Below are 56,417 nucleotides of genomic sequence, written 5' to 3'. Positions count from 1 at the left end.
ACCCTGGCGCCCATGTGGGTACGCAAGATGCCGCGGCGCAAGGCCGAGGAAATCGCCATGCACTATCTGGAGCGGGTACGCATCCCGGAGCAGGCGCACAAGTACCCGGGGCAGTTGTCCGGTGGCCAGCAGCAGCGCGTGGCGATTGCCCGGGCGCTGTGCATGAAGCCGAAGATCATGCTGTTCGACGAGCCGACGTCGGCGCTCGACCCGGAAATGGTCAAGGAAGTGCTCGATACCATGGTTGGCCTAGCCGAGGACGGCATGACCATGCTCTGCGTGACCCACGAAATGGGCTTTGCCCGAACCGTGGCGAACCGGGTGATCTTCATGGATAAGGGGGAGATCGTGGAGCAGGCTGCGCCGGATGATTTCTTCGACCGGCCGCGCAGTGACCGGACCAAGTTGTTCCTCAGCCAGATCCTGCACTGATGCGGGGCACAGGGCCGCTCCTGCAGGGGTACGCGTTTTGCCTGTAGGAGCGGCCTTGTGTCGCGAAAGGGCTGCAAAGCAGCCCCGGATCTTGAAGCCTTACTTCTCTTCCTGAGTCGCAGCCGGCGCAGGCGGCGGCCGTAGCCCCACTTCGGCGATCAGTTTCAACTGCTGCCCGTTGCGCATCACCTCGATGGTGATCTTCTCGTTGGGCTTGATCCGCGCCACCTGGTTCATCGACTTGCGCCCGTCACCGGCCGGCTCGCCATTGATGCTCAGGATCACGTCACCCAGTTGCAACCCGGCCTTCTGCGCCGGGCCATCGCGGAAAATGCCCGCCACAACGATGCCGGGGCGCCCTTGCATGCCGAACGATTCGGCCAGTTCCTGGCTCAGCGGCTGAACTTCGATACCCAGCCAGCCACGAATCACCTGGCCATGCTCGACGATCGACTTCATCACTTCCAGCGCCAGTTTGACCGGTATGGCGAAGCCGATGCCCTGCGAACCGCCCGATTTGGAGAAGATCGCCGTATTGATGCCGACCAGGTTGCCGCTGGCATCGACCAGCGCGCCGCCGGAGTTGCCCGGGTTGATTGCGGCGTCGGTCTGGATGAAGTCTTCGTAGTTGTTCAGGCCCAGCTGGTTGCGGCCAGTGGCGCTGATGATGCCCATGGTAACGGTCTGGCCGACGCCGAAGGGGTTGCCGATGGCCAAGGTGACGTCACCGATGTGGATGGTGTCGGAGCGGCCGATGGTGATGGCCGGCAGGTTCTTGAGGTCGATCTTCAATACCGCCAGATCGGTTTCTGGGTCGCTGCCGATCACACGTGCCAAGGTTTCGCGGCCGTCTTTGAGCGCCACGACGATCTGGTCGGCGCCGCTGGTGACGTGGTTGTTGGTCAGCAGATAGCCCTCGGGGCTCATGATCACCGCCGAGCCCAAGCTCGACTCCCAGCGCCGTTGCTTGGGCAGGTTGTCGCCGAAGAAGCGGCGGAACTGCGGGTCTTCGAACAGCGGGTGGGCGCTCTTGTTAACCACCTTGGTGGTGTACAGGTTGACTACGGCAGGGGCGGCGAGCGTGACGGCATCGGCATAGGACACCGGGCCTTGCATGATCTGCGTGGTCTGTGGCGCTTGTTGCAGGTTTACATCCTGGCTGGGCAGGCCGACCCACTGCGGGAAGCGCTGGATGATCAGCATGGCGATCAGTATGCCGGTAAGCAGGGGCCAGCCAAAATAACGCAAAGCCTTGAACATGAACGAATCCTGGGAGTGGGCGAGGGCCATGGTGGCGCGGCGGGGCGCGAACGCGCGCGATCATACACCGGTTTCCCCAACGCCGCCGACGGCCCATAATGGCGGCCATTATACGGGCGTTGTTCCCGTTGAACGTGCAGATTTCGAGGAGATTTTCCATGGCCGTCGCCCTTGACACCCTGGTTGAAGAAGCCGAGCGTTACCTGGGTAGCGCGAAAATCCAGGATTACTGCCCCAACGGCCTGCAGGTCGAAGGCCGCCCGCAGGTCAGCCGCATCGTCAGCGGCGTCACCGCCAGCCAGGCATTGCTGGATGCGGCGGTCGAGGCACAGGCCGACCTGGTGCTGGTGCACCACGGTTATTTCTGGAAGGGCGAGAACCCGTGCATTACCGGGATCAAGCAGCGGCGCTTGAAAACCCTGCTCAAGCACGACATCAGCCTGCTGGCCTTCCACTTGCCGCTGGATGTGCACCCTGAGGTCGGCAACAACGTGCAACTGGCCCGCCAGCTGGATATCACTGTCGAAGGGCCGCTGGACCCAAGCGACCCGAAGGTGGTGGGGCTGGTCGGCTCGCTGGCCGAGCCTGTGACGGCGCGCGATTTCGCCCGCCGTGTGCAGGAGGTCATGGGGCGTGAGCCGCTGCTGGTCGAAGGTGACCAGGTGATCCGTCGCGTCGGCTGGTGTACGGGCGGTGGTCAGGGCTACATCGATACGGCGATTGCTGCCGGGGTGGACTTGTTCATCAGTGGTGAGGCGTCCGAGCAGACCTACCACAGTGCCCGCGAGAATGGTGTGAGCTTCATTGCCGCCGGGCATCATGCCACCGAGCGTTATGGTGTGCAGGCGCTGGGCGACTATCTGGCGCGGCGCTTTGCCCTGGAGCACCTGTTCATCGATTGCCCGAACCCTATCTGAGGCCATCTTCGTCCTCATTGCTGGCAGGCCTGCCCCCACAGGTCTGTAGGAGCCGGCTTGCCGGCAATTGGGCCGCAGAGCGGCTCTTTGATAGCCAAACCCCCAGTCATATCGTTAGACCTTTTCGATCTAGTCCGGCGCCTAAATAGAATCAGCCGCTGTGATAAAGTGGCTCGCTCGAACACGGCCCGAAGGCCGTCCATAAGATCGTTTTACGTGAGTAGCCATGGTCGACAAACTGACGCACTTGAAACAGCTGGAGGCGGAAAGCATCCACATCATCCGCGAGGTGGCCGCCGAGTTCGACAACCCGGTGATGCTGTACTCGATCGGCAAGGATTCCGCCGTGATGCTGCACCTGGCGCGCAAAGCCTTCTTCCCAGGCAAACTGCCGTTCCCGGTGATGCACGTCGACACCCAGTGGAAATTCCAGGAGATGTACCGCTTCCGCGACAAGATGGTCGAGGAAATGGGCCTGGAGCTGATCACCCACGTCAACCCCGAAGGTGTGGCGCAGGGCATCAACCCGTTCACCCATGGCAGCTCCAAGCACACCGACATCATGAAAACCCAGGGCCTCAAGCAGGCACTGGACAAGCATGGTTTCGACGCCGCTTTCGGTGGTGCCCGCCGCGATGAAGAGAAATCGCGTGCCAAAGAGCGCGTCTACTCGTTCCGTGACAGCAAGCACCGCTGGGACCCGAAGAACCAGCGCCCGGAACTGTGGAACGTCTACAACGGCAAGGTCAACAAGGGCGAGTCGATCCGCGTGTTCCCGCTGTCGAACTGGACCGAGCTGGACATCTGGCAGTACATCTACCTTGAAGGCATCCCGATCGTGCCGCTGTATTTCGCCGCCGAGCGTGAAGTCATCGAGAAGAACGGCACCCTGATCATGATCGATGACGAGCGCATCCTCGAGCACCTCTCCGAGGAAGAGAAAGCGCGCATCGTCAAGAAGAAGGTGCGTTTCCGTACCCTGGGCTGCTACCCGCTCACGGGTGCTGTCGAGTCGGAAGCCGAGACCCTGACGGACATCATTCAGGAAATGCTCCTGACCCGAACGTCCGAACGGCAGGGCCGTGTCATCGACCACGATGGCGCCGGTTCCATGGAAGACAAGAAACGCCAAGGCTACTTCTAATTTCAGGGTTACTCCATGTCGCACCAATCTGATCTGATCAGCGAGGACATCCTCGCCTACCTGGCCCAGCACGAGCGCAAGGAACTGCTGCGTTTCCTGACCTGCGGCAACGTCGACGACGGCAAGAGCACCCTGATCGGGCGCCTGCTGCACGACTCCAAGATGATCTACGAGGACCACCTCGAGGCCATCACCCGTGATTCGAAGAAGTCCGGCACCACCGGTGAAGAAGTCGACCTGGCGCTGCTGGTGGATGGCCTGCAGGCCGAGCGTGAGCAGGGCATCACCATCGATGTCGCCTACCGCTACTTCTCCACTGCCAAGCGCAAGTTCATCATCGCCGACACCCCGGGCCACGAGCAGTACACCCGCAACATGGCCACCGGCGCGTCCACCTGTGACCTGGCGATCATTCTGGTCGATGCCCGCTACGGCGTGCAGACCCAGACCCGTCGCCACAGCTACATCGCTTCGTTGCTGGGCATCAAGCACATCGTAGTCGCGGTCAACAAGATGGACCTCAAGGGCTTCGACGAAGGCGTCTTCGAGGAAATCAAGGCCGACTACCTGAAGTTCGCCGACGCCATCAACCTGACCCCGAGCAGCCTGCACTTCGTGCCGATGTCGGCGCTCAAGGGTGACAACGTGGTCAACCGCAGCGAGCGTTCGCCTTGGTACACCGGCCCTGCGCTGATGGAAATCCTCGAAACCGTGGAAGTGGCGGCCGACCGCAACTTCACCGACCTGCGGTTCCCGGTGCAATACGTCAACCGCCCGAACCTGAACTTCCGCGGCTTCGCCGGCACCCTCGCCAGCGGCGTGGTGCACAAGGGTGACGAAATCGTCGTACTGCCCTCGGGCAAGAGCAGCCGGGTCAAGTCCATCGTCACCTACGAGGGTGAGCTGGAGAACGCCGGCCCGGGCCAGGCCGTGACCCTCACCATGGAAGATGAGATCGACATCTCCCGTGGCGACCTGCTGGTGCATGCCGACAACGTCCCGCCGGTGACCGACCAGTTCGACGCCATGCTGGTGTGGATGGCCGAAGAGCCGATGCTCCCGGGCAAGAAGTACGACATCAAGCGCGCCACCAGCTACGTGCCGGGCTCGATTGCCAGCATCACCCACAAGGTCGATGTGAACACCCTCGAGAAGGACGCTGCCAGCGCGCTACAACTGAACGAGATCGGTCGCGTCAAGGTGTCGTTGGACAGCGCCATCGCCCTGGACGGCTATGACAGCAACCGCACCACAGGTGCGTTCATCGTCATCGACCGCCTGACCAACGGCACCGTCGGCGCCGGCATGATCATCGCTCCGCCTGTTCTGCCGCACGGCAGCACCGGCCAGCATGGCAAGCAGGCCCACGTGTCCACCGAAGAGCGCGCCCTGCGCTTCGGCCAGCAGCCGGCCACCGTGCTGTTCAGCGGCCTGTCTGGCGCAGGCAAGAGCACCTTGGCTTATGCCGTTGAGCGCAAGCTGTTCGACATGGGCCGTGCAGTTTACGTGCTCGACGGCCAGAACCTGCGCCACGACCTGAACAAGGGCCTGCCGCAGGACCGCGCCGGCCGCACCGAGAACTGGCGCCGCGCCGCCCATGTGGCGCGCCAGTTCAACGAAGCCGGCCTGCTGACCCTGGCCGCGTTCGTGGCCCCGGATGCCGAAGGTCGTGAGCAGGCCAAAGCCCTGATCGGCAAAGAGCGCCTGGTGACAGTTTACGTTCAGGCCTCGCCACTGGCTTGCCGCGAGCGTGACCCGCAGGGCCTGTACGCTGCCGGTGGCGACAACATCCCGGGCGAAAGCTTCCCGTTCGATGTGCCGCTGGATGCTGACCTTGTGATCGATACCCAGGCCACTAGCGTGGACGAAGGTGTGAAACAGGTGCTGGACGTGCTGCGTCAGCGCGGCGCGATCTAAGCCCTGGTTGCTGCATCAAAAAACCCGCTTCGGCGGGTTTTTTGTTTATTGGAGGGCGCATGGCTAATCCGCTACATCCGGTGGAAAAGATGATGGCCAAGGCGCCGAAAGTGCCAAGAAGGCTTGGGTCTGGAGAGTGGGGTGCTGACAAGGTAGCGCCGATCAGCACTACCGAGTGTTGATGGCCAAGCTGCTGCCAGAGCGGTGACGATGAACTGAAGAGCAGCCGCAACGGCCACCGTCCCCATGCCAGCTACTGCTGCTTTGATAGCCTCCAGCATTACAGTGGACGCACTTTCCGCTAGTGCGAACGTTGCCGCGCCGATCGGAGTGATGGTGGGTACTGAGGATGCGGTTCGGGCATCGCTGATGTAGCTGATGCGTTGGCGTGCCGCTTCTTGCCGCTGACGTTCAGCGTGTGCTGCCAGTCGTTCGGCTTCTGCCTGTTTTCGTGCAGCCTCTTCGGCAGCCAAACGTTGCGTTTCGGCCTTCAGTCGTGCAGCTTCCTGGGCCGCAGTCTGTTCTGCCGCGTGCCTGGCTTGAAGTTGCTCCGCCTCAATGGCGCGCTGAGCCAGGTTGCCCATCGCAGCGCTGAACCCTTGCAGGTAGCGAATGGATTCTGTCAGCGCGAGTGCGCGATGGTAGTCCGCCCACAGTTGTCCGGCTCGACGTGTGGCCTGCTCATCGACCAAATGTTGCAAGGCTTCGGTTTGCGGCTTGGACAGTGGCCCGATGATGTTCGGGTTGGATTCGCTGAATGCCGGTCCTTGCGCCTTTTTGGCCTCAATCAGACCGTTGGCGGCATTCAAGTATGCCGACAGCCGCTGGGCAGGGTATCGGTATCCTGAATGGACGTGGCCTGAACCACCTGATGCTGTACGAAGTTAGGCAGACAGTCGAAACAGATCTGCTGCTCCAATTTTATCTGCCGGATCCTGCGCTCGATTGCCTTTGGCAGGTCTGCATGAGGCTGCTGCAGTTCTGTGTTGTCGCGAAGCAAGCACATGGATTTCGAATTTCGAGTAATTACTCCGTATGGTTGTTTTGTTTTGTGTTATCTATCCATCGGAAGTGTTCTTGGTAATCCTTCTGTCGTTCGCAACCCTGCTTGTAGGGATCCATTTCGCATTTGAAGTGGATTTCTTGTTTGTCAGGGAGAAGCATAGGCATTTCGCCGGTGCATCCACTTAGGAATAATAGGGTGGTGATCGCTAGCTTTTTCATGGGTAGAGTTCGTTAATGTAATTATTTGCTCGAGGGGGTACGCGTTGCTGTGCAGGGACTGGGTGAGCGGTTTGTTCTTGAATTATGCCTTGTTTTCGAGAATTAATATGGCGCAATAGGTGTAGGCAATTCCGCCTTGATGCGTAGGAATTTGTTCCGGATTTGGTGGGGAGTAATTCTATGTGTTGTGTTATGCGCTATGTACCCATGATGGCCATGGAGCGCTGCTTGAGCGCTCCATGTGTATCAATAGGAATGAGGTGTGCAATGGGACGAAGTAAGTATCGGAAAATACGCTATCAACCTTTCCTTGGTTCTGGTGGGATATTGCTACCTCCTAATCAAGCCATGCAGGCTGGACATTTTATAAAATCAGAGAATGGCCGGTTTATTCTGCGTCTCCGAAATGATGGAAATCTTGTGTTGGAAGATGGGGGGACCGTCGTATGGGTGGCAGACGAGAGTCAACCTCATAGCTCTACATTTCGGTTACGAACTCGCGAGTCACTCCAGTTCGTTGTCAGTAACTCCGGATTTTTATATGATCCTGTCCGACTACGGATCTGGTCCGCTCAGTCCACTGAAACACTGGATAGGTCCTACTGGGAAAACAACTATCTTGCGTTGACTGATACGGGAAATATCCTGATCTTTGATGGTCGTAATGGGGAGGTGTGATGGGCGCGCTATGGCTATGTGCCTGGACGGCTGCCGCGTAGAACGAAAATTTATCCGGAAGTCTATCCACCAATCCCTCGGCCGCTCATTAAGATTCCACATGACTATCCGTGATGCATAATCGCGTTTCGCTGAATGTAGACCACCAAACTTAATAGGCTTGGTGGTTTTATGTGGATTTAGATTTTAGCGCGCCCTTAGGTGACTTTTTGACTGATTGTGTTATTGAGCAGCTGCTCATTGGAGGAAATGGGGAAAGCTAGACCTACTTCCGGCTTGAAAGATCTCATTCAGATATGCGTTTCCGACACGGGGATCACGCGTTTTTCCTTAACTGCCTTGTAGGAAAAACTCGAATAGATCTCCTTCACCCCGGGCAAGCGCTGCAGCACTTCGCGGGTAAATTCACCGAACGACTCCAGATCCCGTGCGAGGATTTCCAGCAAGAAGTCATAGCGCCCGGAGATGTTGTGGCAGGCGACGATCTCGGGGATTTCCATCAGCCGCTGTTCGAACGCCAGGGCCATGCCCTTGGTGTGTGAATCCATCATGATGCTGACGAAGGCAGTCACCCCGAACCCCAGCGACTTGGGCGACAGAATGGCCTGGTAGCCTGTGATGTAGCCGTTGTCCTCCAGCAGCTTGACCCGTCGCCAGCAGGGCGAGGTGGTCAGTGCTACCTGGTCGGCGAGTTCGGCGACGGTGAGGCGGGCGTTGTCCTGTAAGGCGGCGAGTAGGGCGCGGTCGGTGCGGTCGAGGCTTGAAGGCATATTTTGCCCTCCTGGTCCGTTAATTGTTGTCTTTGTTCCAGCAAGCACGCACATGGGTGGGCTATTTTGGAAAAAATCAGGCAGCTCGGTGGCATAAGCTTATAACAAACCACAAGAGGCTGTTGCCATGCGCGACTCCCATAACAACACCGGTTTTTCCACACGTTCCATTCACCATGGCTACGATCCGCTTTCCCACGGTGGCGCGCTGGTGCCGCCGGTGTACCAGACCGCTACCTATGCCTTCCCGACCGTCGAATACGGTGCTGCCTGCTTCGCCGGGGAGGAGGCGGGGCACTTCTACAGTCGCATCTCCAACCCCACCCTGGCCTTGCTTGAGCAGCGCATGGCCTCGCTGGAGGGCGGTGAGGCGGGATTGGCGCTGGCGTCGGGGATGGGCGCCATCACTTCGACCATCTGGACCCTGCTGCGGCCTGGCGATGAACTGATCGTCGGGCGCACCTTGTATGGCTGCACCTTCGCGTTCCTGCACCATGGCATCGGCGAGTTCGGGGTCAAGATTCACCATGTCGACCTTAACGATGCCAAGGCCCTGAAAGCGGCGATCAACGGCAAAACGCGGATGATCTACTTCGAAACGCCGGCCAACCCCAACATGCAACTGGTGGATATAGCGGCGGTCGTCGAGGCAGTGCGAGGCAGTGATGTGCTTGTGGTGGTCGACAACACCTACTGCACGCCTTATCTGCAGCGGCCGCTGGAGCTCGGGGCGGACTTGGTGGTGCATTCGGCGACCAAGTACCTCAGTGGCCATGGCGACATTACCGCCGGCCTGGTGGTGGGGCGCAAGGCGCTGGTCGACCGCATTCGCCTGGAAGGGCTGAAAGACATGACCGGGGCTGTACTTTCGCCGCATGACGCTTCGCTATTGATGCGCGGTATCAAGACCCTTGCACTGCGCATGGACCGGCACTGCGCCAATGCACTGCAGGTGGCGCAGTTCCTGGCTCGGCAGCCGCAGGTGGAGCTGATTCACTACCCGGGGTTGCCGTCGTTTGCCCAGTACGAACTGGCACAGCGGCAGATGTGTTTGCCGGGCGGGATGATTGCCTTTGAGCTTAAGGGCGGGATCGAGGCTGGGCGGCGCTTCATGAATGCGCTGCAACTGTTTGCCCGTGCGGTAAGCCTGGGGGATGCCGAGTCGCTGGCGCAGCACCCGGCGAGCATGACGCACTCCAGTTACACGCCGCAGGAGCGGGCCCATCATGGGATATCGGAAGGGTTGGTGCGGTTGTCGGTGGGGCTGGAGGATGTGCAAGACCTGCTGGCGGACATCGAGCAGGCGCTGGGGCATCTGTAGGAGCGGCCTTGTGCCGCGAAAGGGGCGCGCAGCGACCCCCGGATTTCAGCCATCGTGCAAGATTGCCGGGGCTGCTTTGCAGCCCGTTCGCGGCGCGAGGCCGCTCCTACACGGGGTCGTGCACGGGCAGGAAAACGGCATCCACAAAAAAGGCCTCTTACGAGGCCTTTTACGTGTTCAGCAGATCAACGCTTGAGCCCGTAGCTCTCGTCAAGCATGCCCGGCGAGTTCGGCGCTTTTGGCGCATAGTCGCGCGGTACTTCTGCGGTGTCTTTGGGCGGCGTCAGGCGGTCACGTGGTGCCTGGGCCGACTCGGAGTGCAGTGCAGCCAGCAGGCGCTGACGAGTGACTTCATCAAGGGCCAGGCTATTGGCGCCTTCGGCCAGGTGATCCTGGACATCCTGGTAGCTCTGGGTCAGTTTCTTGACCAGCATTGCGGTGCTGTTGAAGTGGGTGACCACTTCGTTCTGGTAGCTGTCGAAGCGCTTCTGGATGTCGTCCAGTTGGCGCTGGGTGTTGGTCGGCGCAGCATTGGGCAGCAGGCGGGCCACGATGAAACCGACCGCCACACCGATGACTAGGGCCAGGGTTGGCAACAACCAAACAAGGAGCGAGAGTTCCACGAGTCCTTCCTCTATAAACGGCTTTGCTTTACGTTAACGGCTCAGACCTGCGCTGTATACCGCGAGCGATCGCAAATCAGAACAGAATTCCTACCCTAGACGAATCGACCCCCTTCGAGGTCACGGAGTGAGTGCCTTGCTTGTCCGCGAAACCCCCTTGTTCATCGATGGCCCCGTCGGCCAGCTGGAAGCCTTGTACCTGGACGTGGCCGACGCCCGTGGCGCGGTGCTGATCTGCCACCCCAATCCGGTTCAGGGTGGCACCATGCTCAACAAGGTGGTCTCGACCCTGCAACGCACGGCACGCGACGCTGGCTACGTGACATTGCGTTTCAATTACCGCGGTGTTGGCCAGAGCGCGGGCAGCCATGACATGGGCGCCGGTGAAGTGGCCGATGCACAAGCTGCCGCAGCCTGGTTGCGCGAAAAACACCCGCACCTGCCGCTGGTGCTGATGGGCTTCTCGTTCGGCGGCTTTGTCGCCACCAGCCTGGCCGGGCGCCTTGAGAGCGCCGACGTTACGCTGCAGCACCTGTTCATGATTGCCCCGGCCGTGATGCGTCTGACTGCAGAGTTCCCCTTGCCGCAGCGCTGCCCGATCACCGTGGTGCAGCCAGATGCCGACGAAGTGGTTGCACCGCAGCTCGTTTACGAATGGTCTGACGCGCTGTCGCGCCCCCATGAGCTGCTGAAAGTGGCAGAATGCGGACACTTCTTCCATGGCAAGCTGACCGATCTGAAGGATCTGCTGCTGCCGCGCCTTTCGAATTGAGCCAAGCCTGAATAAGCGAACACCCATGACCACGCGCATTCTCACTGGTATCACCACCACCGGTACCCCACACCTGGGCAACTACGCCGGTGCCATTCGCCCGGCGATCGTCGCCAGCCAGCAGCCGGGGGCAGACTCGTTCTACTTTTTGGCCGACTACCACGCCCTGATCAAGTGCGATGACCCGCTGCGCATTCAGCGCTCGCGTCTGGAAATCGCTGCTACCTGGCTGGCCGGCGGCCTCGACCCGGACAAAGTGACCTTCTACCGTCAGTCCGATATTCCCGAGATTCCCGAGCTGACCTGGCTGCTCACCTGCGTTGCGGCCAAGGGCCTGCTCAACCGTGCGCACGCCTACAAGGCTTCGGTGGACAAGAACCTCGAGAATGGCGAAGACCCGGACGCCGGCGTGACCATGGGCCTTTACAGCTACCCGGTGCTGATGGCGGCGGACATCCTGATGTTCAACGCGCACAAGGTGCCGGTCGGTCGTGACCAGATCCAGCACGTGGAAATGGCCCGTGACATCGGCCAGCGCTTCAACCACCTGTTCGGCCAAGGCAAGGACTTCTTCGCCTTGCCAGAGGCGGTTATCGAAGAAAGTGTGGCGACATTGCCTGGCCTGGACGGGCGCAAGATGTCCAAGAGCTATGACAACACCATCCCGCTTTTCTCCAGCGCCAAGGACATGAAAGACGCCATTTCGCGCATCGTCACCGACTCGCGCGCACCTGGCGAAGCGAAAGACCCAGACAACGCGCACCTGTTCACCCTGTTCCAGGCCTTCTCGACGCCGGTGCAATGCGCCGAGTTCCGCGAAGAATTGCTGCAGGGCCTGGGCTGGGGCGAGGCCAAGCAGCGCCTGTTCCAGCTGCTTGACGGGCAACTGGCCGAGAAGCGTGAGCACTATCACCAACTTATTTCCCGCCCGTCGGACCTGGAAGACATCCTGCTGGCCGGCGCCGCCAAGGCCCGCAAGACCGCCACGCCGTTCCTCGAGCAACTGCGCGAGGCCGTTGGCCTGCGCTCGTTTCGTAGCAGCGTGCAGGCCACTACAGAGGTGAAGAAGAAGGCCGTCAAGAGCGCACGCTTCGTCAGCTTCCGTGACGAGGACGGCAGCTTCCGCTTCCGCCTGTTGGCCGCTGATGGCGAGCAACTGCTGTTGTCTCGCAGCTTCGCCGACGGCAAGAGCGCGGGCGCGGTGAGCAAGCAGTTGCAGCAGGGTGGCGACGCCGACGTACGTGTCGAAGGCCTGGGCTTCAGCTTGTGGCTGAACGGCGAGCAGGTTGCCGACGGGCCGCAGTTTGCCAGTGCCCAGGCCCGTGACGTGGCCGTTCAAAGCCTGCGTGAGGCCCTGGCGCCGCAGCAGGACTGAGACAGTTTGACGCAAGTCTGATTGCCATTAGGCGGGCCGGTCGCTACAGTGACGGCCCGTTTTTTGTTGCCTCGCTAACGAAATCATGACGCCCCTAGAACGATATCAAGCAGATCTGAAACGTCCCGACTTCTTCCATGATGCGGCGCAGGAAACTGCGGTGCGTCACTTGCAGCGCCTGTACGACGACCTGGTGCACGCGCAGAACAACAAGCCGGGCATGTTCGGCAAGCTGTTCGGCAAGAAGGAGCAGACGCCGGTCAAAGGCCTGTATTTCTGGGGCGGGGTAGGGCGGGGCAAGACCTACTTGGTCGATACCTTCTATGAAGCGCTGCCGTTCAAGCAGAAGATGCGTACGCACTTCCACCGCTTCATGAAGCGCGTTCACGAGGAAATGAAAACCCTCAAGGGCGAGAAGAACCCGCTGACCATCATCGCCAAGCGCTTCAGCGATGAAGCCAAGGTGATCTGTTTCGACGAATTCTTCGTCTCCGACATCACCGATGCCATGATCCTCGGTACTCTGATGGAAGAGCTGTTCAAGAACGGCGTATCGCTGGTGGCGACCTCCAACATCGTCCCCGATGGCCTGTACAAGGATGGCCTGCAGCGTGCGCGCTTCCTGCCTGCCATCGCCATGATCAAGCAGTACACCGACGTGGTGAACGTCGACAGCGGGGTCGACTACCGGCTGCGTCACCTGGAGCAGGCCGAACTGTTCCACTTCCCGCTCGACGAGGCTGCCGAGCAGAGCATGCGTGCGAGCTTCAAGGCTCTGACACCTGAGTGCACCCAGGCTGTCGACAATGACGTGCTGATGATCGAGAACCGACCGATCCATGCCCTGCGTACCTGTGACGATGTCGCCTGGTTCGACTTCCGCGCCCTGTGCGACGGGCCGCGCAGCCAGAACGACTACATTGAACTGGGCAAGATTTTCCATGCCGTGCTGTTGAGCAACGTCGAGCAGATGGGCGTCACCACCGACGACATCGCCCGGCGCTTCATCAACATGGTGGACGAGTTCTACGACCGCAACGTCAAGCTGATCATTTCGGCCGAGGTGGAGCTCAAGGACCTGTACACCGGTGGGCGCCTGAGCTTCGAGTTCCAGCGCACCTTGAGCCGGTTGCTGGAGATGCAGTCGCACGAATTCCTGGCGCGCGCACACAAGCCCTGAGGTCCTTGCGCTGTAGGAGCGGCCTTGCCGGGGCGCTGGACCGGTCGGAAAGGGGCGCGCAGCGGCACCGATGTTTTTTGTTGCGCCACAGAACCTGGGGCCGCTGCGCGACCCTTTCGCGACGCAAGGCCGCTCCTACAGACGGTCGCTAGGGCTGAATCAAGCTTCCTGCATAAACTGCTGCCGATACTGGTTCGGCGACAACTCCGTGTGCTGGCGGAACAGCCGCGCAAAGAAACTCGCATCGTCATAGCCGACTTCATAGCTGATGGTCTTGATGCTCTTGCGCGTGCTCGACAGCAGCCCCTTGGCTGTTTCGATACGTAGCCGCTGCAGGTAGTGCAGCGGCTTGTCGCCGGTCGCTCCCTGGAAGCGCCGCATGAAGTTGCGGATGCTCATGCCGTGGTTGCGGGCCACATCCTCGAAGCGGAACTTGTCGGCAAAGTGCTCCTCGAGCCAGTGCTGAATCTGCAGGATTATCAGGTCCTGGTGCAGCTTCTGGCCACCGAAACCCATGCGCCCGGGGGTGTAGTTGCGCTGCACTTCGTAGAGGATGTCGCGGGCCACGGCGCGGGCCACGTTTGCCCCGCAGAAGCGTTCGATCAGGTAGATGTACAGGTCGCAGGCCGAGGTGGTGCCGCCGGCGCAGTAAAGGTTGTCGGCGTCGGTCAGGTGCTTGTCCTGGTTCAGCCGGATCTTCGGGTAGCGCTCGGCGAAGCTGGTGAAGAAGCGCCAGTAGGTGGTCGCCTCCTTGCCGTCGAGCAGGCCGGACTCGGCCAGCCAGAATACCCCGCTGGCTTCAGCGCAGAGTACGGCGCCGCGGGCATGCTGCTCGCGCAACCAGGGCAGCACTTGCGGATAACGTTGCAGCAGGTTGTCGAAGTCTTCCCAGAAGGCTGGGAGGATGATCACATCGGCGTCGTCCAGGCCGCCATCGACCGGTAGCTGCACATTGCTGAAGCTGTCCACCGGCTGGCCGTCGGGGCTCACCAGGCAGATCTCGAACATGGGCTGCAGGCCCAGGCCCAGCTGTTTGCTGTAGCGCAGGCTGGCGAGGTGGAAAAAGTCCTTGGCTTGCATCAAGGTCGAAGCGAACACCTTGTCAATGGCCAGGATGCTGACGCGCCGCAGCGACGCGGAGGGTTCGGTAAACATCATTGTCATTGTTCTTATAGGGTAGAGTGGTCAATCACCGGCTGGATCGTCTTATGTTTTTTGTCGAGCTGCAAGCTTCAAGCTGCAAGCGGCGAGAAAAAAGCAGAGGATGCGACATCGCTCTGCTTTTTTCTTGCTGCCGCTTTGATCAAGGTGCCGGGTTGGGTTGCTCCTGATGAACCGCCTCGATCGCCGCCAGTAGCTCATCACTCAGGTTCAGCTCCAGGCTTTTGAGGTTGCTCTGAAGTTGTACCAGATCAGTGGCACCGATGATGTTGCTGGTCACGAACGGCTGGCGGGTGACGAATGCCAGGGCCATTTGCGCCGGGTCCAGCCCGTGTGCCTGGGCCAGTTGCACATAGCGGCTGCAGGCCGCCACGGTCTGCGGGTTGGAGTAACGGGCGAAGCGGCTGAACAGGGTCAGGCGGCCTTTTTCCGGCCGGGCGCCGTTCTCGTATTTGCCCGACAGCATGCCGAAGGCCAGCGGCGAGTAGGCCAGCAAGCCGCACTGCTCGCGGATGGCCACTTCCGCCAGGCCCACTTCGAAGCTGCGGTTGAGCAGGTTGTACGGGTTCTGGATCGACACCGCACGGGGCCAGCCTCGGGTTTCGGCCAGTTGCAAGAACTTCATGGTGCCCCACGGCGTTTCGTTGGAAAGGCCAATGTGGCGGATCTTGCCTGCCCGCACCTGCTCGTCGAGCACCTCGAGGGTTTCTTCCAATGGGGTGAACAGGTCATTCGGCAGGTGCTGGTAGCCGAGCTTGCCGAAGAAGTTGGTGCTGCGCTCTGGCCAGTGCAGCTGGTAAAGGTCGATACGGTCGGTTTGCAGGCGTTCAAGGCTCGCATCCAGCGCCGCGATGATGTGCTGGCGGTTGTGCTTGAGCTGGCCGTCGCGGATGTGGCTGATACCGTTGCCGGGGCCGGCGACCTTGCTGGCGAGGATCCAGTCATCGCGGTCGCCGTGCTGGCGGAACCAGTTGCCGATGATGCGCTCGGTGGCGGCATAGGTCTCGGGGCGTGGCGGCACCGGATACATTTCGGCAGTGTCGATGAAGTTGACCCCGCTGTTTTTGGCCAGTCTGATCTGGGCGAAGGCCTCGGCCTCGTCGTTTTGCTCGCCCCAGGTCATGGTGCCCAGGCACAGGGCGCTGACATCGAGATCGGTACGGCCGAGCTTGCGGTATTCCATCGGGAAAACACTCCTTGGCAAAAACACCCATAAAAGCAGGTTGAAATTTTTCGCGCAATCTGGATAATTCGGCACCTCTCCGTGTGGCGGAAGTGATGCACCACCACGCAGGAAGAACCCCGTCGAACATTGGCGTGCCCGACCCGAGCCCCCAAAAGCGTCTGTGTTCGGCTGCGCGCTTGCCCTTGGCAAGCTGTGCACTATCCAGTAAGATTCGCCGTCTATTTTTCGCTGGGCGGCCTCTGAGGCTTTAGAGAATGAAAACTTTTACTGCTAAACCGGAAACAGTAAAGCGCGAGTGGTTCGTAGTCGACGCCGCTGGCCAGACCCTGGGTCGTCTGGCTACCGAAATCGCTAGCCGTCTGCGTGGCAAGCACAAACCAGAATACACCCCTCACGTTGACACCGGCGACTACATCGTCGTCATCAACGCCGAGCAAATCCGTGTAACTGGCGCCAAGTCTTCCGACAAGATGTACTACTCCCACTCCGGCTTCCCGGGCGGTATCAAGGAAATCAACTTCGAGAAGTTGATCGCCAAGGCCCCTGAGCGTGTTATCGAAACCGCGGTCAAAGGCATGCTGCCGAAGAACCCGCTGGGTCGCGACATGTACCGTAAGCTGAAAGTGTACGCGGGTGCTGCTCACCCACACACTGCTCAGCAGCCTCAAGAACTGAAGATCTAACGGGATAGTTCATTATGTCGGCGACTCAAAATTACGGCACTGGCCGTCGCAAGACCGCAACCGCTCGCGTTTTCCTGCGTCCGGGTACTGGTAACATTTCCATCAACAACCGTCCTCTGGACACCTTCTTCGGCCGCGAAACCGCTCGTATGGTTGTTCGCCAGCCGCTGGAGCTGACCGAGAGCACTGAGAAGTTCGACATCTACGTCACCGTTGCAGGTGGTGGTGTCAGCGGTCAAGCCGGTGCGATCCGTCACGGTATCACCCGCGCTCTGATGGAATACGACGAAACCCTGCGTGGCGCTCTGCGTCGTGCTGGCTACGTCACCCGCGACGCTCGTGAAGTCGAGCGTAAGAAAGTGGGTCTGCGTAAAGCGCGTAAGCGTCCTCAGTACTCCAAGCGTTAATACCGCTTCGGCAGTCGAAAAAAGCCCGGTTCCTTGGAACCGGGCTTTTTTTATGTCTTGAACTAACCTGTCAGCATGTCCGTGGTGTCCTGCCGCATAGACGCAGATCAAGCAAAGCGAGGGTTATAGCCCATACCCGGGTTAATCACCTTGTCACTGTGTGGATTTGTTTCTTACCATGGCGGCCAAATTTGGGTGCCACAGACATTACCTAAGTACAGGCCTGATCCAACAGGCCAAGCAAGCTGATGGGAGAGGACTGAATGAGCAATGACGGCGTCAACGCAGGCCGGCGCCGCTTCCTCGTAGCCGCGACATCCGTGGTCGGGGCAGCGGGGGCAGTGGGGGCTGCGGTACCGTTCGTAGGGTCATGGTTTCCCAGTGCCAAGGCGAAGGCGGCCGGGGCACCGGTGAAGGTCAACATCGCCAAGGTTGAGCCTGGGCAGCAGATGGTTGCGGAGTGGCGTGGTCAACCAGTGTTCATCGTGCGGCGAACGGATGAGATCCTCGGTAACCTCAAAAAAGTCACTGCCGAGCTCGCCGACCCTGAATCGAAGGCCTCCGTGCAGCCGGAGTACGTCGACCCCCAGGTGCGCTCGATCAAACCGGAAATCCTCATTCTCGTAGGGCTGTGCACTCACCTCGGCTGCTCGCCCACCTTCCGCCCGGAAGTCGCGCCTGCCGATCTGGGGCCCAAGTGGGTGGGCGGATATTTCTGCCCCTGCCATGGTTCCCACTACGACCTTGCGGGGCGTGTCTACAAATCGCAGCCAGCGCCTCTCAACCTGCCAGTGCCGCCGCACTCTTACGAGTCGGATGACATCGTCGTCATCGGCGTCGACGAGGAGAAAGCATGATGAGCAAGTTCATGGACTGGATTGATGCTCGCTTCCCCGCCACCAAGATGTGGGAAGAGCACCTGAGCAAGTATTACGCGCCCAAGAACTTCAATTTCCTGTATTTCTTCGGCTCGCTGGCCCTGCTGGTGCTGGTCAACCAGATTGTCACCGGTGTATGGCTGACCATGAGTTTCACGCCCTCGGCGGAGGAGGCCTTCGCTTCGGTCGAGTACATCATGCGTGACGTGGAGTACGGCTGGATCCTGCGCTACCTGCACTCCACCGGTGCTTCGGCGTTCTTTGTCGTGGTCTACCTGCACATGTTCCGTGGCCTGCTCTATGGCTCCTACCAGAAGCCACGTGAACTGGTCTGGCTGTTCGGCATGCTGATCTACCTGGCGCTGATGGCTGAGGCCTTCATGGGCTATCTGCTGCCGTGGGGGCAGATGTCATACTGGGGGGCGCAGGTGATCATCTCGCTGTTCGGTGCCATCCCGGTGATCGGCGACGATCTCACCCAGTGGATTCGCGGTGACTATCTGATTTCCGGCATTACCCTGAACCGTTTCTTCGCGCTGCACGTAGTGGCCCTGCCGATCGTCATTCTCGGGCTGGTCGTGCTGCACATCCTGGCCTTGCACGAGGTGGGTTCGAACAACCCGGACGGGGTCGATATCAAGAAGAAAAAGGACGAAAACGGTATCCCGCTGGATGGTATTCCGTTCCACCCGTATTACACCGTCAAGGATATTGTCGGCGTGGTGGTGTTCCTGTTCGTGTTCTGTGCAGTGGTGTTCTTCTTCCCGGAAATGGGCGGTTACTTCCTGGAAAAACCCAACTTCGAACAGGCCAATGCGTTCAAGACGCCTGAGCATATTGCCCCGGTCTGGTACTTCACGCCGTTCTACGCGATTCTGCGTGCGGTGCCCGACAAGTTGATGGGCGTAATCGCCATGGGGGCGGCGATCGCCGTGCTGTTCGTATTGCCTTGGCTCGACCGAAGCCCGGTGCGCTCCATGCGCTACAAGGGCTGGATCAGCAAGGTCTTCCTGCTGGTGTTCTGCATTTCCTTCGTCATCCTCGGCATTTTGGGGGTGCTGGCACCTACGCCAGGCCGCACGCTGCTGTCGCAGGTGTGCACCGTGCTGTACTTCGCCTACTTCCTGTTGATGCCGTTCTACACAAGGCTTGAGAAGACCAAACCGGTTCCGGAAAGGGTGACTGGCTGATGAAAAAGTTGATTGCAGTATTTTTGCTGGCAGTGATGCCTGCCTTTTCCTTTGCTGCCGGACCGGGGCTGGAGCTGGACAAGGTCGATATCGACCTGACTGACAAGGCCGCGATGCAGGACGGTGCGCGGACGTTTGCCAACTATTGCATGGGGTGCCATAGCGCCAAGTTCCAGCGTTACGAGCGCGTAGCCGATGACTTGGGAATACCGCATGAGTTGATGCTCGAGAAGCTGGTGTTCACGGGGGCCAAAATCGGCGACCACATGAACATCGGCATGAAGCCCGATGACGCCAAGACCTGGTTCGGTGCTGCGCCACCTGACCTTACCCTGGTTGCCCGTGTGCGTGGTACCGACTGGCTGTATACCTACCTGCGCAGCTTCTATGAGGACAAGTCGCGACCTTACGGGGTTAACAACAAGGTATTCCCGAATGTCGGTATGCCCAATGTGCTGGTCGGGCTGCAGGGTAATCAGGTGATCGGGTGCAAGCAGGTGCAGATGGTGGTCGATGGCAAGAAGCAATTCGATCCCTTGACCGGCAGCCCTTTGACCCATGAAGCGTGTGACCAGCTGACCATCACGCCGAATTCCGGTACCCTGACGCCTGAGCAGTTCGACGAGAAGGTCAAGAACCTGGTGACCTTCCTGGCCTATTCGGCCAACCCGGTCAAACTGGAAAGCCAGCGCATCGGCACGTATGTGTTGCTGTACCTGGCCTTCTTCTTCGTGTTCGCCTACTTGCTCAAGCGCGAATACTGGAAGGACGTGCACTGATCACGCAGTAGTTTCTGGTAGTTGAACGCGCCCTGGGCGCTCCCTCGTGCATGCGAAGGGGCCTCCAGGGCGCGTTTGCATTTGCAGTTTCACAAGCATCCCCATGCGAGGAGGCGCTACATGGGCGCGACCATCAGGTTAGCCTGCTATTCCGATCCCGCTGACCATTATTCTCATCGGGTACGCCTGGTTCTCGCCGAGAAAGGTGTCAGCGTGCAGATCATCGACGTCGATCCCGGTCGTCTGCCACACAAGCTGGGTGAAGTGAACCCTTACGGCAGCGTGCCGACCCTGGTCGATCGCGATCTTGCGTTGTATGAATCGACCGTGGTGATGGAGTACCTCGAGGAGCGTTATCCGCATCCGCCTCTGATGCCGGTGTATCCGGTGGCGCGTGGTAACACCCGCTTGTTGATGCATCGCATTCAGCGTGACTGGTGCACGCTGGCCGATACCGTGCTCGACTCGCGCAGCAGTGATGCCGCCCGTGCCGAGGCCCGCAAGGCGCTGCGTGAGAGCCTGACGGGCGTCTCGCCATTGTTCAACGAGTTCGCTTGTTTCATGAGCGATGAGCAAAGCCTGGTCGATTGTTGTCTATTGCCCATACTCTGGCGTTTGCCGGTACTGGGTATCGAGTTGCCGCGGCAAGCAAAGCCGCTGCTGGATTACATGGAGCGACAGTTCGCCCGCGAGCCTTTCCTGGCGAGCCTGTCTTCCGTTGAACGTGAAATGCGCAAGCTTTAAGGAGCCGTTGATGAACTCCAGTCGCCCCTATCTGGTTCGAGCACTGTACGAGTGGATCGTCGACAACGATTGCACGCCCCATATGCTGGTCAACGCCGAATATCCGGCAGTCCAGGTGCCGCAAGGTTTCGCCAGTGACGGCCAGATCGTCCTGAACATTTCCCCGAGTGCCGTGCGCAGCCTGCACATGGACAACGACGCGGTGAGCTTCGAGGGGCGCTTCGGTGGCATTGCCCATTCGTTGTTCGTGCCAGTCGGCGCGATTCTGGGTATTTATGCTCGCGAGAACGGTCAAGGCATGGTCTTCGAGCTGGAGCCTCCGTTGATGGAAGGTGAAGAGCTGGAAGAGGAGGGGGTTGAGCCGGATGACGATGGCCCGCCGGAAGGGGGTGGTCAGCCGCCGCGTCCGACTGGTCGGCCGAGCCTGAAGGTGGTCAAGTAACAAAAAGGCGATCCGTTTGGATCGCCTTTTTCTTTGATGCACGGTGGTGGTTACAGGTCGCTGATGGTGCGAATCTGGTCACGGTTAACGCGGGTCTGTTTACCGTCGAGCTGCTGGAATTCGTAGAAGCCTGAATCCTGATCGAACTTCGGCTCGTCAACGGTCTGGAACTCGCGACCGTCGTTCAGGGTAATCAGGCTAGGTGTGGAGCAGCCGGCCAGGGTGGCGAAGGCGCCGATCAGCAGGGCGGGCAGCAGAAGCTTTTTCATACGGTGTTTCCTGAAGTTCCGAAGGTGGAGCCATTAGGTTACCTGTACCAGCGTGCAAGGGCTGGTACAGGCAAGGGTATCAGTCGATGTACTCGAACAGCTTGACGATCTTTTGCACGCCCGACACGCCCTGTACCACGGCAGTGGCAGAGTTTGCCTCCTGCTGGGTAACCAGGCCGAGCAGGTAGACGATACCGTTCTCGGTGATCACCTTGATGCGCGAGCTGGGCACGGCATTGTCGGTGAGCATCTGGGTCTTGATCTTGGTGGTCAGCCAGGCGTCGTTATTGCGTGCAAGGATGGAGGAGGGTTGCATAACCTGCAGCTCGTTATGCACCCGCTTGACACGCTGCACCTGGCTGGCAGTCTGCTCGGCCAGGCTCTTGAGGTCGGCGCGCGGGGTTTGGCCGGCGAGCAGGACAATGCCGTTGTAGCTGCTGACGACGATGTGCGAACCCTTGTCCAGATCAGGATTGGCCTTGGAGATGTTTACAGCAGCCTTGGTTTCGATCAGCGAGTCGTCGATCTTGCTGCCGATGGTGCGAGTGCCGCGATCATCCTCGATCGGCGAATTTCGGGTCGAGGTCAGTACCGAGCTGCAGCCGGTGACGCTCAGGCACAGGGTCAGGGCCATCAGGCCGAGGCGCTTGGGGATCATTCTTCACTCCCGAACAGTTGGCTGTCGATCAGATCACACAGGCAGTGGATCGCCAGCAGGTGGACTTCCTGGATGCGTGCAGTGACCGTCGAGGGTACGCGGATCTCCACGTCCTCGGGCAGCAGCAGCGAAGCCATGCCGCCACCGTCACGCCCGGTCAATGCTACGACAATCATTTCGCGATCATGTGCCGCCTGGATCGCTTGAATCACGTTTGCCGAGTTGCCGCTGGTCGAAATCGCCAGCAGGACGTCGCCGGGCTGGCCCAGGGCGCGAATCTGCTTGGAAAAGATTTCGTTGTAGCTGTAGTCATTGGCAATCGAGGTCAGTGTCGAGCTGTCGGTGGTCAGTGCGATTGCCGGCAGGCTCGGGCGCTCACGCTCAAAGCGGTTTAGCAGCTCCGAAGAGAAATGCTGGGCGTCGCCGGCCGAGCCGCCATTGCCGCAGGCGAGCATCTTGCCCTCGTTGAGTAGCGCATTGACCATGACCAGGCTGGCCTGCTCGATGTGCGGTGCCAGGATGTCCATTGCCTGTTGCTTGGTATCGATGCTGGCCTGGAACAGCCGGCGAATTCGGGATTGCATGTCCATCTGGTGACCTTAAGTGGGGCGGTGGCCTTTGCTACGCGCAACAGGGACCAGCCCGCGAAACATAGAGCATAAAAAGGGGAGTGGGTTCAGCATTCGAAGGCGTTTTTCAGCCATTGAAGCGGCCTGCCTGCGTGGTGGCTACCCTGCAAGGCGACAACATCGAAGCGGCAAGGGTGATTGGCCCAGCATGACTCCTTCAGCAGAAAAAGGCTGGCGGCATGCACCAGTCGCTTCTGCTTGCGCCCGTCGATACTGCCAAGGGCGCCACCGAAGCCCGCGTGCAACCGATAGCGGACTTCGACGAATACTACTGTATCGGTGTCGAGCATGACCAGATCAAGCTCGCCGCCTTTGCATCGCCAATTGCGCGTCAGCAGTCGCAGGCCTTGCCCTTGAAGAAATTCAAGGGCTTGATTTTCTGCGGCATGGCCGGCGCTGGTTGGTGATGCTTGGGGCATCAGCGGATGGTATCGGGCAGGCGCTTGACCTGGCCGCCAGAGAATTCAGCCCACGGCAGCTGGCGCTCGATGCGCTGGCTGGCGCTCATGCTCAGGCTGCCGGAAAGGCCCTGTACACGGTTGTCCGGCAATGCTTTGAGCTGACCCAGGCGAGGCGCCAGGCTATAGGCGTCTACACCCATGGCATACAGGCGGCCGAGACTGCCAGCGGCTTGTGGCCACTGCTGAACCACCTGCTGGCGCAGGTTGTTGGTGGTGTCGAGCAGCCACGGGGTTTCGCAGAAACGAATGCCGTTCATGTCGTTGTACTGGTTGACGTCACCGCTGGCGCTGTAGAGGTTCGAGGTGGCGTAGACCGGAACGTCGCCAGCGTACTGGAAGTTCAGGGTCGGTTTGATCTGCTGCGCCTGTTGCGGGGTCGAGGCGAGGAAGATGAAGTCGATGTCCTGGCGACGCGATGGTTGTGCGGCAATGGTGCCGCCCACGGTGCTCTGCAGGCTCTGTGCGCGGCCTTCGCTCTGGCGCAGCTGGAACAGGTTGGCGATCTGCTGGGCCAGGGCGACCGGCTGGGCGATGCGTTCCGCGGCGATGATGGTGCCGCCATTGCCTTCCCAGTCCTGGCGGAACGCGGCAAGCACGCGGTCGCCCCATTCACCGCTCGGCACCAGGGCCACCGCGCGAACCATGCCGTCGGCGCGGGCGCGGCGCGAGACTTCGCGGGCTTCGTCTTCGGCCGCCAGGCCGAACTGGAACAGTTGTGGCGGGGCGTTCTGACCGGCGTCGGCGTAATTCAGGGCGAGAGTCGTGATAGGCAGCTGCGCATTGGCGGCCAGTTTTTTTACCAGCGCTTTTTCCAGCGGGCCGACTACCAGTTGTACGCCATCGGCCTGGGCCTGACGATAGAAGTCGTCCAGCGAGCCGATGCGTGAGCTGTCGTATACCTGTACGGCCGGCGCTTGCTGGCCGGCTTGCTGGGCCTGGAAGTGCGCGGCCATGAAGCCGTCACGCAGGGCACGGGCAACACCGGCGAGCGGGCCTTCCTGGGGCAGCAGCAGGCCGATCTTGGTCAGCGGTTGGCTTGCCAGTTCCTTGAGCTTGACCAAGGCCGATGGCAGCTGCTGTGCTGCGGGGTGGTCGGGGTGCTGTTTGCGCCAGGTTTCGATGGCGGCCTGCTGCTGCTCCAGAGTGCCGGCGCTTTTTACGGCCAAGGCCAGGCTCGTCCAGCCGGCCAGGGTCTGGTTGTCAGCTGGCTGCTGCAGTTGCTCTGCCGGCAGCGAGGCGACCAAGGCCCAGATCGCGTCATTGTTGGCGCTGGCAGCCTGGCCGCTGAGCAGCGGGGTCAGCATTACGCGCTGTTGTGCTGCGGCCAGGGCCTGACCGTCGGCTTCAAGAGCGGCGGCGTGGACGCCATAGGTGCGCACTTGCTGCTCTGCCGGCAATTGGGCGAGGTGCTGCAGGCTGGTGTGCGAGAGGGCGCTAAGGGCGGCTTTGGGCTGGTTGCGGCTCATGGCCAGTTCGGCGCCAAGTGTGGCGGCGAAGATCTGTTGGGCGGGCTTGAGCGTATCCATGGGGACCTGCTCGAGAATGCGTGCGGCGCGCGGGTAGTCCTTCTGCTTGTAGGCCAGGTCGGCAGCGCTCAGGCGCAGCAGGGCGGCATCTTCGGCAGACGTGCTGGCCGCCGCTTTTTCGAGCAGCTGCTCGATGCTGGCGTCCGGCGTGCGTGGCAGCTCTCCGAGGCTGGATGAGGGCGAGCTGGCGCAGGCTGCCAGCAGGGCAGCGAGGCAGAGGGCTGTGAGCAGCCGCAGGCAAGCGATCATGTAAAGGTCCTGTTACTCGATCAAGTTGGCCGGCAATTGTACCCAAGCGTTGGCCGGGGCGCGATGTTGCTGAACGGGAACCTTCACTATAGGTGTACTTGAGGTGGCTGCAGGTGAAGTTCTTTGCGCCCTGTTACCGGCGCTCGGGCTACAATGGCGCCTTTGATCCGAAAGGCAGGTGTGCGCAGTGACTGATGTGGCAGGGGCTTCGAAATCCACCGTGGGGACGCTGTATGTGGTCGCAACCCCCATTGGCAACCTCGACGACATGAGCGCCAGGGCATTGAAGGTGCTGGCTAATGTCGCCTTGATCGCCGCCGAGGACACCCGGCACTCCATCCGCCTGCTGCAGCATTTCGGTATCGATACGCCGCTGGCAGCCTGTCACGAGCACAATGAACGGGACGAAGGCGGGCGTTTCATCACCAAGCTGATGGCCGGTGAAGATGTGGCGCTGGTCTCCGATGCCGGTACGCCGTTGATTTCCGATCCTGGCTACCACTTGGTGCGTCAGGCGCGAGCCGCGGGCGTCGATGTGGTGCCTGTGCCTGGCGCCTGCGCGCTGATTGCCGCGCTTTCGGCGGCCGGGCTGCCCTCCGATCGGTTCATTTTCGAGGGTTTCCTCCCCGCCAAGAGCGCCGGCCGCCGTGCCCGGCTCGAACAGGTGAAAGAGGAGCCGCGAACGTTGATTTTCTATGAAGCGCCTCATCGTATTCTTGAGTGTCTGGAGGATATGGAGCTGGTGTTCGGTGCCGAGCGCCCGGCGTTGCTCGCGCGTGAGCTGACCAAAACCTTCGAGACCCTCAAAGGTTTGCCGCTCGGGGAGTTGCGCGAGTTCGTGGCGGGTGACAGTAACCAGCAGCGCGGCGAGTGCGTAGTGTTGGTCGGTGGCTGGAGTGCGCCGCAGGGTGAGGCGGCGATCAGTGTCGAAGCGCAGCGTGTGCTGGACCTGCTGCTGGCCGAGTTGCCGCTCAAGCGTGCAGCGGCCTTGGCGGCTGAGATTACCGGCGTACGCAAGAACCTGTTGTATCAGGTAGCACTGGAAAAGCAGAAAGCTCAGTAGTGGCAATTTGATATAATTGCGGTATTGCTTGTTCTTGAGCGCAGCTGCCGTTAACCTTGGCGCCGGAGAGTCGATCGGACAGTCGCTGCCTGCTTTTGTTCCGCAACTTTTGTTGCGTAACGGCGGGGGGAGGAAAGTCCGGGCTCCATAGGGCAGAGTGCCAGGTAACGCCTGGGAGGCGCGAGCCTACGGAAAGTGCCACAGAAAATAACCGCCTAAGCACTTCGGTGCCGGTAAGGGTGAAAAGGTGCGGTAAGAGCGCACCGCACGTCTGGCAACAGTTCGTGGCTAGGTAAACCCCACTCGGAGCAAGACCAAATAGGGTTCCATCAGGCGTGGCCCGCGTCGGAACCGGGTAGGTTGCTAGAGGCGTCCAGTGATGGCCGTCGTAGAGGAATGACTGTCCTCGACAAAACCCGGCTTACAGATCGACTCTCCACCCCTTCTCCCTTCTGCTTGATCGACAGCAGAGCGCGTTTGTAATACCGAAAAGATCTTACTCTTAATAAATTACTTTAAGTTCAAGCGGTATCCGTTTGGGCGGGTTTGATTTTTCACGATTTTTTTTACCTCCAGTACTCCTTCCTTCTTCCTTTATTGAGCTAAATCTCGGTCCTGTAAGGGTTTTCCCTATGAACGCGCCTTGACGGTGCAGCGGACGGATTCCTATAGTGTGCGCAAGTGGCAGAAAGTGGGATGAAGTGGGTTTTCTGGCACAAAAAAGCTACCATTGTGGGGAATCGCAGCCGTGTTCCGCGGAGCCAACGCCGTCAGCCTCGATGCCAAGGGACGTCTCGCCATGCCGAGCCGGTACCGTGACGAGCTCGATTCGCGTTGCAATGGTCAGCTGATCGTGACCATAGACGCCGTCGACCCCTGCTTGTGTGTTTATCCCCTCGATGAGTGGGAACAGATTGAAGCCAAGTTGCGTGCCTTGCCGTCGTTGCGTGAGGAAAACCGCCGCCTGCAGCGTTTGCTGATCGGTAATGCGGTTGACCTGGAGCTCGACGGCAGTGGCCGTTTCCTGGTACCGCCCCGCCTGCGGGAGTACGCCAAGCTGGACAAGAAGGCGATGCTGGTGGGGCAGTTGAACAAATTCCAGCTGTGGGATGAGGATGCCTGGAACGCAGTTTCGGCAGCCGACCTTGCAGCTATCCAACAACCGGGCGCCATGCCCGACGATTTACGTGACCTGATCCTGTGACCATAGATAGCGGCTTCAACCACATCACCGTCCTGCTCGACGAAGCTGTCGAGGCATTGGCCCTGCGCGCCGACGGTTGCTATCTCGACGGCACCTTCGGCCGCGGCGGGCACAGCCGTCTGATCCTAAGCAAGCTCGGGCCGCAAGGGCGGCTGCTGGGCTTTGATAAAGATCCTCAAGCGATTGCCACGGGGCAAGCGCTGGCGGCCGAAGACGGCCGCTTTGTCATTGTGCAGCGCAGTTTTGCCGAGCTGGGCACTGAAGTGGCCGAGCGCGGCCTGGCTGGCAAGGTCAGCGGTATCCTGCTTGATCTGGGCGTATCCTCGCCCCAGCTGGACGACCCCGAGCGCGGTTTCAGTTTCCTCAATGATGGCCCGCTGGACATGCGCATGAACCCCGACCAGGGCATCAGCGCTGCCGAGTTCATCGCCACGGCGCCGGTTGAGGAAATTGCCCGCGTTTTCAAAGAGTACGGCGAGGAGCGTTTTGCCGGGCGCATGGCGCGTGCCGTGGTAGAGCGCCGTGAAAAACAGCCGTTCACCCGAACTGCAGACCTGGCCGAAGTGCTCAAGGTCGCCAATCCTGCCTGGGAAAAGGGTAAGAACCCGGCTACCCGTGCCTTCCAGGGCCTGCGCATTCATGTCAACAACGAGCTGGGCGATCTTGAGGACGGCCTTGAGGCCGCACTCGATGCGCTGGAAGTCGGCGGCCGTCTGGCGGTGATCAGCTTCCACTCGCTGGAAGACCGCATCGTCAAGCTGTTCATGCGCAAACTGGTCAAGGGTGAAGCCGACAACCTGCCGCGCAACCTGCCGGTTCAGCACAAGGTCTTCGAGCCGAAAATCCGTCTGATCGGCAAGGCCCAGTTTGCTTCCGAAGCCGAGCTCAAGGCAAACCCGCGGTCGCGCAGCGCCGTGATGCGGGTGGCGGAGAAGCTTCGGTGAGCCGGCTATTTGCCAAGCCTTTGCCAGGCGGAAGCTTCCTGATGCTTCTGCTGTTCGTTGGCGTGCTTGTTTCGGCGATTGCCGTATCGTACAGCGCCCACTGGAATCGCCAGTTGCTCAACACCCTGTACGGCGAGTTGAATGAGCGCGACAAGGCCCAGGCCGAGTGGGGTCGGCTGATCCTCGAACAAAGCACCTGGACCGCTGCCAGCCGCATCGAGAACCTGGCTTCCGAGCAGCTGAAGATGCACGTGCCTGCCGCCGACGAAGTACGGATGGTGGCGCCATGATGAAGCTCGAAGGCGCGCTCTACCCCTGGCGCTTCCGCGTGGTGATCGGCTTGCTGGCGTTGATGGTCGGCGCCATCTGCTGGCGCATCATCGACCTGCAGGTGGTCGACCGTGACTTCCTCAAGGGCCAGGGCGATGCCCGCAGCCTGCGTCATATCCCTATTCCGGCACACCGTGGTCTGATTACCGATCGCAATGGTGAGCCTCTGGCCGTCAGTACGCCTGTCACCACCTTGTGGGCCAACCCCAAGGAAATGCAGGCCTCCAAGGAGCGCTGGCCGCAACTGGCTGCTGCATTGGGGCAAAACGCCCAACAACTGAGCGAGCGCCTCACCCAGCAGGCCAGCAAAGAATTCATCTACCTGGTCCGCGGCCTGACCCCTGAGCAGGGGCAGCATGTGCTGGACCTGAAAGTGCCGGGTGTTTATGGTCTTGAAGAATTCCGCCGTTTCTATCCCGCCGGTGATGTCACCGCGCACATGGTCGGTTTCACCGACCTGGACGACCATGGCCGCGAAGGGGTGGAGCTGGCCTACGATGAGTGGCTGGCCGGGGTGCCCGGCAAGCGGCAAGTGATCAAGGACCGGCGCGGCCGCTTGATCAAGGACATTCAGGTAACCAAGAACGCCAAGGCCGGCAAGACCTTGGCGTTGTCCATCGACCTGCGCCTGCAGTACCTGGCCACTCGCGAGCTGCGTAACGCGATCGCCGAACAGGACGCCAAGGCCGGCAGCCTGGTAATCATGGACGTCAAGACCGGTGAGGTCCTGGCAATGGTCAACCAGCCGACCTACAACCCGAACAACCGCCGCACCATGTTCCCGGCGGCGATGCGTAACCGGGCGATCATTGACGTGTTCGAGCCAGGCTCCACGGTCAAACCGATCTCCATGAGCGCCGCATTGGAGAGCGGGCGCTGGAAGCCCACCGACAAGGTCGAGGTGTACCCGGGCAGCCTGCAGATCGGGCGTTACACCATCAAGGACGTGTCCAGGAGCGAGGGCCCGATCCTCGACCTGACCGGCATCCTGATCAACTCCAGTAACGTCGGCATGAGCAAGATCGCCTTCGATATCGGCGGCGAAGCCATCTACCGGGTCATGTCCCAGGTCGGCCTTGGCCAGTACACCGGTCTTGGGTTCCCGGGCGAGCGCGTTGGCAACCTGCCCAACCATCGTGAGTGGCGCAAGGCCGAAACCGCGACCTTGTCCTATGGCTACGGCGTCTCGGTTACCGCCCTGCAGCTGGTGCATGCCTACGCGGCACTGGCCAACGACGGCAAGATGGTGCCGCTGTCGATCCTCAAGGTCGACAAAACGCCCGAGGCAGTCCAGGCCATTCCAAAGGACACCGCCGAAACCGTGCAAGGCATGTTGCAGCAAGTGATCGAGGCGCCGCGCGGGGTGTTCCGCGCCCAGGTGCCGTTCTATCACGTGGCCGGCAAGTCCGGTACCGCGCGTAAAGCTACGGTGGGCTCCAAGGGCTACACCGAAAACGCCTACCGCTCGCTGTTCGCCGGCTTCGGCCCGATGAGCGACCCGCGTTATGCCATTGTCGTGGTCATCGACGAGCCGAGGAAAGGCGGTTATTTCGGTGGCCTGGTATCGGCGCCGGTGTTCAGCAACGTCATGTCGGGCACCCTGCGGCTGATGAATGTACCGCCAGACAACCTGCCACCGCCTGCCGACCCGCAACAAGTCAATGCAGTACCCGCCAAGGGAGGGCGTGGATGATGACAATGCCATTGAGCAAGCTTTTCGCCCATGCCAGTCGCGACCCGCTGATCCGTGAGCTGACCCTGGACAGCCGTGCTGTGCGCGCAGGTGACCTGTTCCTGGCCGTGCCGGGGGCCAAGGTCGATGGCCGTGACCATATCAGCGACGCGCTGGCCCGTGGTGCCGCCGCAGTCGCTTACGAACAGCAGGGCACCCATGTGCTGCCGATCACCGATGTGCCGCTGATCCCGGTCAAAGGCCTGATCGCCCAGCTGTCGGATATTGCCGGCCGCTTCTATGGCGAGCCGAGCCGTCAGTTGAACCTGGTCGGAGTTACCGGCACCAACGGCAAGACCAGCGTCACTCAACTGGTGGCCCAGGCGCTTGATGCGCTTGGCCAGCGGTGCGGCCTTATCGGTACCCTGGGTACCGGGTTTCATGGTGAGTTGCAGAGCGGCCGGCTGACCACGCCAGACCCGATTGCAGTGCAGTCGACTTTGTACGACCTGAAAAAGGCCGGCGCCAAGGCCGTGGCAATGGAAGTGTCCTCGCACGCCCTGGAGCAGGGTCGTGTTGCTGCACTGGAATTCGATATCGCGGTGATGACCAACCTGTCCCGTGATCATCTGGACTATCACGGCAGCATGGAGGCCTATGAGGCCGCGAAGGCCAAGCTTTTCGCCTGGCCTGGCCTGCGTTGCCAGGTGGTCAACCTGGATGACGGATTCGGGCGTCGCCTGGCGGCTGATTTTGCCCGTCGTCCGAGTGTCGATCATATCGAGACCCGGTTGCTCAGCTATAGCCTGGAAAACTCTGACGCTTCCTTGTATTGCCGTGAAGCCAAATTCGATGACGATGGCGTACGCGCCATCATCGTCACTGCCCAGGGTGAGCGCACCTTGCGCAGTCAGCTGCTGGGCCGCTTCAACTTGAGCAACATGCTCGCGGCCGTGGCCACTCTGATGGCTCTGGATTATTCGCTGGATGAAATCCTCAAGGTCACCCCGCAATTGCAGGGCCCGGTGGGCCGCATGCAGCGCCTTGGCGGTGGTGAGAAGCCGTTGGTGGTGGTCGACTACGCGCACACTCCTGACGCTCTGGAAAAAGTACTCCAGGCCTTGCGCCCGCACGCCCACGGCCAGTTGCTGTGCCTGTTCGGTTGTGGCGGCGATCGCGATCGTGGCAAGCGTCCGCTGATGGCCGAGGTGGCCGAGCGCCTGGCTGATCGTGTACTGGTCACTGACGATAACCCCCGTACCGAAGATCCGCAGGCCATCTTCAACGACATTCGTCCTGGTTTTGCCCGGCCCGCCGACGTCGAGTTCATCGCCGGCCGTGGCGAGGCCATTGCACACCTGATCGCTTCTGCTGCCGCCTCGGACGTCATCGTCCTGGCGGGCAAGGGGCACGAGGATTACCAGGAAATCAATGGCCAGCGCCATGACTTCTCCGACCTGGTCGAAGCCGAAAAGGCACTTGCAGCCTGGGAGGCTCCACATGCTTAAGCCCATGACACTCAGCCAACTGACCGCAGCACTGAGCGCTCGCCTGGTCGGCGCAGATGCCAGCTTTAGCGGTGTCAGCATCGACAGCCGCAGCGTCGGCGCCGGGGAGTTGTTCGTCGCCTTGGCGGGGCCGCGTTTCGATGGCCATGACTACCTGGCCGATGTGCAGGCCAAGGGCGCTGTAGCAGCGCTGGTGGAGCGTGAAGTGGCCAATGTCGACCTGCCGCAACTGGTGGTTGCCGACAGCCGTCTGGCCCTCGGCCAGCTCGGTGCGCTGAACCGTGCCGGCTACGACAAACCTGTGGTAGCGATTACCGGCTCCAGCGGCAAGACCACGGTCAAAGAGATGCTTGCCTGCATCCTGCGTACCCGTGGCCCTGTTCATGCCACCCGTGGCAACCTGAACAACGACCTGGGAGCACCGCTGACCCTGCTGGAGATTGCCCCGCAGCACAGCGCCGCCGTCATTGAGCTGGGCGCCTCGCGCATTGGCGAGATCCGCTATACCGTGGGCCTCACCCAACCCCAGGTGGTCATCATCAACAACGCCGGTACTGCCCACGTCGGCGAGTTCGGCGGGCCAGAGAAGATCGTTGAAGCCAAGGGCGAGATTCTCGAAGGGCTGGGCGAGGGTGGCACGGCCATCCTCAACCTGGATGACAAGGCCTTTGCCATCTGGAAGGCGCGCGCGGCTGCCCACAAGGTCATCAGTTTTGCCCGCAGCGACGCCCGCGCCGACTTCCATGCCACCGACATCGGGCGCGACGCGCGGGGTTGCCCGTCGTTCACACTGCATGGCGCCGGCGCATCGGTGGCCGTGCAGCTCAATGTGCTCGGTGAGCATAACGTCAGCAACGCCTTGGCCGCCGCCGCCGCCGCCCATGCCGTTGGTCTGAGCCTGAGCGGTATTGCCGCCGGCCTGAACGCCATGCAGCCGGTCAAGGGCCGTACCGTGGCGCAAATCGCCCCGAGTGGCGTGCGCGTGATTGATGACAGTTACAACGCAAATCCCACCTCGATGTGCGCGGCCATTGATATACTCGCCGGCTTTTCCGGTCGCACCGTTCTGGTGCTGGGGGATATCGGCGAGCTGGGGCAGTGGGCGGAAGAAGGCCACCGTCAGGTGGGCGATTACGCGCGCGGTAAGGTCGATGCCCTGTATGCAGTGGGTACCAACATGACACATGCGGTCAAGGCGTTCGGCGCCAATGGCCGTCATTTCGCAACTCAAGCTGAGCTGATCGAGGCCGTTCGTGCCGAAACTGCCAGCAACACCACTATCTTGATCAAGGGCTCGCGCAGCGCTGCGATGGAAAACGTCGTGGCTGCATTGTGCGGTGCCAGCGGGGAGAAACATTAATGCTGCTGCTGTTGGCTGAGTATCTGCAACAGTTCCACAAAGGCTTCGCGGTCTTCCAGTACCTGTCCCTGCGCGGGATCCTTGGCGTACTGACCGCGTTGTCGCTGGCGCTGTGGCTGGGCCCGTGGATGATCCGTACCCTGCAGATCCGCCAGATCGGTCAGGCCGTCCGTAATGACGGCCCGCAATCGCACTTGTCCAAATCCGGCACGCCAACCATGGGTGGTGCCTTGATCCTGTCCGCCATCGGCATCAGCACCTTGCTGTGGGCCGACCTGTCGAACCGCTATGTGTGGACGGTACTGATCGTCACGCTGCTGTTCGGCGCCATCGGATGGGTCGACGATTACCGCAAGGTGATCGAAAAGAACTCGCGCGGCCTGCCTAGCCGCTGGAAGTACTTCTGGCAGTCGGTGTTCGGCCTGACGGCGGCGATCTTCCTGTACCAGACGGCCCCGACCACAGTCGAAACCACCCTGATCGTACCGTTCCTAAAGGACGTCACCATCCCGCTGGGCATCGGCTTCGTCGTCCTCACCTACTTCGTCATCGTCGGCTCGAGCAATGCGGTCAACCTGACCGATGGTCTCGATGGCTTGGCGATCATGCCGACGGTGATGGTCGGCGGTGCGCTGGGCATCTTCTGTTACCTGTCGGGTAACGTGAAGTTCGCTGAGTATTTGCTCATTCCTTATGTGCCGGGCTCGGGTGAGCTCATCGTGTTCTGCGGCGCGCTGATCGGCGCCGGCCTGGGCTTCCTGTGGTTCAACACGTATCCGGCCCAGGTGTTCATGGGTGACGTCGGCGCGCTGGCGCTGGGCGCTGCGCTGGGCACCATCGCCGTGATCGTGCGCCAGGAAATCGTGCTGTTCATCATGGGGGGCATCTTCGTGATGGAAACCCTGTCGGTGGTGATCCAGGTCGCTTCTTTCAAGCTGACCGGCAAGCGCGTGTTCCGCATGGCACCGATCCACCACCACTTTGAACTCAAGGGTTGGCCTGAGCCACGGGTGATTGTCCGTTTCTGGATCATCACCGTGATTCTGGTGCTGATCGGCCTTGCAACCCTGAAACTGAGGTAGACGAGCGTGTCACTGATCGCTTCCGACCAATTCCGCATCGTTGTCGGCCTCGGCAAGAGCGGCATGTCCCTGGTTCGCTTCCTGGCGAACCGGGGCATTGCCTTTGCGGTCGCCGACACCCGCGAGCAACCGCCGGAACTGGACACCCTGCGCCGTGATTACCCGCAGGTGGAAGTACGCTGTGGCGAACTGGACGTGGATTTCCTGTGCCGCGCCAACGAGTTGTACGTGAGCCCGGGCCTGGCACTGGCCACGCCGGCCCTGCAGCAGGCAGCGGCGCGTGGCGTGAAACTGTCCGGTGATATCGAACTGTTCGCACGCCATGCCAAGGCGCCGATCGTGGCGATCAGTGGCTCCAATGCGAAAAGCACAGTAACCACCCTGGTCGGCGAGATGGCTGCCAAGGCCGGCAAACACGTGGCCGTCGGCGGCAATCTGGGTACACCGGCCCTGGACCTGCTCAGTGACGACGTCGAGCTGTATGTCATGGAGCTGTCCAGCTTCCAGCTGGAAACCACCGACCAGCTCAACGCCGAAGTCGCCACCGTGCTGAACATCAGCGAAGACCATATGGACCGCTACAGCGGCCTGCCGGCTTATCACTTGGCCAAGCACCGGATATTCCGTGGCGCCCGCCAAGTGGTGGTGAACCGCCAGGATGCCCTTAGCCGTCCTTTGCCGGTCGAAGGTCGCCCGTGCTGGAGTTTCGGCCTGAATCAGCCGGACTTCAAAGCCTTCGGCCTGCGTGAAGTCGATGGTGAGAAGTACCTGGCTTTCGAGTTCCAGGCACTGATGCCGGCCCGTGAGCTGAAAATTCGGGGTGCCCACAATCAGAGCAACGCCTTGGCGGCCCTGGCCCTGGGGCATGCCGCCGGTCTGCCGTTCGAGCCGATGCTCGAGGCTCTGCGCGAATTCGGCGGCCTGGCCCATCGTTGCCAGTGGGTGCGCGCGCGCAGCGGTGTGAACTGGTACGACGACTCCAAAGCGACCAACGTCGGAGCGGCCCTGGCCGCTATCGAAGGCCTGGGCGCGGATATCGACGGCAAGCTGGTGCTGATCGCCGGTGGCGACGGCAAGGGTGCCGATTTTGCCGCCCTGCGTGAGCCGGTGGCACGCTTCTGCCGCGCTGTGGTGTTGCTCGGCCGTGATGCCGACCGCCTGGCCGAGGCGCTCGGTGATGCCGTGCCGCTGGTGCGGGTCAAAACGCTGGACGAGGCCGTGCAGCAGTGCGCCGAGCTGGCCGTGCCGGGTGACGCTGTGTTGTTGTCGCCGGCCTGCGCCAGCCTCGACATGTTCAAGAACTTTGAAGAACGCGGGCGGCTGTTCGCCCAGGCGGCGGGGGGGCTGGCATGATCTTCGGCATCCTCAAGCCGTATCCGTCGCCGCTTATCAGCGGCCGTGGCATCGACCTCGACTTCGCCTTCCTGGCCGGCTGCCTGGCGCTGCTTGGCCTGGGCCTGGTGATGATCACCTCGGCGTCGTCGGAAGTGGCCGCAGTACAGTCAGGCAACCCGCTGTACCACATGTTCCGCCATCTGGTTTACGTGGCCATTGGCTTGGTCGCATGTGGTGCGACCCTGTTGGTGCCGATCGCCACGTGGCAACGAATGGGCTTCATGATGCTGATTGGCGCCTTCGGTCTGCTGGTACTGGTGCTGGTGCCTGGTATCGGTCGTGAAGTGAACGGCTCGATGCGCTGGATCGGCTTCAGCTTCTTCAACGTCCAGCCTTCGGAGATCGCCAAAGTCTTCGTGGTCATTTATCTCGCTGGCTACCTGGTACGTCGGCAGACCGAAGTGCGCGAAAGCTGGATGGGCTTTTTCAAACCGTTCATCGTGCTGCTGCCAATGGCCGGCCTGCTGCTGATGGAGCCGGACTTCGGTGCCACCGTGGTCATGATGGGCGCTGCCGCAGCCATGTTGTTCCTCGGCGGAGTAGGGTTGTTCCGCTTCAGCCTGATGGTGGTGCTGGCGGTGGTCGCAGTGTTCGTGCTGGTGCAGGCGCAGCCCTACCGGATGGCGCGCCTGATCACCTTTACCGACCCTTGGTCCGACCAGTTCGGCTCTGGCTACCAGTTGACCCAGGCATTGATCGCCTTTGGCCGCGGTGAGTGGCTGGGGGTAGGGCTGGGCAACAGTGTACAAAAGCAGTTCTACCTGCCTGAGGCGCACACTGACTTCGTGTTCTCGGTACTTGCTGAGGAGTTGGGCGTGGTTGGTTCGCTGGTGACCATCGCGCTGTTCGTATTCGTGACCGTGCGCGCCCTCTACATCGGCCTGTGGGCCGAGAAGGCCAAGCAGTACTTTGCCGCCTACATGGCATTTGGCCTGGCGTTCCTGTGGATTGGCCAGTTCCTGATCAACATTGGCGTGAACGTCGGCTTGCTGCCGACCAAGGGCCTGACCTTGCCTTTCCTCAGCTACGGGGGCAGTTCCCTGGTGATCTGCTGTGCCTGCGTCGGCTTGTTGCTGCGTATCGAATGGGAAAGCCGCACGCACCTGGGCAGCGAGGAACACGAATTCAGCGAAAGCGATTTTGCCGAGGAGACCAGTCATGGCCGCTGACGGCAAGAACGTACTGATCATGGCGGGAGGTACCGGAGGCCATGTGTTCCCGGCCCTGGCCTGCGCACGCGAGTTCCAGGCGCGCGGCTATACCGTGCACTGGCTGGGCACCCCCCGTGGCATCGAGAATGAGCTGGTGCCCCAGGCCGGCCTTTCGCTGCACCTGATCCAGGTCAGCGGCTTGCGTGGCAAGGGCAAGCTGTCGCTGCTCAAGGCGCCGTTCACCCTGGTCAAGGCCGTGCTTCAGGCGCGTCGTATCATTGGCCAGCTCAAGCCGGTCTGCGTGATCGGCTTCGGTGGCTATGTGACCGGCCCTGGCGGCGTCGCAGCGCGCCTGTGCGGTGTGCCACTGGTGATTCACGAACAGAACGCCCGCGCCGGTACCGCCAATCGCTTGCTGGTGCCGTTGTCTGCGCGTGTTTGCGAGGCGTTCCCAGGCACGTTTGAAGCCGGCGAGAAGCTGCGTACCACCGGCAATCCGGTGCGCCCTGAGCTGTTCATGGACGCGCAGCGTGCGCCCTTGGGCGAGCGCCGTGCCCGCCTGTTGGTCATGGGTGGCAGCCTGGGTGCGGAACCATTGAACAAATTGTTGCCTAAGGCCCTGTCCGAGGTGCCCGCTGACCTGCGGCCCGAGGTGTTCCATCAGGCCGGCAAACACCACGCGCCGATCACCGCCGAGCGTTATCAAGAGGCGGGTGTCGAGGCTCAGGTAGAGCCGTTCATCAAGGACATGGCCCACGCCTACGGCTGGGCCGACCTGGTGGTGTGCCGGGCCGGTGCCCTGACCGTCAGCGAGCTCGCGGCGGCCGGCCTGCCTTCGATGCTGGTGCCTCTGCCCCATGCCATCGACGACCACCAGACCCATAACGCCCAATATCTGGCTCGGGAAGGCGCCGCCTTCCTCATGCCACAAGCGACAACTGGCGCAGCGCAACTCGCTGAACGCCTGAACGAGGTGCTGATGCAACCCGAGAAACTCAACACCATGGCACGCACCGCACGGCGCCTTGCCAAACCTTCCGCAACCAGCACCGTGGTCGATATCTGCCTGGAGGTGGCCCATGGTTGAAAGCCAGAAAGCCATGCCCCAGCCGAAGATGGGCCGTATTCATCGCATCCACTTCGTCGGTATCGGCGGCGTTGGCATGTGCGGTATTGCCGAAGTGCTGCTGAACCTGGGCTATGAAGTGTCCGGCTCCGACCTCAAGGTGTCGCCGGTTACCCAGCGCCTGGAGTCGTTCGGTGCCGAAATCTTCGTCGGCCACCGTGCCGAAAACGCCGCCCATGCTGATGTGCTGGTAGTGTCCAGCGCCATCAACCCGGCCAACCCGGAAGTCGCCACTGCGCTTGAACGGCGTATTCCAGTGGTGCCGCGTGCCGAAATGCTCGCTGAGCTGATGCGCTACCGCCATGGAGTGGCGGTTGCCGGTACCCATGGCAAAACTACCACCACCAGCCTGTTGGCCTCGGTATTTGCCGCAGGTGGCCTGGACCCGACGTTCGTCATCGGTGGCCGCCTGACCGCTGCCGGCACCAATGCGCAGTTGGGTACCAGCCGCTACCTGATCGCCGAAGCCGACGAAAGCGACGCCAGCTTCCTGCACCTGCAGCCGATGGTAGCTGTGGTCACCAATATCGACGCCGACCACATGGCCACCTACGAGGGTGACTTCAATAAACTGAAGAAAACCTTCGTCGAGTTCTTGCACAACCTGCCGTTCTACGGCCTGGCCGTGATGTGCCTGGATGACCCTGTGGTGCGTGAGATCCTGCCCCAGGTCAAGCGCCCGACCGTGACCTACGGTTTCTGCGAAGAGGCCGACATCCGCGCTATCAACGTCAGCCAGAAGGGCATGCAGACCCACTTCACAGTGCTTCGCCGTGATCGTGAGCCGTTGGAAGTCTCGGTCAACATGCCGGGCAACCACAATGTGCTCAATGCCCTGGCCACCATTGCCATCGCCACTGACGAAGGTATCAGCGACGAAGCCATCGTGCAGGGGCTGTCCGGCTTCCAGGGCGTCGGGCGACGCTTCCAGGTATACGGCGAACTGCCGGTCGAGGGCGGCAGCGTGATGCTGGTCGATGACTACGGCCACCACCCGACCGAAGTGGCGGCGGTGATCAAGGCCGTGCGCGGTGGCTGGCCAAGCCGTCGCCTGGTCATCGTCTACCAGCCACACCGTTACAGTCGCACCCGTGACCTGTACGACGACTTCGTGCAGGTGCTGGGCGATGCCAACGTGCTGCTGCTGATGGAGGTGTACCCGGCCGGTGAAGAGCCGATACCCGGTGCCGACAGCCGTCAGTTGTGCCACAGCATCCGCCAGCGCGGCAAGCTGGACCCGATCTACATCGAACGCGGCGCTGAGCTGGCGCCGCTGGTCAAGCCGCTGCTGCGTGCCGGTGACATCCTGCTGTGCCAGGGTGCCGGCGATGTCGGTGGCCTGGCCCCGCAATTGATGAAAAGCCCGCTGTTCGCTGGCGCCAAGCAGGAGAAGTCGAAATGACCAGCGCCTACGAGAAGTTGCATTCAACCCTGGACGTCAAAGCGTTCGGCCGTGTCGCTGTACTTTACGGCGGCAAGAGCGCCGAGCGTGAAGTCTCGCTCAAGTCGGGCGCTGCCGTGATCGAGGCGCTGAGCAGCGCCGGTGTCGACGTGGTCGCCATAGACGTGGGCGATGACCTGCTGGCCCGCCTGCAAAGCGAGAAGATCGACCGTGCCTTCATCATCCTGCACGGCCGCGGCGGTGAGGACGGCAGCATGCAAGGCCTGCTGGAGTGCCTGGGCATTCCCTACACCGGCAGTGGCATCCTCGCCTCGGCTCTGGCCATGGACAAGCTGCGGACCAAGCAGGTATGGCAAAGCTTGGGCATTCCGACACCGCGTCACGCCGTGCTGGCCAGCGAAGAAGATTGTGTTGTAGCCGGTACGGAACTGGGCTTCCCGCTGATCGTCAAACCTGCCCATGAAGGCTCTAGCATCGGCATGGCCAAGGTGAACAGCGAGCGGGAACTGGTTGCTGCCTGGCAAGACGCCGCCAAATACGATTCTCAGGTGCTGGTCGAGCAATGGATTCACGGCCCGGAGTTCACCATCGCTGTTCTGCGTGGCCAGGTGCTGCCGCCGATCGCCCTGGGTACTCCGCACGTGTTCTACGACTACGACGCCAAGTACATCGCCAATGACACCCAGTACCGCATCCCGTGCGGCCTGGACAGTGCCAAGGAGCAGGAGCTTATCGACCTGACCGCGCGCGCCTGCGATGCCATCGGCATCGAAGGCTGGGGCCGTCTGGACGTGATGCAGGATGAGCAGGGCCGATTCTGGCTGCTCGAAGTAAACACCGCACCGGGCATGACTGATCATAGCCTGGTGCCCATGGCGGCCCGCGCGGCCGGTCTGGACTTCCAGCAGCTGGTGCTGGCGATCCTGGCCGACAGCGTAGCGACGCGAGGTTAACCCACCATGCAAGGCGCAATGATACGTCAGCAGCAACCCGTTACCGGCCGTAGCAAGCCGGTGCCACGTGGTGCCAGCCGACTGGTGGCCGACGAGCCCGTATCGGCGCGCCTGCCGCGGCCCAGCCTTGGCGGCCTCAAGCGCCTGCTGTGGCCGGTGCTGCTGGTGGCCGCAGGTTTTGGCGCCTACGAGGGCGCCATTCGCCTGATGCCCTACGCCGACCGGCCGATTACCAAGATCGACGTGCAGGGCGACCTCAGTTACATCAGTCAGCAGTCGGTGCAGCAGCGGATCGCGCCGTACGTGGCAGCGAGCTTCTTCAGCGTCGACCTCACGGCGATGCGAGCTGAGCTCGAGCAGATGCCATGGATCGCCCATGCCGAAGTACGCCGGGTTTGGCCGGACGAGGTGGTAATTCGCCTGGAAGAACAGTTGCCGGTCGCACGCTGGGGTGAGGAAGCCTTGCTCAACAACCAGGGCCAGGCCTTCACCCCGCGCGAGCTGGCCAACTATGAGCATCTGCCGCAGTTGGCCGGGCCGCAGCGTGCCCAGCAGCAAGTCATGCAGCAGTATCAGGTATTGAGCCAGATGCTGCGCCCCTTGGGCTTTTCCATCGCTCGCCTGGAGCTGCGCGAGCGTGGCAGCTGGTTCCTGACCACCGGTGCCGGCAGCACCGGGCAGGGCGTCGAGCTGCTGCTGGGGCGCGATCATCTGGTGGAGAAGATGCGCCGTTTCATTGCCATTTACGACAAGACACTCAAAGAGCAGATCACCAACATCGCCCGCATTGATCTGCGTTATTCCAACGGACTTGCCGTTGGTTGGCGGGAACCGAACGCACCGACGACGGCCCAACCCGCCGTTGCGAAGAATTAGAGAGAGGCAGGACCATGGCAAACGCGCATAGCGGCAAAATGATCGTCGGGCTGGACATTGGCACCTCCAAGGTGGTGGCGCTGGTGGGTGAAGTTGGCGAAGACGGTACCCTGGAGATCGTCGGGATCGGTACTCACCCTTCCCGCGGCCTGAAGAAGGGCGTGGTGGTAAACATCGAGTCCACCGTGCAGTCGATCCAGCGCGCTGTGGAAGAAGCGCAGCTGATGGCTGGCTGCCGCATCCACTCGGCGTTCGTCGGCGTGGCCGGCAACCATATCCGCAGCCTGAACTCCCACGGCATCGTCGCCATTCGCGACCGCGAGGTCAGCCTTGCCGACCTCGAACGTGTGCTTGACGCTGCCCAGGCCGTGGCCATTCCGGCTGACCAGCGGGTGCTGCACACCCTGCCGCAAGACTACGTGATCGATAACCAGGAAGGTGTGCGCGAGCCGCTGGGCATGTCTGGTGTGCGCCTTGAAGCCAAGGTCCACGTGGTCACCTGCGCGGTCAACGCGGCGCAGAACATCGAGAAGTGCGTGCGCCGTTGTGGCCTGGAAATCGACGACATCATCCTCGAGCAACTGGCCTCGGCCTACTCGGTGCTGACCGACGATGAGAAAGAGCTCGGTGTGTGCCTGGTGGACATCGGCGGCGGCACCACCGACATCGCCATCTTCACCGAAGGCGCGATCCGTCACACTGCGGTCATCCCGATTGCCGGCGACCAGGTCACCAACGACATCGCCATGGCCCTGCGTACACCCACCCAGTACGCCGAAGAAATCAAGATCCGTTACGCCTGCGCCTTGGCCAAACTGGCCGGCGCCGGCGAGACCATCAAGGTACCGAGCGTGGGCGACCGCCCACCGCGCGAACTGTCGCGCCAGGCCTTGGCTGAGGTCGTGGAGCCCCGTTACGACGAGCTTTTCACGCTGATCCAGGCCGAGCTGCGCCGCAGCGGCTACGAGGACCTAGTGCCGGCCGGCATCGTCCTCACCGGCGGCACCGCGAAGATGGAAGGCGCCGTGGAACTGGCCGAGGAAATTTTCCACATGCCGGTACGCCTGGGCGTACCGCACAGCGTTCGGGGGTTGAGCGACGTGGTGCGCAACCCGATCTATTCCACCGGCGTGGGCTTGCTCGCTTACGGCCTGCAGAAGCAGTCCGAAGACTTGCCCCTGACCGGTAACAGCAGCAGCAACAGCTATGGCGATGAACCGAAGGCCCCAGTGCTTGAGCGCTTCAAGCGGTGGGTTCAGGGCAACTTCTAAGTTTCAAAGCAGTAGTGGTAGGCGCGACAACTAGAGAACTGAAAGGAGAGGGAAAATGTTCGAGCTCGTAGACAACGTCCCGCAAAGCCCGGTCATCAAAGTGATCGGTGTCGGCGGTGGCGGCGGCAACGCCGTCAACCACATGGTGAAAAGCAGCATCGAAGGCGTCGAGTTCATCTGCGCCAACACCGATGCTCAGGCGCTGAAAAACATCGGCGCGCGCACCATCCTGCAACTGGGTACCGGGGTCACCAAGGGCCTTGGTGCAGGTGCCAATCCGGAAGTCGGCCGTCAGGCTGCTCTGGAAGACCGTGAGCGCATCGCCGAGGTGCTGCAGGGCACCAACATGGTATTCATCACTACCGGCATGGGCGGCGGTACCGGTACCGGTGCAGCGCCGATCATCGCCGAAGTGGCGAAGGAAATGGGCATTCTCACGGTTGCCGTGGTGACCCGTCCGTTCCCGTTCGAAGGTCGCAAACGTATGCAGATCGCCGATGAAGGCATCCGCATGCTGGCCGAGAGCGTCGACTCGCTGATCACCATTCCCAACGAGAAGCTGCTGACCATCCTGGGCAAGGATGCCAGCCTGCTGTCCGCCTTTGCCAAGGCTGACGATGTACTGGCCGGTGCCGTTCGCGGTATTTCCGACATCATCAAGCGCCCGGGCATGATCAACGTCGACTTCGCCGACGTGCGCACCGTGATGGGTGAGATGGGTATGGCGATGATGGGTACCGGTTGCGCCAGCGGCCCGAACCGTGCTCGCGAAGCCACCGAGGCGGCAATCCGCAACCCGCTGCTCGAAGACGTCAACCTGCAGGGCGCCCGCGGCATCCTGGTGAACATCACCGCAGGCCCTGACCTGTCGCTGGGCGAGTACTCCGATGTGGGTAGCATCATCGAAGCCTTCGCCTCCGACCACGCGATGGTCAAGGTCGGCACCGTGATCGACCCGGACATGCGCGATGAGCTGCACGTGACCGTGGTGGCCACTGGCCTGGGCGCGCGCATCGAGAAACCGGTCAAGGTGGTCGACAACACCCTGCAGACAGCTCAGCAGGCGTACGAGGCTTCTAACCCTGCCCCTGTTCGTCAGGAGCAGCCAGCGGTCAACTACCGTGACCTGGAGCGTCCGACCGTGATGCGCAACCAGGCCCACGCAGGCGCTGCCGCAGCAGCTAAACTCAACCCTCAGGATGACTTGGACTACCTGGATATCCCGGCCTTCCTGCGTCGTCAGGCCGATTAATGGAATTTATCAGGGGTATAAGGGTGATTGGTGTTCAGCAAAGGCCGGGTCTGTTATCATCCTCAGCCTTTGTTGATACCTGTTCGCAATTTGCGCTGAAGCGGCCAATGCCATGATTAGACAACGCACCCTGAAGAATACCATCCGTGCCACAGGCGTCGGCCTGCACTCCGGGGAGAAGGTCTATCTGACCCTCAAGCCTGCGCCTGTCGATACCGGCATCGTCTTCCGTCGCGCCGACCTCGACCCTGTGGTCGAGATCCCGGCACGTGCGGCCAACGTCGGTGAGACCACCATGTCCACCACGCTGGTCAACGGTGACGTCAAGGTCGATACCGTCGAGCACCTGCTTTCCGCCATGGCGGGGTTGGGCATCGATAACGCCTACGTCGAGCTCTCCGCCTCGGAAGTTCCGATCATGGATGGCAGCGCCGGTCCCTTCGTATTCCTGATTCAGTCTGCCGGCCTGGAAGAGCAGGACGCAGCCAAGAAGTTCATCCGCATCCTGCGTGAAGTAACAGTGGAAGAGGGCGACAAGCGCGCCACTTTCCTGCCTTTCGAAGGCTTCAAGGTGAGCTTCGAGATCGACTTCGATCACCCGGTCCTCAAGGGCCAGACCCAGAGCGCAGTCGTCGACTTCTCCAGCACCTCGTTCGTGAAGGAAGTCAGCCGCGCCCGCACCTTCGGTTTCATGCGTGACATCGAGTACCTGCGCAAGCACAACCTTGCGTTGGGCGGCAGTGTCGAGAACGCCATTGTTGTCGATGAGACCGGCGTGCTTAACGAAGACGGCCTTCGTTCCGAAGACGAATTCGTCAAGCACAAGATCCTCGACGCCATCGGCGACCTGTATCTGCTGGGCAACAGCCTGATTGGCGAGTTCAAGGGCTACAAGTCCGGGCACGCGCTGAACAACCAGCTGCTGCGCAAGCTCATTGCCGAAACCGATGCCTGGGAAGTGGTCACCTTCGAAGATGCCAGTACGGCACCGATCTCTTATATGCGCCCTGTTGCGGCCGTGTAAGTTCGAACACTCTCTCTAGTGATTAAGGCCACCTTCGGGTGGCCTTTTTTATGGGTTGTTCTCAGGCCCGCAGACTCAACCCTTGCCCTTGGCGTGACTGGCCAGGCGTTCTAGTGCTTCACGCAGCTTGGGATCGGTGATGCCCTCGGCGGAACCCCGAATGCCTTCGGCGGCATTGTTGGACAGCTCGGTCATGTTGCCGCCGCGCTTGGCCGGCACCAGCGGCGGCTGCACCTTGTAAAGGATGCGCTGGAGGTTGCCGAACGCTTCCAGCGCTTGCAGCTGACGCATCAGGCGCTTCTGCTGATAGCGCAGGCGGGTGGCCCAGTGCCCGTCCGTGACCACCAGCAGCAGCGTGCCATCACGCCACGAAGCCACGTGGCAGTGCTCGCGGGCTGCCGGTTGCAACTGGCTTTCGAGCAGGCGCTGCAGGTGCGCCAGGCGTTCGGCCTGATTCAGCAACAGGCGCAGCGGGCGCACTTGGCGCAGTAGCGCAGAAGGCGGCTGGGCGGGGGAGGGTTTGTAGGCCATGGGGGGTCGCATGAGGTTACAAGATTGGCATTCTAACACCTCTATCGGCCTCACTACCGGCTTCAGGGACATCGCCCACAGGCAGGATACGAGTCATTCTCGATACGTTTCATGATGCTCCGGGTTGAACTCCGCGAAAATGCCCTTATCTTAGAAACGCCCCCGCCAAAGCGCTGTGCCAGCATCGTGGAAATCCACCACTTTCCTCACCATCGTTTCCGGGTAGAATGCTCGTTCGCATGCGGCCCAAGGGCTGCACGGGCGACTCATGGGGCCGCCCTCCATCCCTACGTGTGGAAGATCCTGCCGATATGTTTGCGCCTTTGTTAAAGAAACTTTTTGGAAGCAAGAACGAGCGTGAAGTCAAACGCATGCTCAAGACGGTGAACATCGTCAATGCCTTCGAAGAGAAAATGGTCGCCCTCTCCGATGAGCAACTGCGCGCCAAAACCGCAGAGTTCAAGGAGCGTCTGGCCAAAGGCGAGACACTGGACCAACTGCTGCCTGAAGCCTTCGCCGTGGCCCGTGAAGCCGGCAAGCGCGTGATGGGCATGCGCCACTTCGATGTGCAGCTGATCGGCGGCATGACCCTGCATGAGGGCATGATCGCAGAAATGCGCACCGGTGAAGGCAAGACCTTGGTCGGTACCCTGGCCGTATACCTCAACGCTCTATCCGGTAAAGGGGTGCACGTGGTCACGGTCAACGACTACCTGGCCCGCCGCGACGCCAACTGGATGCGCCCTCTGTACGAATTTCTCGGTCTGTCCGTAGGCATCGTCTCGGCCTTCCAGCCGCCAGAGGAAAAACGCGCTGCGTATGCGTCCGATATCACCTACGGCACCAACAACGAATTCGGTTTCGACTACCTGCGCGACAACATGGCTTTCAGCCTGGAAGAGAAGTTCCAGCGTGAACTGAATTTCGCCGTGATCGACGAAGTCGACTCGATCCTCATCGACGAAGCCCGTACGCCGCTGATCATCTCAGGCCAGGCCGAAGACAGTTCCAAGCTGTACATCGAGATCAACCGCCTGATCCCGCGCCTGACCCAGCACATCGAAGAAGTCGAAGGCCAGGTCACCCAGGAAGGCCACTTCACCATCGACGAAAAGAGCCGCCAGGTCGAGCTCAACGAAGCCGGTCACCAGTTCATCGAAGAGATGCTCACCCAGTCCGGCCTGCTGGCTGAAGGCGAGAGCCTCTACTCGTCGCACAACCTTGGCCTGCTGACCCATGTTTATGCCGGCCTGCGTGCGCACAAACTGTTCCACCGCAACGTCGAGTACATCGTTCAGGACGGTCAGGTCCTGCTTATCGACGAGCACACCGGCCGTACCATGCCTGGCCGTCGCCTGTCCGAAGGCCTGCACCAGGCCATCGAGGCGAAAGAGAACCTGAACATCCAGGCCGAGAGCCAGACCCTGGCTTCGACCACCTTCCAGAACTATTTCCGTCTGTACACCAAGCTGTCCGGCATGACCGGTACCGCCGACACCGAAGCGTTCGAGTTCCAGTCGATCTACGGCCTCAACGTGATGGTGATCCCGCCGAACAAGCCGCTGGCGCGTAAGGACTTCAACGACCTGGTGTACCTGACCGCAGACGAGAAGTACGCTGCGATCATTGCCGACATCAAGGAAAGCATGACCCAGGGCCGTCCGGTTCTGGTGGGTACTGCGACCATTGAAACCTCCGAGCACATGTCGAACTTGCTGAAGCAGGAAGGCATCGAGCACAAGGTCCTGAACGCCAAGTACCACGAAAAGGAAGCCGAGATCATCGCGCAAGCGGGGGCTCCGGGTGCACTGACCATTGCCACCAACATGGCCGGTCGTGGTACCGACATTCTTCTGGGCGGTAACTGGGAAGCCGAAGTGGCTGCCTTGGAGAACCCGAGCCCCGAGCAGATCGCTCAGATCAAGGCCGACTGGCAGAAGCGTCACCAGCAGGTGATCGAGTCCGGTGGCCTGCATGTGATCGCCTCCGAACGCCATGAATCGCGTCGTATCGACAACCAGCTGCGTGGCCGTTCCGGCCGTCAGGGCGACCCGGGTTCCAGCCGCTTCTACCTGTCGCTGGAAGACAGCCTGATGCGTATCTTCGCCTCCGATCGGGTGAAGAACTTCATGAAAGCACTGGGCATGCAGTCCGATGAGGCCATCGAACACCGTATGGTCACCAACGCCATTGAAAAGGCGCAGCGCAAGGTCGAAGGCCGCAACTTCGATATTCGTAAGCAACTGCTCGAATACGATGACGTTGCCAACGAACAGCGCAAGGTGATCTACCACATGCGCAACAGCCTGCTGGCTGCCGAGAACATCGGTGACACCATCGCCGAGTTCCGTCAGGAAGTGCTCGATGCCACTATCAACCAGCACATCCCGCCGCAGTCGCTGCCCGAACAGTGGGACGTGGCCGGCCTGGAGGCTTCGCTGGCCAGCGACTTCGCCATCAAGCTGCCGATCCAGCAGTGGCTCGACGAGGACGATCACCTCTACGAGGAGACCCTGCGCGAGAAGCTGCTGAAGGAAATCACCGACGCCTACAACGAGAAGGAAGACCAGGCCGGCATCGACGCCCTGCGTACGTTCGAGAAGCAGATCCTGCTGCGCGTGCTGGATGACCTGTGGAAAGACCACCTGTCGACCATGGACCACCTGCGCCACGGCATTCACCTGCGTGGTTACGCGCAGAAGAACCCGAAGCAGGAGTACAAGCGCGAATCCTTCACCCTGTTCCAGGAATTGCTCGAATCGATCAAGCGCGACACTATCCGCGTGCTGTCGCACGTTCAGGTACGCCGCGAAGACCCGGTCGAAGAAGAAGCCCGCCTGCGCCGCGAAGCCGAAGAACTGGCCAGCCGCATGCAGTTCCAGCACGCCCCTGCGCCAGGTCTTGAGAGCGAGCAACTGAGCGAAGAAGGCGCCGAAGTGGCGGTCGCCGTGGCTCCAGTACGCAACGATCAGAAGCTGGGCCGCAACGAGCCGTGCTGGTGTGGTTCGGGCAAGAAGTTCAAGCATTGCCATGGTCAGATCGAGTGATCTGAACTGACGTTTGTAAAAGCCTGGGGCCGCATTGCGGCCCTTTCGCGACCCAAGGCCGCTCCCACAGATACCGCGCTCGTCTACAGGCTCGCGCGGTCCCTGTAGGAGCGGCCTTGTGCCGCGAATGGGGCGCGAAGCGGCCCCGCCCTTCCCTCATCTCTTCACCGTTTTTCTAGGAGCGCTCTAATGGCTGTTGGTCTTGGTCCTTTGCCCACCCTGCACCCGGTTCCGGGTTTTGAACTCGGCATCGCTTCTGCCGGCATCAAGCGCCCAGGGCGCAAGGATGTAGTGGTCATGCGCTGCGCCGAAGGCTCTAGCGTGGCAGGCGTATTCACCCTCAACGCCTTTTGCGCAGCACCGGTGATCCTCTCCAAGCAGCGCGTTCAGGGCACCGTGCGTTACCTGCTGACCAACACTGGCAACGCCAACGCGGGCACCGGCGCGCCGGGGCTGGCCGCCGCTGAGCGCACCTGTGCCAAGCTGGCGGAACTGGCCGGCGTGCCGGCCGACTCGGTGTTGCCATTCTCCACTGGTGTGATCGGTGAACCGCTGCCGGTCGAGAAGATCGAAGGCGCTCTGCAGGCCGCTTTGGACAACCTGTCGGAAAACAACTGGGCTGAAGCCGCTACCGGCATCATGACCACCGACACCCTGCCCAAGGGCGCCAGCCGGCAGTTCCAGCACGAAGGCGTGACCGTCACCGTTACCGGCATCAGCAAAGGCGCCGGCATGATCCGCCCGAACATGGCCACCATGCTCGGCTACATTGCTACCGACGCCAAAGTCGCTCCGGCCGTGCTCAAGGACCTGATGCTCGACGGCGCCAACAAGTCGTTCAACCGCATTACCATCGATGGCGACACCTCGACCAACGACTGCTGCATGCTGATCGCCACCGGCAAAGCGGGCCTGCCGGAAGTCACCGAGGCCAGCGGCGCGCTGTTCGAAGCGCTGAAAAAGGCGGTGTTCGAAGTGTGCATGGAAGTGGCCCAGGCCATCGTCCGCGACGGCGAAGGCGCTACCAAGTTCGTGACCGTGCAGGTCAATGGCGGTGGCAACCATCAGGAGTGCCTGGATGTCGGTTACGCTGTCGCTCACTCGCCGCTGATCAAGACCGCGCTGTTCGCCTCAGACCCGAACTGGGGCCGTATTCTTGCTGCCGTAGGGCGCGCAGGGGTGCCTGCGCTGGATGTCAGCCTGATCGACGTGTACCTCGACAATGTGTGTATCGCCAGCAAAGGTGGCCGCAGCCCGAGTTATACCGAAGAGCAGGGCTCGGCAGTGATGGCTCAGGAGGAGATCACCATCCGTATCGAACTGGGCCGTGGCCAGTGCAGCGAAACCATCTGGACCACCGACCTGTCCCACGAATACGTGAAAATCAACGCCGAATACCGTACCTGATCCAATGGCCTAATCGCCGAAAAGCCTGCTCGCAGCCATCTGTGTGAGCCGGCTTGCCGGCGATGGGCTGCACAGCAGCCCAAGGCCACCGACATTGTCACATCATCGGAGCCGACCCATGAGCTATCACCTGATCATCGGCGACAAGCTGTATTCTTCCTGGTCGCTACGCGGCGCCCTGGCCCTTGAGCTGGCTGGCGTTCCCTATGAAGAAACCCTGATCAAACTCAACCAGCCCGACACCCGTCAGCGCCTTCTCGCATTCTCCTCCACCGGCAAGGTGCCGCTGCTCAAGACCGAGCACGGTGTTATCGCCGACTCCCTGGCCATCGCTGAATACCTTAACGAGCGCCACCCCGAGGCCCACCTGTGGCCTGTCGATGTTGCAGCCCGTGCCCAGGCCCGCTCGGCCTGCGCGCAGATGCACAGCGGTTTCTTCGCCCTGCGTGGCGCCATGCCGTTCGATCTGTCGCGGGACGAGGCGCTGGAAAACATCCCGCTGGATGTGCAGGTGGATATCGACCGTATCGTCGCGCTATGGTCCGAATGCCGTCTGGTGGCCAAGGACAGCGGACCGTTCCTGTTCGGCAAGCCGACCCTGGTCGATGCCTTCTTTGCCCCGGTTGCCGTGCGCCTGCGTACTTACCGTGTAGAGGTGCCAGCGCAGGCTGCGAGCTATATCGAAACCATTTACCAATGGCCGGCCTTCAAGGCCTGGCAGCAAGCAGGCCTGGCGGAGCGTGAAGGGTGAAACGGATTCATGTAGCAGCAGCGGTCATTCGCGGTACAGACGGCCGTATCCTCATTGCCCGACGGGCCGACAGCCAGCATCAGGGTGGCCTGTGGGAATTCCCTGGCGGCAAGGTGGAGGAGGGCGAAAGCGTCGAAGCGGCGCTGGCTAGGGAGCTTCGCGAAGAGCTGGGTATCGAAGTGACCCGTTCACGGGCGCTGATCAAGGTCAGCCACGACTACCCGGACAAACAGGTGTTGCTCGATGTCCGTGAGGTCGAAGCGTTCACCGGTGAGCCCCACGGCGCTGAAGGCCAGCCGCTGGCCTGGGTGTCGCCGAGGGACTTGCCACAGTATGAGTTCCCCGAGGCCAACAAGCCGATCGTGGCCGCCGCGCGCCTGCCTGATCAGTACCTGATCACCCCGGAGGGCCTGGACGTGCCCGAGATGCTCAAGGGCATCCAGAGGGCTGTCGCCGGCGGCATCCGCCTGATCCAGTTGCGCGCGCCGGACATGTACGATCCCAAGTACCGCGATGTGGCGGTGGATGCGGTGGGGCTATGTGCGGGCAAGGCACAGTTGATGCTAAAGGGGCCGCTGGAGTGGTTGGGCGACTTCCCCGCAGCAGGCTGGCACCTGACGGCTGCGCAACTGCGCAAATACGCCGCCAAGGGCCGGCCTTTCCCTAAAGATCGTTGGCTGGCAGCGTCCTGTCACAGTGCTGAAGAGCTGGCACTGGCTGAGCAGATGGGCGTGGATTTCGTGACGCTCTCGCCAGTGCAACTGACGCAGACGCATCCTGAGGCCTCGCCGCTGGGTTGGGATGAGGCACAGCGCTTGATTGCCGGGTTCGGCAAGCCGGTGTTCCTGCTCGGTGGCATTGGGCCAGACGAGCGTGAGCGTGCTTGGAAAGCCGGGGCGCAAGGTGTTGCCGGGATTCGGGCCTTTTGGCCTGAGGCCTGACGCGGCTGTCGGAGGGGGCTGCCAAGCAGCCCCTTGCGGTCAGCCTGCTGGCTTGGGCGCAGCCTGCCACAACACTTCGGCAATCCCCTGCCGCCGCCCGATGATCCGCGCCGCCACAAACAGCAGATCGGAAAGGCGATTGATATACGCCAGCCCCACACCTTCCAGGGGCTCAACTGCATTCAGTTGTTGGCAGCGGCGCTCCGCACTGCGCGCCAGGCTTCTGCAGACGTGCGCTTGGGCGATCAGCGCAGATCCACTGGGCAGGATAAAGTTCGTCAACGGCCCCAGTTCCTCGTTCCACCCATCGATGGCGGCCTCAAGCCGTTCCACCTCGGCCTCGTTCAATGCCTTGTAACTGGGCATCGCCAGCTCGCCACCGAGGTCGAACAGGCGGTGTTGGCAAGGCGCCAGAACCTCGCTGACCTCATCCAGGCCTTGCTCTGCAAGGCCGGCCAGCAACAGCCCAAGCTGGCTGTTGAGGCTGTCCACCTCGCCAATTGCCTCGATCCGCGGATGGTCCTTGGGCACTCTGCGCCCATCGCCCAGGCCGGTTTCACCTGTGTCGCCGGTGCGGGTGTAAATCTTCGACAGGCGATAGCCCATGTCATGTCTCCGTCTGGTTCACGGCCGTTGCCGACGGCTGGCCGAGGGGCAGGCGCAGGGTGAAGCAGGTGCCCTGGCCGGGCGTGGACTGCACTTCCATCTGCCCCTTGTGGTTATTGGTGATGATGAAGTATGAAACCGACAACCCGAGCCCGGTGCCCTGGCCGATTTCCTTGGTGGTGAAGAAGGGCTCGAAGGTGCGCTTGCGGACCGCTTCGGGCATCCCGACGCCGTTGTCCTCCACCTGGATTTCGGCCCATGGCGGGCTGAGCCGGGTACGCAGGGTGATCCGCCCTGGCTCGCTGGGCTGCGGCCGTTGGTGAATGGCCTGGGCGGCATTTTTCAGCAGGTTCAGCAGCACTTGCTCCAGCTCGTTGGCGGTGCACGGCACCGGCCCCAGGTTGGGATCGAACTGGCGGACAATGGCTTGGCCCTTGAAATCGAAACCGATGGTCAGGTCAAAGTCGTTACCGGCGATTTCCACGGCCTGGTCGATCAATGCCGGCAGGTCGCATGGCGCCAGTTGGCGGTTGCTGCGGCGGCTGAAACTGAGCATATGGGTGACGATCTTGGCCGCCCGGGCGCCGGCCTGCTGAATGCCGTCGAGCAGTTGCGGTACTTCACGGCTTTCCAGGTAGCGATTGACGCTGGGCAGGTCGATGCCTAGCTCGTCGGCTTGCTCCTGATTGCGTGGCAGCTCCGGCGACAGTCGCCTGCGGATGTTCTGCACGTTGTGCAGGATCGCGCCCAGCGGGTTGTTGATTTCGTGCGCCATGCCGGCCGCCAAGCCTCCTACCGAGAGCATCTTCTCAGATTGCACCATCATCTCCTCCAGCGACAGGCGCTGGGTGATGTCGTCGATGCGGATGACCACGCCGCGGCCACCGCCACCCATCAGTGGATAGAACGTCAGGGCGTAATGGCGCAGGTCCTCGCCTTTGGCCCAGGTCACCCGCTCGATCTTGGCGACGCGGTGTTTCTCCACGGTTTCCTTTAGCTGCGGTAGAAACGGCTTGAGCGGTTCGAAAGCGATGAAGATCGGCTGGTTCAGCGCTTCGTCCAGCGGCGTGCCGGAGAGCACCGTGGCTTCGTGATTCCACTGTGTGACATAGAGCTGCTCGTCGAGGGCAATCAGAGCCGAGGGCATGGAGTCGATGATGCTGTTGAGGTAATTCTGAAAGCCCGTGAGCTTTTTCTCGATCTTGCTGCGCACCTGGACTTCCAGTTCCAGCTTGCGGTTGGTATGGCGAGTTTCCTCTGCCAGGCCCTGGGCCTGATCGTAAGCGTCCTGGAATTCGTCGCGGGTGCGCTTGAGTTGCTGCTCGCGCGCCTCGATGCGCGAAAGCATGGTGTTGAAGGCGTCGGCGAGGCTGCCGATCTCATCGTCGTTGCCCTTTTTGGCTCGCAGCGCGTAGCTTTCTTCGCGGGTGACCTGGCGGCTGAGCTCTTCGAGCTGATTGATCGGCTGCGTGATCAGACGCTTGATCTGCCGGGCGATGACCAGCCATAGCAGGATGCTGAACACCAGAATCGCCAGGCTGGCGCTCAGGGTCCCGGTATAGAACGCGGTTGGCAGCTCGCTGCTGGCCACCAGCAGCAGGTGTGCAGGCGGGCGCGCATCACGGGGGATGCGGATCAGTAGGGTGCTGCGAAATTCCATCAAGCGCCAGCCGTCGATGTTTCGATAGCGCTTGGGCAGGGCCAGCGGGTCGCCATGTTGCAACTGGGCCAGCATGCGACCATCGCCACCATAGACCGCCGCAGCGCGCAGTGGCGTATAGCTGTCCAGCTCTTTGAGTAGCGCCGTGGCAGTGTCCTGGGATTCGCCGGCGCGTGCTGCCAGCTGAGGGTTGGCGACCAGGCGGCCGATGGTCTGCAACGCTTGCGGCGCCATGCTCTCCTGGGTGATCCAGTAGGCGGCACTGATGAACGTCAGGTTGGCCACCAGCAGGATGGTCACCAGCAGCACCATCAGGGCGGCCAGCAGCTTCTGCCCGACCGGGAGGTTTTCCAGGCGTTGGCGCAAGGTCATGGGCTAGGCAATGTCCGTATCCGGTTGAAAGGGCGCGTCAGGCGCTTGGCAAGCCACGTGCACGCAGGTTATCGACCAGCCGCTGGTGCAGGCGTTCCAGCCCAGGCAGCACCATGCCATGGCGCGCGGCTGCGCGGCAGGCATGGCCTAGCAGGTAATGCACCTCGGTACGCCGGCCTGCGCGCACATCCTGATACATGGAAGAGTAGTTGGCTGACGTGGCGAGAATCACCCGTTGTACTTCTTCGCCCAGATTATCGGCGGCTTCGGGTTGGCCACACCGGCCCAGCAGTGCGCCGAGTTCTGCAATCAATCCATCGACTTCGCTCAGATGCCCCAGCAGCCCGCCGTTCTGGCAGTCGTGCAGCACGGTCAGCGGATTGATCGCGCAATTGAGCGCAAGCTTGCGCCACAGGCGGGTGAGTATGTCCACGGTCCACTCAGCCGGGATGCTGGCGTCATGGAGCTCGTCGAACCACTCTGGTGCCGCGGGGTTGGCCGGGTCGCCCAGCCAGTTGAAACCATGGCCGGCAAAGCGTACCCGCCAGTCATCCTCGCGGAACGCGCCCTCGGTGCTGGAGGCGAAGATGCAGCGGGCCTGCGGTACCTGATCGGCGACTTCGTCCTGGCTACCCAGCCCGTTCTGCAGCAGCACGAGTTCGGCGCCAGCGGCCAGGCGCGGGGCCAGCCGTGCTATCGCAGGTGCTGCGTCGTAGGCCTTGCAAGCCACCAGCAGGCGGTGCACCGGCCCGTTGGAATCGGCTGTTTCGGCAGGGATCGCGTAAAGGTTGGCGTGATCCTGTTCGACCAGTGTCACGCCGCCAGCCTGTTCATAGGCCTGCAACCGCTGACGATCGCGCAGAATCAGGCGCACCGCCTTACCGGCACGTGCCAGCCGGCAAGCCCAGAGGGTGCCGAGGCTACCGGCGCCGAGAATATGCCAGGTGCTGCTCATCTGCGTTTCGCAACCCGTTATAATAAGCCCGCATTTTAACCTTCAAACCCCGACGCGCTCCATCTTCAGACTGAGCGCGCTTTTATTTTATGGAGAACAACCATGCCTTCGTTCGACGTGGTATCGGAACTGGACAAGCACGAAGTGCAGAACGCCGTCGAAAACGCCATCAAGGAGCTCGACCGTCGTTACGACCTCAAAGGCAAGGGCAGCTTCGAGTTCAAGGAAAAGGAACAGACCGTGCTGCTGACTGCCGAGGCTGAGTTCCAGCTCGAAGCGATGATCGAGATCCTGCGCCTGGCGCTGGTCAAGCGCAAGATCGACGTGAAATGCCTGGAAACCAAAGACGCCTACGCCTCGGGCAAGGAAATGAAGCAGGAAGCCAAGTTCCGCGAAGGCATCGACAAAGAGCTGGCCAAGAAGATCGTCGCCCACATCAAGGATGCCAAGCTCAAGGTCCAGGCTGCCATCCAGGGTGAGCAGGTGCGCGTGACCGGCAAGAAGCGTGATGACCTGCAAGAGGCCATTGCTGCCTTGCGCGCCAAAGAGTTCGACATGCCGCTGCAGTTCAACAACTTCCGCGACTGATCCTGGTGTTGCCAGGAACCCCGATGGCGCAATGATGTCCATGGGGGCCATGGCCGCTGATATTTTGGTGGCCGGTTTTACCGCGTACTTGCCGTTCGGCATCAGGAGATGAACATGGATTTGAACGCTGAAGTCGATCAGCTGGTCCGCCAATCGCAGACCTGGATCCCTTTGATCATGGAGTACGGCAGCCGTGTGCTGCTGGCACTGCTGACCCTGGCGGTCGGCTGGTGGATCATCAACAAGGTCAGCGCCCGCCTGGGCAAACTGGTGGGTCTGCGTAACGCCGACCTGGCGCTGCAGGGCTTCATCAGCACCTTGGCCAACATCGTGCTGAAGGTGCTGCTGCTGGTCAGCGTGGCGTCGATGATCGGCATCGAAACCACCTCTTTCGTCGCTGCCATTGGTGCCGCCGGCCTGGCCATCGGCCTGGCCTTGCAGGGCAGCCTGGCGAATTTCGCCGGCGGCGTGCTGATCCTGATGTTCCGCCCGTTCCGCATCGGCGACTGGATCGAGGCGCAGGGTGTGGCGGGAACAGTAGACAGCATTCAGATCTTCCATACTGTGTTGCGCACTGGTGACAACAAGACAGTGATCATGCCTAACGGCAGCCTGTCCAACGGCATCATCACCAACACCAACCGCCAGCCGACGCGCAAGGTGGTGTTCGACGTGGGGGTGGATTACGAGGCCGACCTGCAGAAGGCGCGCAACGTATTGCTGGAGCTTGCGCAGGACCCTCGCGTGCTGCCTGACCCGGCGCCGCAGGCCGTGGTGTCGACCCTGGGGGACAGTTCGATCACCGTCTCGCTGCGCCTGTGGACCAAGACCAGCGATTACTGGGATGTGATGTTCATGCTCAATGAACATGCGCGTGATCGCCTGAAGGCTGAAGGAATCGACATTCCTTTCCCGCAGCGGGTGATTCGTGTGGTTCAGGAGCCTGCCGCGCAGTAACGCTGGGGTTGCAACATGGGGGCCGCTGTGCGGCCCAATCGCCGGCAAGCCGGCTTGTATGGTAGGACTCGAAGGGGTGGGTGGGACCTAAAGCCGGCTTCTGACTGTTCGCAG

53 protein-coding genes and 1 other RNA gene (1 of these 54 running past the window's edge) are annotated in these 56,417 nt (G+C 61.4%); 39 read left to right on the top strand and 15 right to left on the bottom strand.

Going from position 1 to position 56,417, the window contains the following annotated elements; genetic code table 11:
• Window positions 1–432: the 3' portion of an amino acid ABC transporter ATP-binding protein gene (locus tag ACW4TB_RS17360; RefSeq protein ID WP_012312835.1), read on the top strand. The gene continues 333 nt to the left of window position 1, outside the view; the window shows 432 of its 765 coding nt (coding positions 334–765); its start codon lies off the left edge, out of view; it ends in the stop codon at window positions 430–432.
• Between the two features lie 99 nt (window positions 433–531).
• Here the strand turns inward: ACW4TB_RS17360 and algW are convergent, their stop codons facing one another.
• Window positions 532–1,692 (bottom strand): Do family serine endopeptidase AlgW, encoded by a 1,161-nt coding sequence (gene algW, locus ACW4TB_RS17355; protein WP_012312836.1) that lies wholly within the window; start codon window positions 1,690–1,692, stop codon window positions 532–534.
• 158 nt (window positions 1,693–1,850) lie between these two features.
• Here algW and ACW4TB_RS17350 point away from each other — a divergent pair, with 158 nt between their 5' ends.
• From ACW4TB_RS17350 to cysN, 3 genes are all read left to right on the top strand, one after another.
• The gene (locus ACW4TB_RS17350; protein WP_012312837.1) at window positions 1,851–2,609 is read left to right on the top strand and encodes a Nif3-like dinuclear metal center hexameric protein; all 759 of its coding nucleotides are present in this window, start codon (window positions 1,851–1,853) and stop codon (window positions 2,607–2,609) included.
• 226 nt (window positions 2,610–2,835) lie between these two features.
• Entirely contained in the window at window positions 2,836–3,753 is a 918-nt protein-coding gene (cysD, locus tag ACW4TB_RS17345; protein WP_009684445.1) for a sulfate adenylyltransferase subunit CysD, read from the top strand.
• A gap of 15 nt (window positions 3,754–3,768) precedes the next feature.
• Window positions 3,769–5,670 (top strand): sulfate adenylyltransferase subunit CysN, encoded by a 1,902-nt coding sequence (cysN, locus tag ACW4TB_RS17340; protein WP_046784834.1) that lies wholly within the window; start codon window positions 3,769–3,771, stop codon window positions 5,668–5,670.
• A gap of 71 nt (window positions 5,671–5,741) precedes the next feature.
• On the opposite strand, the gene ACW4TB_RS17335 is transcribed toward cysN, so the two are convergent.
• A complete protein-coding gene (locus tag ACW4TB_RS17335; RefSeq protein ID WP_254467181.1) occupies window positions 5,742–6,479 on the bottom strand; it encodes a hypothetical protein in 738 nt (245 codons plus the stop codon).
• A 1,383-nt stretch (window positions 6,480–7,862) separates the two neighbouring features.
• Window positions 7,863–8,342, bottom strand: a complete 480-nt coding sequence (locus ACW4TB_RS17330) for an Lrp/AsnC family transcriptional regulator (protein WP_012312841.1) — start codon at window positions 8,340–8,342, stop codon at window positions 7,863–7,865.
• 127 nt (window positions 8,343–8,469) lie between these two features.
• Between ACW4TB_RS17330 and ACW4TB_RS17325 the strand changes: the two genes are divergently transcribed.
• A complete protein-coding gene (locus tag ACW4TB_RS17325; RefSeq protein WP_279931783.1) occupies window positions 8,470–9,663 on the top strand; it encodes a methionine gamma-lyase in 1,194 nt (397 codons plus the stop codon).
• 185 nt (window positions 9,664–9,848) lie between these two features.
• On the opposite strand, the gene ACW4TB_RS17320 is transcribed toward ACW4TB_RS17325, so the two are convergent.
• Entirely contained in the window at window positions 9,849–10,286 is a 438-nt protein-coding gene (locus tag ACW4TB_RS17320; protein ID WP_012312843.1) for a YhcB family protein, read from the bottom strand.
• Between the two features lie 127 nt (window positions 10,287–10,413).
• On the opposite strand from ACW4TB_RS17320, the gene ACW4TB_RS17315 reads away from it, so the two are divergent.
• The 3 genes from ACW4TB_RS17315 to zapE all read left to right on the top strand — a co-directional run bounded on the left by ACW4TB_RS17315 (window position 10,414) and on the right by zapE (window position 13,613).
• The gene (locus tag ACW4TB_RS17315) at window positions 10,414–11,058 is read left to right on the top strand and encodes an alpha/beta hydrolase (protein WP_455843029.1); all 645 of its coding nucleotides are present in this window, start codon (window positions 10,414–10,416) and stop codon (window positions 11,056–11,058) included.
• A 25-nt stretch (window positions 11,059–11,083) separates the two neighbouring features.
• Window positions 11,084–12,433 carry a tryptophan--tRNA ligase gene (locus ACW4TB_RS17310; RefSeq protein WP_012312845.1) on the top strand — a complete coding sequence of 450 codons (1,350 nt, stop codon included), beginning with the start codon at window positions 11,084–11,086 and terminating at the stop codon, window positions 12,431–12,433.
• A gap of 85 nt (window positions 12,434–12,518) precedes the next feature.
• Window positions 12,519–13,613, top strand: coding sequence for a cell division protein ZapE (gene zapE / locus ACW4TB_RS17305; RefSeq protein WP_042111177.1), 1,095 nt, complete (start codon window positions 12,519–12,521; stop codon window positions 13,611–13,613).
• Between the two features lie 159 nt (window positions 13,614–13,772).
• Here zapE and ACW4TB_RS17300 read toward each other — a convergent pair whose 3' ends face one another.
• Complete coding sequence (locus ACW4TB_RS17300; RefSeq protein ID WP_455843038.1) at window positions 13,773–14,768, bottom strand: GlxA family transcriptional regulator; 996 nt, start codon at window positions 14,766–14,768, stop codon at window positions 13,773–13,775.
• Between the two features lie 148 nt (window positions 14,769–14,916).
• Window positions 14,917–15,957: an NADP(H)-dependent aldo-keto reductase gene (locus ACW4TB_RS17295; RefSeq protein WP_279931780.1), complete on the bottom strand. Its 1,041-nt coding sequence runs from the start codon at window positions 15,955–15,957 to the stop codon at window positions 14,917–14,919.
• 257 nt (window positions 15,958–16,214) lie between these two features.
• Between ACW4TB_RS17295 and rplM the strand changes: the two genes are divergently transcribed.
• The 7 genes from rplM (at window position 16,215) to ACW4TB_RS17260 (ending at window position 21,083) form a co-directional block, all read left to right on the top strand.
• Window positions 16,215–16,643: a 50S ribosomal protein L13 gene (rplM, locus tag ACW4TB_RS17290; RefSeq protein ID WP_008097538.1), complete on the top strand. Its 429-nt coding sequence runs from the start codon at window positions 16,215–16,217 to the stop codon at window positions 16,641–16,643.
• A gap of 14 nt (window positions 16,644–16,657) precedes the next feature.
• Window positions 16,658–17,050: a 30S ribosomal protein S9 gene (rpsI, locus tag ACW4TB_RS17285; RefSeq protein ID WP_012312849.1), complete on the top strand. Its 393-nt coding sequence runs from the start codon at window positions 16,658–16,660 to the stop codon at window positions 17,048–17,050.
• Between the two features lie 263 nt (window positions 17,051–17,313).
• On the top strand, window positions 17,314–17,907 hold the full coding sequence (gene petA, locus ACW4TB_RS17280) for a ubiquinol-cytochrome c reductase iron-sulfur subunit (RefSeq protein WP_012312850.1): 594 nt from the start codon (window positions 17,314–17,316) through the stop codon (window positions 17,905–17,907).
• Window positions 17,904–19,118: a cytochrome b gene (locus ACW4TB_RS17275; RefSeq protein ID WP_012312851.1), complete on the top strand. Its 1,215-nt coding sequence runs from the start codon at window positions 17,904–17,906 to the stop codon at window positions 19,116–19,118. Before petA ends, ACW4TB_RS17275 begins: the two co-directional genes overlap by 4 nt.
• Complete coding sequence (locus ACW4TB_RS17270) at window positions 19,118–19,897, top strand: cytochrome c1 (RefSeq protein WP_012312852.1); 780 nt, start codon at window positions 19,118–19,120, stop codon at window positions 19,895–19,897. The genes ACW4TB_RS17275 and ACW4TB_RS17270 overlap by 1 nt, the downstream gene beginning before the upstream one ends.
• A gap of 120 nt (window positions 19,898–20,017) precedes the next feature.
• Complete coding sequence (locus ACW4TB_RS17265; protein WP_012312853.1) at window positions 20,018–20,641, top strand: glutathione S-transferase N-terminal domain-containing protein; 624 nt, start codon at window positions 20,018–20,020, stop codon at window positions 20,639–20,641.
• A gap of 10 nt (window positions 20,642–20,651) precedes the next feature.
• Window positions 20,652–21,083 (top strand): ClpXP protease specificity-enhancing factor, encoded by a 432-nt coding sequence (locus ACW4TB_RS17260; RefSeq protein WP_012312854.1) that lies wholly within the window; start codon window positions 20,652–20,654, stop codon window positions 21,081–21,083.
• A 50-nt stretch (window positions 21,084–21,133) separates the two neighbouring features.
• On the opposite strand, the gene ACW4TB_RS17255 is transcribed toward ACW4TB_RS17260, so the two are convergent.
• The 5 genes from ACW4TB_RS17255 to ACW4TB_RS17235 all read right to left on the bottom strand — a co-directional run bounded on the left by ACW4TB_RS17255 (window position 21,134) and on the right by ACW4TB_RS17235 (window position 24,875).
• On the bottom strand, window positions 21,134–21,352 hold the full coding sequence (locus tag ACW4TB_RS17255; RefSeq protein ID WP_012312855.1) for a YgdI/YgdR family lipoprotein: 219 nt from the start codon (window positions 21,350–21,352) through the stop codon (window positions 21,134–21,136).
• Window positions 21,353–21,431: 79 nt separating this feature from the next.
• The gene (locus ACW4TB_RS17250; RefSeq protein WP_012312856.1) at window positions 21,432–22,010 is read right to left on the bottom strand and encodes a BON domain-containing protein; all 579 of its coding nucleotides are present in this window, start codon (window positions 22,008–22,010) and stop codon (window positions 21,432–21,434) included.
• Entirely contained in the window at window positions 22,007–22,594 is a 588-nt protein-coding gene (locus tag ACW4TB_RS17245; RefSeq protein WP_455843037.1) for a phosphoheptose isomerase, read from the bottom strand. The genes ACW4TB_RS17250 and ACW4TB_RS17245 overlap by 4 nt, the downstream gene beginning before the upstream one ends.
• Window positions 22,595–22,686: 92 nt before the next feature.
• Window positions 22,687–23,058, bottom strand: a complete 372-nt coding sequence (locus tag ACW4TB_RS17240; protein ID WP_012312857.1) for a YraN family protein — start codon at window positions 23,056–23,058, stop codon at window positions 22,687–22,689.
• Entirely contained in the window at window positions 23,058–24,875 is a 1,818-nt protein-coding gene (locus ACW4TB_RS17235) for a penicillin-binding protein activator (protein ID WP_012312858.1), read from the bottom strand. The genes ACW4TB_RS17240 and ACW4TB_RS17235 overlap by 1 nt, the downstream gene beginning before the upstream one ends.
• 196 nt (window positions 24,876–25,071) lie before the next feature.
• Between ACW4TB_RS17235 and rsmI the strand changes: the two genes are divergently transcribed.
• The 18 genes from rsmI (at window position 25,072) to lpxC (ending at window position 44,488) form a co-directional block, all read left to right on the top strand.
• Window positions 25,072–25,938 (top strand): 16S rRNA (cytidine(1402)-2'-O)-methyltransferase, encoded by an 867-nt coding sequence (gene rsmI, locus ACW4TB_RS17230; RefSeq protein ID WP_455843036.1) that lies wholly within the window; start codon window positions 25,072–25,074, stop codon window positions 25,936–25,938.
• Between the two features lie 66 nt (window positions 25,939–26,004).
• An RNA gene (rnpB, locus tag ACW4TB_RS17225) (RNase P RNA component class A) lies at window positions 26,005–26,378 on the top strand.
• 308 nt (window positions 26,379–26,686) lie between these two features.
• A complete protein-coding gene (gene mraZ / locus ACW4TB_RS17220) occupies window positions 26,687–27,142 on the top strand; it encodes a division/cell wall cluster transcriptional repressor MraZ (RefSeq protein WP_011535546.1) in 456 nt (151 codons plus the stop codon).
• A 2-nt stretch (window positions 27,143–27,144) separates the two neighbouring features.
• Window positions 27,145–28,086, top strand: coding sequence for a 16S rRNA (cytosine(1402)-N(4))-methyltransferase RsmH (gene rsmH / locus ACW4TB_RS17215; protein WP_279931940.1), 942 nt, complete (start codon window positions 27,145–27,147; stop codon window positions 28,084–28,086).
• Complete coding sequence (ftsL, locus tag ACW4TB_RS17210; protein ID WP_012312861.1) at window positions 28,083–28,376, top strand: cell division protein FtsL; 294 nt, start codon at window positions 28,083–28,085, stop codon at window positions 28,374–28,376. The genes rsmH and ftsL overlap by 4 nt, the downstream gene beginning before the upstream one ends.
• Window positions 28,373–30,109 (top strand): peptidoglycan D,D-transpeptidase FtsI family protein, encoded by a 1,737-nt coding sequence (locus ACW4TB_RS17205; protein ID WP_455843028.1) that lies wholly within the window; start codon window positions 28,373–28,375, stop codon window positions 30,107–30,109. Before ftsL ends, ACW4TB_RS17205 begins: the two co-directional genes overlap by 4 nt.
• The gene (gene murE, locus ACW4TB_RS17200; RefSeq protein ID WP_012312863.1) at window positions 30,106–31,596 is read left to right on the top strand and encodes a UDP-N-acetylmuramoyl-L-alanyl-D-glutamate--2,6-diaminopimelate ligase; all 1,491 of its coding nucleotides are present in this window, start codon (window positions 30,106–30,108) and stop codon (window positions 31,594–31,596) included. The genes ACW4TB_RS17205 and murE overlap by 4 nt, the downstream gene beginning before the upstream one ends.
• Entirely contained in the window at window positions 31,589–32,956 is a 1,368-nt protein-coding gene (locus ACW4TB_RS17195) for a UDP-N-acetylmuramoyl-tripeptide--D-alanyl-D-alanine ligase (RefSeq protein WP_012312864.1), read from the top strand. Before murE ends, ACW4TB_RS17195 begins: the two co-directional genes overlap by 8 nt.
• Window positions 32,956–34,038, top strand: coding sequence for a phospho-N-acetylmuramoyl-pentapeptide-transferase (gene mraY, locus ACW4TB_RS17190; RefSeq protein ID WP_012312865.1), 1,083 nt, complete (start codon window positions 32,956–32,958; stop codon window positions 34,036–34,038). Before ACW4TB_RS17195 ends, mraY begins: the two co-directional genes overlap by 1 nt.
• 12 nt (window positions 34,039–34,050) lie before the next feature.
• Complete coding sequence (gene murD, locus ACW4TB_RS17185) at window positions 34,051–35,391, top strand: UDP-N-acetylmuramoyl-L-alanine--D-glutamate ligase (RefSeq protein ID WP_455843035.1); 1,341 nt, start codon at window positions 34,051–34,053, stop codon at window positions 35,389–35,391.
• A complete protein-coding gene (gene ftsW / locus ACW4TB_RS17180; RefSeq protein ID WP_012312867.1) occupies window positions 35,388–36,602 on the top strand; it encodes a putative lipid II flippase FtsW in 1,215 nt (404 codons plus the stop codon). The genes murD and ftsW overlap by 4 nt, the downstream gene beginning before the upstream one ends.
• The gene (murG, locus tag ACW4TB_RS17175; protein WP_012312868.1) at window positions 36,592–37,671 is read left to right on the top strand and encodes an undecaprenyldiphospho-muramoylpentapeptide beta-N-acetylglucosaminyltransferase; all 1,080 of its coding nucleotides are present in this window, start codon (window positions 36,592–36,594) and stop codon (window positions 37,669–37,671) included. Before ftsW ends, murG begins: the two co-directional genes overlap by 11 nt.
• A complete protein-coding gene (gene murC, locus ACW4TB_RS17170) occupies window positions 37,664–39,112 on the top strand; it encodes a UDP-N-acetylmuramate--L-alanine ligase (protein ID WP_012312869.1) in 1,449 nt (482 codons plus the stop codon). The genes murG and murC overlap by 8 nt, the downstream gene beginning before the upstream one ends.
• Window positions 39,109–40,065 (top strand): D-alanine--D-alanine ligase, encoded by a 957-nt coding sequence (locus tag ACW4TB_RS17165; RefSeq protein ID WP_012312870.1) that lies wholly within the window; start codon window positions 39,109–39,111, stop codon window positions 40,063–40,065. The genes murC and ACW4TB_RS17165 overlap by 4 nt, the downstream gene beginning before the upstream one ends.
• A gap of 6 nt (window positions 40,066–40,071) precedes the next feature.
• Window positions 40,072–40,941, top strand: a complete 870-nt coding sequence (locus tag ACW4TB_RS17160) for a cell division protein FtsQ/DivIB (protein WP_012312871.1) — start codon at window positions 40,072–40,074, stop codon at window positions 40,939–40,941.
• 14 nt (window positions 40,942–40,955) lie between these two features.
• Window positions 40,956–42,212, top strand: a complete 1,257-nt coding sequence (gene ftsA / locus ACW4TB_RS17155) for a cell division protein FtsA (protein WP_012312872.1) — start codon at window positions 40,956–40,958, stop codon at window positions 42,210–42,212.
• A 55-nt stretch (window positions 42,213–42,267) separates the two neighbouring features.
• The gene (ftsZ, locus tag ACW4TB_RS17150) at window positions 42,268–43,464 is read left to right on the top strand and encodes a cell division protein FtsZ (protein WP_003251871.1); all 1,197 of its coding nucleotides are present in this window, start codon (window positions 42,268–42,270) and stop codon (window positions 43,462–43,464) included.
• A gap of 112 nt (window positions 43,465–43,576) precedes the next feature.
• Entirely contained in the window at window positions 43,577–44,488 is a 912-nt protein-coding gene (gene lpxC / locus ACW4TB_RS17145) for a UDP-3-O-acyl-N-acetylglucosamine deacetylase (protein ID WP_012312873.1), read from the top strand.
• A 75-nt stretch (window positions 44,489–44,563) separates the two neighbouring features.
• Here the strand turns inward: lpxC and ACW4TB_RS17140 are convergent, their stop codons facing one another.
• Window positions 44,564–45,019 (bottom strand): DUF721 domain-containing protein, encoded by a 456-nt coding sequence (locus ACW4TB_RS17140; protein WP_012312874.1) that lies wholly within the window; start codon window positions 45,017–45,019, stop codon window positions 44,564–44,566.
• A 311-nt stretch (window positions 45,020–45,330) separates the two neighbouring features.
• Here ACW4TB_RS17140 and secA point away from each other — a divergent pair, with 311 nt between their 5' ends.
• The 4 genes from secA (at window position 45,331) to ACW4TB_RS17120 (ending at window position 51,165) form a co-directional block, all read left to right on the top strand.
• Entirely contained in the window at window positions 45,331–48,066 is a 2,736-nt protein-coding gene (gene secA, locus ACW4TB_RS17135; RefSeq protein ID WP_455828450.1) for a preprotein translocase subunit SecA, read from the top strand.
• A gap of 189 nt (window positions 48,067–48,255) precedes the next feature.
• A complete protein-coding gene (gene argJ / locus ACW4TB_RS17130; RefSeq protein WP_012312876.1) occupies window positions 48,256–49,473 on the top strand; it encodes a bifunctional glutamate N-acetyltransferase/amino-acid acetyltransferase ArgJ in 1,218 nt (405 codons plus the stop codon).
• A 118-nt stretch (window positions 49,474–49,591) separates the two neighbouring features.
• A complete protein-coding gene (locus ACW4TB_RS17125; RefSeq protein WP_279931766.1) occupies window positions 49,592–50,224 on the top strand; it encodes a glutathione S-transferase family protein in 633 nt (210 codons plus the stop codon).
• Window positions 50,221–51,165 (top strand): Nudix family hydrolase, encoded by a 945-nt coding sequence (locus ACW4TB_RS17120; RefSeq protein ID WP_279931764.1) that lies wholly within the window; start codon window positions 50,221–50,223, stop codon window positions 51,163–51,165. Before ACW4TB_RS17125 ends, ACW4TB_RS17120 begins: the two co-directional genes overlap by 4 nt.
• A 39-nt stretch (window positions 51,166–51,204) precedes the next feature.
• On the opposite strand, the gene ACW4TB_RS17115 is transcribed toward ACW4TB_RS17120, so the two are convergent.
• From ACW4TB_RS17115 to ACW4TB_RS17105, 3 genes are read right to left on the bottom strand one after another with little or no spacing between them, the layout of a single operon-like run.
• Window positions 51,205–51,771: a cob(I)yrinic acid a,c-diamide adenosyltransferase gene (locus ACW4TB_RS17115; protein ID WP_012312879.1), complete on the bottom strand. Its 567-nt coding sequence runs from the start codon at window positions 51,769–51,771 to the stop codon at window positions 51,205–51,207.
• A gap of 1 nt (window position 51,772) precedes the next feature.
• On the bottom strand, window positions 51,773–53,803 hold the full coding sequence (locus ACW4TB_RS17110; protein ID WP_012312880.1) for a sensor histidine kinase: 2,031 nt from the start codon (window positions 53,801–53,803) through the stop codon (window positions 51,773–51,775).
• A 37-nt stretch (window positions 53,804–53,840) separates the two neighbouring features.
• Complete coding sequence (locus tag ACW4TB_RS17105; RefSeq protein WP_012312881.1) at window positions 53,841–54,758, bottom strand: putative 2-dehydropantoate 2-reductase; 918 nt, start codon at window positions 54,756–54,758, stop codon at window positions 53,841–53,843.
• 102 nt (window positions 54,759–54,860) lie between these two features.
• Between ACW4TB_RS17105 and ACW4TB_RS17100 the strand changes: the two genes are divergently transcribed.
• Complete coding sequence (locus ACW4TB_RS17100; protein ID WP_012312882.1) at window positions 54,861–55,346, top strand: YajQ family cyclic di-GMP-binding protein; 486 nt, start codon at window positions 54,861–54,863, stop codon at window positions 55,344–55,346.
• Window positions 55,347–55,460: 114 nt separating this feature from the next.
• The gene (locus tag ACW4TB_RS17095; protein WP_012312883.1) at window positions 55,461–56,303 is read left to right on the top strand and encodes a mechanosensitive ion channel family protein; all 843 of its coding nucleotides are present in this window, start codon (window positions 55,461–55,463) and stop codon (window positions 56,301–56,303) included.
• The last annotated feature ends 114 nt before the right edge of the window (window positions 56,304–56,417 follow it).

It is taken from the genome of Lelliottia jeotgali, assembly GCF_977070485.1.
The sequence above is the reverse complement of the archived record's forward strand: the minus strand, read 5'-3'. Positions and strand labels throughout refer to the sequence as shown.

Bases quoted from the DNA above. Each gene is read 5' to 3' on its own strand.
- algW (WP_012312836.1), bottom strand. From the start codon at position 1,692: ATGTTCAAGGCTTTGCGTTATTTTGGCTGGCCCCTGCTTACCGGCATA.
- ACW4TB_RS17350 (WP_012312837.1), top strand. From the start codon at position 1,851: ATGGCCGTCGCCCTTGACACCCTGGTTGAAGAAGCCGAGCGTTACCTG.
- cysD (WP_009684445.1), top strand. From the start codon at position 2,836: ATGGTCGACAAACTGACGCACTTGAAACAGCTGGAGGCGGAAAGCATC.
- cysN (WP_046784834.1), top strand. From the start codon at position 3,769: ATGTCGCACCAATCTGATCTGATCAGCGAGGACATCCTCGCCTACCTG.
- ACW4TB_RS17330 (WP_012312841.1), bottom strand. From the start codon at position 8,342: ATGCCTTCAAGCCTCGACCGCACCGACCGCGCCCTACTCGCCGCCTTA.
- ACW4TB_RS17325 (WP_279931783.1), top strand. From the start codon at position 8,470: ATGCGCGACTCCCATAACAACACCGGTTTTTCCACACGTTCCATTCAC.
- ACW4TB_RS17310 (WP_012312845.1), top strand. From the start codon at position 11,084: ATGACCACGCGCATTCTCACTGGTATCACCACCACCGGTACCCCACAC.
- zapE (WP_042111177.1), top strand. From the start codon at position 12,519: ATGACGCCCCTAGAACGATATCAAGCAGATCTGAAACGTCCCGACTTC.
- ACW4TB_RS17300 (WP_455843038.1), bottom strand. From the start codon at position 14,768: ATGTTTACCGAACCCTCCGCGTCGCTGCGGCGCGTCAGCATCCTGGCC.
- ACW4TB_RS17295 (WP_279931780.1), bottom strand. From the start codon at position 15,957: ATGGAATACCGCAAGCTCGGCCGTACCGATCTCGATGTCAGCGCCCTG.
- rplM (WP_008097538.1), top strand. From the start codon at position 16,215: ATGAAAACTTTTACTGCTAAACCGGAAACAGTAAAGCGCGAGTGGTTC.
- rpsI (WP_012312849.1), top strand. From the start codon at position 16,658: ATGTCGGCGACTCAAAATTACGGCACTGGCCGTCGCAAGACCGCAACC.
- petA (WP_012312850.1), top strand. From the start codon at position 17,314: ATGAGCAATGACGGCGTCAACGCAGGCCGGCGCCGCTTCCTCGTAGCC.
- ACW4TB_RS17275 (WP_012312851.1), top strand. From the start codon at position 17,904: ATGATGAGCAAGTTCATGGACTGGATTGATGCTCGCTTCCCCGCCACC.
- ACW4TB_RS17270 (WP_012312852.1), top strand. From the start codon at position 19,118: ATGAAAAAGTTGATTGCAGTATTTTTGCTGGCAGTGATGCCTGCCTTT.
- ACW4TB_RS17265 (WP_012312853.1), top strand. From the start codon at position 20,018: ATGGGCGCGACCATCAGGTTAGCCTGCTATTCCGATCCCGCTGACCAT.
- ACW4TB_RS17260 (WP_012312854.1), top strand. From the start codon at position 20,652: ATGAACTCCAGTCGCCCCTATCTGGTTCGAGCACTGTACGAGTGGATC.
- ACW4TB_RS17255 (WP_012312855.1), bottom strand. From the start codon at position 21,352: ATGAAAAAGCTTCTGCTGCCCGCCCTGCTGATCGGCGCCTTCGCCACC.
- ACW4TB_RS17250 (WP_012312856.1), bottom strand. From the start codon at position 22,010: ATGATCCCCAAGCGCCTCGGCCTGATGGCCCTGACCCTGTGCCTGAGC.
- ACW4TB_RS17245 (WP_455843037.1), bottom strand. From the start codon at position 22,594: ATGCAATCCCGAATTCGCCGGCTGTTCCAGGCCAGCATCGATACCAAG.
- ACW4TB_RS17240 (WP_012312857.1), bottom strand. From the start codon at position 23,058: ATGCCCCAAGCATCACCAACCAGCGCCGGCCATGCCGCAGAAAATCAA.
- ACW4TB_RS17235 (WP_012312858.1), bottom strand. From the start codon at position 24,875: ATGATCGCTTGCCTGCGGCTGCTCACAGCCCTCTGCCTCGCTGCCCTG.
- ACW4TB_RS17205 (WP_455843028.1), top strand. From the start codon at position 28,373: ATGATGAAGCTCGAAGGCGCGCTCTACCCCTGGCGCTTCCGCGTGGTG.
- murE (WP_012312863.1), top strand. From the start codon at position 30,106: ATGATGACAATGCCATTGAGCAAGCTTTTCGCCCATGCCAGTCGCGAC.
- ACW4TB_RS17195 (WP_012312864.1), top strand. From the start codon at position 31,589: ATGCTTAAGCCCATGACACTCAGCCAACTGACCGCAGCACTGAGCGCT.
- mraY (WP_012312865.1), top strand. From the start codon at position 32,956: ATGCTGCTGCTGTTGGCTGAGTATCTGCAACAGTTCCACAAAGGCTTC.
- ftsW (WP_012312867.1), top strand. From the start codon at position 35,388: ATGATCTTCGGCATCCTCAAGCCGTATCCGTCGCCGCTTATCAGCGGC.
- murG (WP_012312868.1), top strand. From the start codon at position 36,592: ATGGCCGCTGACGGCAAGAACGTACTGATCATGGCGGGAGGTACCGGA.
- murC (WP_012312869.1), top strand. From the start codon at position 37,664: ATGGTTGAAAGCCAGAAAGCCATGCCCCAGCCGAAGATGGGCCGTATT.
- ACW4TB_RS17165 (WP_012312870.1), top strand. From the start codon at position 39,109: ATGACCAGCGCCTACGAGAAGTTGCATTCAACCCTGGACGTCAAAGCG.
- ACW4TB_RS17160 (WP_012312871.1), top strand. From the start codon at position 40,072: ATGCAAGGCGCAATGATACGTCAGCAGCAACCCGTTACCGGCCGTAGC.
- ftsA (WP_012312872.1), top strand. From the start codon at position 40,956: ATGGCAAACGCGCATAGCGGCAAAATGATCGTCGGGCTGGACATTGGC.
- ftsZ (WP_003251871.1), top strand. From the start codon at position 42,268: ATGTTCGAGCTCGTAGACAACGTCCCGCAAAGCCCGGTCATCAAAGTG.
- lpxC (WP_012312873.1), top strand. From the start codon at position 43,577: ATGATTAGACAACGCACCCTGAAGAATACCATCCGTGCCACAGGCGTC.
- ACW4TB_RS17140 (WP_012312874.1), bottom strand. From the start codon at position 45,019: ATGGCCTACAAACCCTCCCCCGCCCAGCCGCCTTCTGCGCTACTGCGC.
- secA (WP_455828450.1), top strand. From the start codon at position 45,331: ATGTTTGCGCCTTTGTTAAAGAAACTTTTTGGAAGCAAGAACGAGCGT.
- argJ (WP_012312876.1), top strand. From the start codon at position 48,256: ATGGCTGTTGGTCTTGGTCCTTTGCCCACCCTGCACCCGGTTCCGGGT.
- ACW4TB_RS17125 (WP_279931766.1), top strand. From the start codon at position 49,592: ATGAGCTATCACCTGATCATCGGCGACAAGCTGTATTCTTCCTGGTCG.
- ACW4TB_RS17115 (WP_012312879.1), bottom strand. From the start codon at position 51,771: ATGGGCTATCGCCTGTCGAAGATTTACACCCGCACCGGCGACACAGGT.
- ACW4TB_RS17110 (WP_012312880.1), bottom strand. From the start codon at position 53,803: ATGACCTTGCGCCAACGCCTGGAAAACCTCCCGGTCGGGCAGAAGCTG.
- ACW4TB_RS17105 (WP_012312881.1), bottom strand. From the start codon at position 54,758: ATGAGCAGCACCTGGCATATTCTCGGCGCCGGTAGCCTCGGCACCCTC.
- ACW4TB_RS17100 (WP_012312882.1), top strand. From the start codon at position 54,861: ATGCCTTCGTTCGACGTGGTATCGGAACTGGACAAGCACGAAGTGCAG.
- ACW4TB_RS17095 (WP_012312883.1), top strand. From the start codon at position 55,461: ATGGATTTGAACGCTGAAGTCGATCAGCTGGTCCGCCAATCGCAGACC.